This is a genomic window from Tatumella sp. UCD-D_suzukii, assembly GCF_000611875.2.
GTDB classification, from domain to species: Bacteria; Pseudomonadota; Gammaproteobacteria; order Enterobacterales; family Enterobacteriaceae; genus Tatumella; species Tatumella ptyseos.
This window is the reverse complement of record NZ_JFJX01000028.1, coordinates 1-41,996: the sequence shown is the minus strand read 5'-3', so window position 1 is coordinate 41,996 and position 41,996 is coordinate 1. Positions and strand designations below refer to the sequence as shown.

Below are 41,996 nucleotides of genomic sequence, written 5' to 3'. Positions count from 1 at the left end.
GTAGGTCGCAGACGGGACCTTGCCGGTATAGCCGTCCACCGGGGTAAAGGTGTATTTACCGTCACTGCCGATGGTCAGGGTGCCCACACCGCTGATCGTCGCGGTTTCACCGGCTTTCACCGTCTGACCATCCACAGTAAACTGCGTCACCGTCAGGGTGTCGCCGTCCTTATCCGTGTCATTGGTCAGCACGTTGCCGCTCACCGGCGTATTTTCTTTCGCCACCGCCGTGTCATTGTTCGCCACCGGCGGGGTGTTGATCGTGCTGAAGCTCAGCGTCGCGGTGGACGTGGCCTGCCCGTCCGTTACCGTGTAGGTCGCAGACGGGACCTTGCCGGTATAGCCGTCCACCGGGGTAAAGGTGTATTTACCGTCACTGCCGATGGTCAGGGTGCCCACACCGCTGATCGTCGCGGTTTCACCGGCTTTCACCGTCTGACCATCCACAGTAAACTGCGTCACCGTCAGGGTGTCGCCGTCCTTATCCGTGTCATTGGTCAGCACGTTGCCGCTCACCGGCGTATTTTCTTTCGCCACCGCCGTGTCATTGTTCGCCACCGGCGGGGTGTTGATCGTGCTGAAGCTCAGCGTCGCTGAAGAGGAGGTATGTCCGTCAGTGATCGTATAGGTCGCAGAAGGCACCGGGCCGGTATAACCGGTCGCCGGCGTAAAAGTGTACTTACCGTCACTGTCGATGGTCAGCGTGCCCACACCGCTGAGGGTCGCGGTTTCACCGGCTTTCACCGTGTGGCCGTCCACAGTAAACTGCGTCACCTTAACAGGATCACTCTCCTTATCCGTGTCATTGGTCAGTACATTGCCGCTCACCGGGGTATTTTCTTTCGTAACAGCCATATCATCAACCGCACCGACATGTACGGTGACCGGAATCTTCACCGGGACAGTCGCCCCATTAGCATCGCGTACTAACACGGTGAATGCGTCCTGCCCGGAGAAACCCGAAGCCGGAGTGAAGGTATAGCTGCCATCGTTATGCAGTTCAACGGTTCCGTGCGAAGGCTTAATTTCCAGCGTATATTTAATCGCAGCAGAGTCCGGATCCTGAACCGTTATTCTCCCGCCAACAGCGGTACCTTTATTGGTTGATAACGGCTCTGCACTGGCTGTAAGTGGCGTTGAGGAATGTCCGCTGCTACTGCTTTGATCATTGTGTCCATGACCGCCAGCAAGCAAGGCAGCAAGGCCCAGTAAACCCGCTCCGGCAAGGCCCGCAAAAATCGGCAAACCATCATGCCATTCAATCTCGGTGAAGGTAAATGCGGACCAGGGCGAAGTGTATTGCCCCCACCAATAAACACCTGCCCCATCTTCAAGAATTAATTCATTACGGTGTGAGTCATTCTCATGGACAAAAAAGTTCTTAATGACAACACGATGTCCGTCGTTAATTACAATTGTTAAATCATTCCCATGTCGTTCAAATGACCTAACAGTTGCAGGATCAATATGCAATTTAACTACCGATGATCCTGACAGCACCAGATTATCAATATTAACATTTTTTGATAATCCATCAGTTTTGTTGATTACAACTGCTGTTGAAAGAGATAAGTTTTTCATAATTATATAATTACTTCGCTATTCAGAAAGAATATAACGCGCAGGATGATATCACTGAGCAATTGTTAAGATAAATTACATATAGATTAGGCAAGCTTGGCATAATATACAACACTCTTAACATAAAAGACCTGGCCAATTGATAGCTGTTTACTATTGTTATTGATGATTTTATAGGTATAACGTAGGTAATTTATAGCAATGAGGGGTTTAATTATCACAAATATAACAAAATTATAACAATTAAAGCACACACAGAATTCAGGGTAAATAATTGCTCCGGCAACCTCTGCACTAACCGCCGGATAAAATTACGTATTTTTTTTTAAGTAATAAGGATAATATTCTGAACATTACAGAGGTGCAGGCACCCTCTGGTAACGAAAAGATATTGCGTATAATAAGGTACTTATGCCCTGATTTTACTTTAATAAAACGCCCATTTATTCCATCGTGAAAATTTATTAGTTTGTGAATAGAATCAAACAAAGCTGTGCTTAATTAATAATAGGTATAAATCAATGAAATCAAGTAAGCACCTGATTTTAAAAGTTCTGTCTCCTCTTTTCCTGATAACAACGGTGACCTTATTTAAGGTTCAGGCAGATACTGTTGCCACTGCCGGAGATATCAATACTCAGGCCCTTGAAGATCAACAATCGTTACCCGACCTCAGCAATACAATTACCAATACTCTCCCGCCGCCGTCATCCGGTATCCCGGATATGAATGATGCCGTTCAGCAGGCAGAACAATGGCACCCGGCTATCGGTCAGGCTGTCGGAAAACTGTTCCAACAGGCGGCAAAAGTGGATCAGGCAAAGTCGAAGTACTACCCTCAGGTCAGCGCGGGAATGAATAACGGTTATTCCAACAGCTACGTCAATGCAGGCTATTCGCCATCGCTGGTGCTGTCGGTTTCACAGATGCTTTATGATTTCGGGAAAGTGTCGAGTTCAGTGAGAGCCGCTGATGCCGGGTTAGCCCAGCAACAGGCCAATGTTATGGTCAGTGTCGATCAGGTCGCTCATGATACGGCCAGTGCAGTCGTTCAGGTCCAGGGCTATCAGAAACTGGTCACCATTGCACAGCAACAGCTCTCCGCGTTACAGCATATCGGGACGCTCATCCAGCAACGTAATACCGCCGGGGCGAGTTCGTTATCTGATGTAGTGCAAACCAATACCCGTATTGAAGGAGCCAGAGCTACCCTGATGCAATATCAGTCCGCTTTGCAGCGCTGGCTGGCGACACTCGCAACGGATATGGGGACAGGTCCGGTGAGTCAGGTCTCTGATAACCTGCCCTCTGCGCTGACTCATGCCTGTGATGTCCGGAAGATTGATTACCGGGAAATCCCTTCCGTTCTTGCAGCTTATGCACAAAGAAATCAGGCTCAGGCGGATCTGGATAATGCCAATGCCCAGATGAGACCGACGTTATCCCTGGAACCGCAGGTGACACACTATCTGAATAACAACTATTCAGATAGCCGGGACCTGAATAAAACACAGTATTCGGCCTGGGTTAAACTCGAAATGCCGTTGTATCAGGGGGGAGGTCTTACTGCCAGCCGTGATGCTGCGATACAAACACTTGAGTCTGCGCGCGCAGGTATACGCCTGGCACAACTGGAAGCCGACCAGAAACTCACGGAATCTCAGGAGCAGGCCCTGAACCTTTATCAGACATTAAGTGTCCAGGAAAGGCAGGAAACCTTAGGTGAAAAAACCCGTGATCTGTATGAACAGCAATACTTACAGCTAGGGACCCGACCGCTTCTCGACCTGCTGAATGTAGAGCAGGAAATTTACCAGGCGAAATTTACCCGTGAGCAAACACTGGCACAACTGCACTCATTGCAGCTGGACTGCCTCTACAGTACCGGAAAAATGCGCAGTGCTTTCGCGCTAAATAACCGGAAAATACAGGGTATCGTCATCAGGCCATAATGGCCGGTAGCGCTGTATTAAAGGAATTTTCCGGCATGGACGTCCGGGGGACATGTCAGCCTGAACACCATAGGTTGTCAGAACCAATGCGTGCTCACCCCGGCCATACGCCGGAAACGTCCATGAAGACCCTTATCTGCCGGATCTCGTCTCCCTTTACGGGTATTGAAGTTAACGATCACGGCATTTCTCCAGTGACCGGAGCGGCGGACAGCACTACCCGCCGTCTGTGTTCCCTCAGGCATTTGCCTGCGATAAGTCATTGTCTGAAATTCAGGCAGACGCTGAATACATGCTTTCGGGCGAGAGGATAAACTGAGAAGGTATCAGACACGGCTCCCTGCCCCTGTGAAAAACACAGGGCTTCTTTCTACAGGCATGGACAGGAACGTTTTATGAAGAAAACCCTTACGCTCTGCATTGCAGTGATCACGCTTAATCTGACCGGGTGCAGTACTGTGGGGCACTTTTTCGGAGGGCTCTGGCCCCGCGGGCATGAAAGTTTGCAGGACCGTCAGTCTGAAAAGATCCTTCAGTCGCACATTCAGCAGTGTGAACAGGGAAAAGTGGCGGAAGATTGTATCCGGGCGGGCTCAATTTATGAGTTACGCGGTGGTGACAATGATGCCCGCGCAATGGACTTCTACCGGAAAGCCCTGGCCCTGAACTCTCCCGAAGCTCCGCAGGCCATTGGCCATCTGTACGAAAATGGCTATGGCGTAACGCAAAGTTATCGCGAAGCGCACCGCTGGTATGAAAAAGGCGCACAGGCCGGAGATGGTAATGCCATGCTCTATCTGGCAAATATGTACCGTTTCGGTCGTGGCGTGGACAGGAATAGCCGTAAAGCATTGCAGTATGCCCGCCAGGGATGTAAAAAAGGCAATATTCTGGCTTGCGCCACACAAAAAGAACTGCAAAAAACGGTCAGAAAAAACCCGGCCTGAGAGGTGTGGCCACGCCGGAACACACAACTTTTTATGGCCTGACGGTAGCCTGTCGCAGTCAGACAGGCGGGTGATCCCTCTTTCGTATGCGATCTCCTGTTTTAAGCACCGGCAGGCTAAGGTATAGTCCGCTTTTTTTCGGAGAATTCATGCTGTCCAACTCATCCATTCGCCTGAATAAATATATCAGCGAGAGCGGTATTTGCTCACGCCGCGACGCCGACCGCTATATTGAACAGGGAAATGTTTTTATTAACGGTAAACGTGCCGCTGTGGGTGCACAGGTATATGCCGGCGATGTGGTCAAAGTGAATGGTCAGTTGATCGAACCCCGTGATGAAGAAGACCTGGTCCTGATTGCGCTGAATAAGCCGGTAGGGATCATCAGTACAACGGAAGAAAACGAAAAAGATAATATTGTTGATTTCGTCAATCACAGTAAACGTGTCTTCCCGATAGGTCGTCTGGATAAAGACTCCCAGGGGCTGATTTTTCTGACCAACCACGGCGACCTGGTGAATAAGATCTTACGGGCCGGTAACGATCACGAAAAAGAGTATGTGGTGACGGTAAATAAGCCCGTGACCGACGAATTTATTCGCGGCATGGCGGCCGGCGTACCCATGCTGGGTACCGTGACGAAGAAGTGTAAAGTCACCAGAGAAGCCCCGATGGTATTTCGCATCACCCTGGTACAAGGGCTGAATCGTCAGATCCGCAGGATGTGTAAGCATTTTGGCTATGAGGTCACCAAACTCGAACGTACCCGGATTATGAACGTCAGCCTGAAAGGGCTGCCGCAGGGGGAATGGCGTGACCTGACCGATGATGAGCTGGTGGACTTATTCAGGCTGCTTGAAAACTCGTCTTCTCTGGCTCCGGTCGAGCAGAAAAACCGAAGTAAATCTAAAGCCACGCCGGCAAAAAAACCGGCGACCGGCGCAGCAGGTACCGTCAAAAGACCCGCAACTGCCGGGCCCGGTGCCGCAAAAACAGCCGGGAATACCGCGTCCCGTAAACGTTTTACGCAGCCGGGACGAAAAAAGAAAGGTCGCTGACAGACCTGCTATCCCCGACTGAGGTTCCCCTCACTGGTGGTTTACGCTTCCCGACGGGCACAGTTTCTGTGCCCGGAATGGCTGATCCCTGCCCGACCGGGAACGCCATACCGGGTTACCGTCCCCTGTTCATCGGCAGGTCTCCGGAATAACCTGCCGTTTTACGGACAAAAAAAGGGGCACAGAAACTGTGCCCCAAAACGTTCAACACCAGATTATAACTTCTTTACTCAGGCAGATTCGCCACGCAGATTTTTCGCTGCTTCAACCATGTTAGCCAGTGCCTGACGGGTTTCAGGCCAGCCACGGGTTTTCAGACCACAGTCCGGGTTAACCCACAGACGTTCTACCGGAACACGTTGTGCCGCTTTGCGTAACAGGTTCTCCATGTACGCCACATCAGGGACGTTCGGTGAGTGAATATCGTAAACACCCGGACCGATTTCATTCGGATATTCGAACTCTTTGAAGGACTCCAGCAGTTCCATATCTGAACGTGACGTTTCAATCGTGATAACGTCCGCATCCAGGGCTGCAATCGAATCCATGATGTCGTTGAACTCGCAGTAACACATGTGAGTGTGGATCTGAGTATCATCCTGCGCTACCGCAGCATTCAGACGGAAGGCATCAACAGCCCACTCCAGATACGCCGCCCAGTCAGACTGATGCAGAGGCAGACCTTCACGCAGTGCCGGTTCATCAATCTGGATGATACCGATACCGGCTTTTTCCAGATCTTCCACTTCGTCGCGTAAGGCTAATGCAATCTGCTTAGCAATCACTTCACGGCTTACATCTTCACGCGGGAATGACCAGCACAGGATAGTCACAGGGCCTGTCAGCATGCCTTTCACTGGCTTATCGGTCAGCGACTGTGCATATTTAGCCCACTCTACAGTGATAGCTTCCGGACGGCTGATATCACCGATGATGACCGGCGGTTTCACACAACGTGAACCGTAGCTCTGTACCCAGCCGTTCTGAGTAAAGACGAAACCGTCCAGGTGCTCACCAAAATATTCCACCATGTCGTTACGTTCGGCTTCCCCGTGAACCAGAACATCCAGACCCAGACGTTCCTGTTCAACAACCGCCTGTTTGATATGTTCGGCGATACCGGTGCGGTAATTGTTACCGTCCAGGCGACCCTGTTTAAAGTCCAGACGCAGACCACGGATCTCAGTCGTCTGAGGGAATGAACCGATAGTAGTGGTTGGCCATGCCGGCAGATTGAAACGTTCACGCTGTGCTTTCGCACGGGTTTGATAGTCGTGCTGACGCAGGCTATCTTTCGCGGTAATCGACTTCAGACGATTACCCACCGCGCTGTTATGGACACGTGAAGAGTTTTCACGGGCACGGATCGGCGCGCTCCAGCTTTCCAGCGAAGCCGGATCGTTGTTATTCAGCGCAGTGCTCAGCAGCGACAGCTCACCACATTTTTGCAGGGCGAATGAGAACCAGCTTTTCACTTCCTCATCCAGACGGGTTTCGGTGCTCAGGTCAATCGGGCTGTGCAGCAGTGAACAGGATGTACCAATCCACAGATTTTTACGCTGTGCAACCAGAGGCTGCAGACGTTCAAACCAGCGGCTCAGGTCAGCACGCCAGACATTACGTCCGTTAATCACACCGACAGACAGTAACCACGCTTCCGGTAATTGTGCATTCAGTGCCTGGATATCGTCACGACCGTGAACCAGGTCAACATGCAGGCCCTGAACTGCCAGCTCGCGGATAACAGACAGGTTCTGGCCGATGCTGTCAAAATAGGTGGTTAGCAGCAGTTTGGTTTGTCCCTGCAGCGCATCGTAAGCCGGTTTGAAGGCTGCCAGCCATTCTGCAGGCAGTTCCAGTGACAGTGCAGGTTCATCAATCTGTACCCACTCAACGCCACGTTTTGCAAGCTCAGCCAGCACCTGCTTATAGACAGGCAGGATGTCGTTCAGCAGAGATAAACGGTCAAACTGCTCACCTTTGACTTTACCCAGCCACAGGTAGGTCACAGGGCCAAGCAGTACCGGTTTAACGTTATGACCCAGCGCCTGTGCTTCATCAACTTCGTCCAGCAGCTGCGTCCATGCCAGTTTGAATGACTGACCTTTGGTGAATTCCGGCACCATGTAGTGATAGTTGGTGTTAAACCATTTTGTCATTTCCGCAGCAGCAGCAGGTTCGCCGGTCGGTGCACGGCCACGACCAATACGGAATAAGGTATCCAGATCGACAGAACCGTCTGCATTACGGTGACGTGCAGGCACGTTACCCAGCAGCAGGCTGGTGGTCAGCACATGGTCATACCATGCAAAGTCACCGACAGGAACAATATCAACACCGGCGTCTTTCTGCTGCTGCCAGTGGCGGGCACGCAGTTCACGGCCGGTTTCCAGTAAGTCCTGCTGGCTGGATTTACCCGCCCAGTAACTTTCCTGCGCTTTTTTCAGTTCGCGCTGCAGTCCGACGCGTGGAAATCCGAGAGTGTGGTTCTGAATCGTCATGGTATTCAATTCCTGTCAGTTAAAGGCTTTTAGGGACATCTGTCTCAATCCTGGCGTTTCCGGCAAGGCAGAAAAGTGTTGCCTGCCAGTACATTCGGAGCTCTGAGAATGTTTTTCAGATGTTTAGCCGTCCAGATGTTTACACATCTATAATCAGCAGGTACTGTAATATCCACAAGCGCAAATTATTCAACTTCACATGAAGGTATCTCATGATCGAGATTAAGCACCTGAAAACATTGCAGGCTCTCAGGACGACTGGCTCACTGGCAGGTGCCGCAGCACAATTACATCAGACGCAGTCAGCACTGTCTCATCAGTTCAGTGACCTGGAACAACGTCTTGGCTTTCGGTTATTTGTCCGTAAAAGTCAGCCACTACGCTTTACCCCGCAGGGTGAAATCCTGTTACAGCTGGCGGAGCAGGTACTGCCTCAAATTCAGCAGGCACTACAGGCATGCCACGAACCTCACCAGGCCACTTTACGTATCGCTATTGAATGCCACAGCTGTATCCAGTGGCTGACTCCGGCGCTGGATAGCTTTCGCAGCAACTGGCCTCAGGTCGTCGTGGATTTTAAATCCGGCGTGACCTTTGATCCTCAGCCTGCACTGCAGCAGGGAGAGCTGGATATTGTACTGACTTCAGATATCCTGCCCCGCAGCGGATTACACTACTCCCCGTTATTCGACTTTGAAGTCAGACTGGTGATGGCGCCGGATCACCCTCTGGCCGCAAAGGCAGTGATTACCCCGGAAGATCTGGCGGATGAGACGCTGTTAATTTACCCGGTGCAGCGTCAGCGTATGGATATCTGGCGTCATTTTCTGCAACCGGCCGGGGTCAGTCCGTCGCTGAAAAGCGTGGATAACACCCTGCTGCTGATCCAGATGGTTGCCGCCAGGATGGGCATTGCCGCCCTGCCCCACTGGGTGGTTGAGAGTTTTGAACGCCAGCAATTGATCGTCACCCGCACGCCGGGCGAGGGGCTGTGGAGCCGTTTATACGCAGCCGTCCGCGACGGCGAGCAGCGCCAGCCGGTGATTGATGCCTTTATCCGTTCATCCCGTCAGCATGCCTGCGAGCAACTGCCTTTTGTCCGGGATGCCTCCTTTCCGGCCCCTGCGAAAAATAGCGCAGAAAAGTAATCTTCCAGCTCAGATCGCCCGGGATCCCCCGCCGGGCGACCTTATCCCCTTGTCATAGAAACAAAAAAACATACTCAGAAATAAATGTTTAACATTTGTGCGCCATGTCAACGTAATTTTTTCCATAAAAGTTAACGTATGCCCGCTTTATTCCGCCTGTTACACGTACCCGCAACCCTCGGCCGTGACAACCTGGCGGGCCAACTTCACCGCGGGAGAACCCTTAATGCTCAGCTTTTTCAAACCAGCCCCCCATATTCCAGCGGTCACAGCGGAACAAACCGACCCGCTGTACCGCCGTTTACGCTGGCAGATTTTCTTCGGGATATTCTTCGGGTATGCCGCCTATTACCTGGTACGCAAAAATTTTACTCTGGCCATGCCGTATCTGATCGAGCAAGGGTTCTCCCGCGGTGACCTCGGGTTTGCCCTGTCAGGGATCTCCATCGCCTATGGTATTTCTAAATTTATTATGGGGTCAGTCTCTGACCGCTCTAATCCCCGTGTTTTTCTCCCTGCCGGGTTAATTCTGGCTGCCGTCGTCATGCTGATCATGGGGTTTGTTCCCCTGGCGACCTCCGGAATTGCCATCATGTTTATCTTATTGTTCCTCTGTGGCTGGTTTCAGGGAATGGGCTGGCCTCCCTGTGGCCGGACAATGGTGCATTGGTGGTCAAGGAAAGAGAGGGGAAGTATTGTCTCGGTCTGGAATTGCGCGCATAACGTCGGCGGAGGTCTGCCGCCGTTACTTTTCCTGCTGGGTATGGCCTGGTTCAATGACTGGAAAGCCTCGCTTTATATGCCGGCAATTGCTGCGATCCTGGTGGCAATTGTCGCCTTTTTACTGATGCGTGATACCCCGCAATCCTGTGGTCTGCCGCCGGTGGAAGTGTATAAAAATGACTATCCGCCGGATTACAATGAAACACATGAAGCCGAACTGACCACCCGACAGATCTTTATGCAATATATTCTGCCGAATAAATTGCTGTGGTCTATCGCGCTGGCGAACGTGTTTATCTACCTGCTGCGGTACGGCATTCTGGACTGGTCTCCGACCTACCTGAAAGAGGTCAAACACTTCACGCTGGATAAGTCCTCATGGGCCTACTTCTTTTATGAATATGCGGGCATTCCGGGCACTCTGCTCTGTGGCTGGATGTCTGATAAGGTCTTCAGAGGGAATCGCGGATTAACCGGCGTCTTTTTTATGGTTCTGGTGACAGTGGCCACCGTCGTTTACTGGCTTAACCCGCCGGGGAACCCGGCCATCGATATGGCCTGTATGGTGGTTATCGGGTTTTTAATCTATGGTCCGGTCATGCTTATCGGTCTGCATGCCCTTGAACTGACCCCGAAAAAAGCCGCCGGAACCGCTGCCGGTTTTACCGGGTTATTTGGTTACCTGGGCGGGTCTGTTGCCGCCAGTGCCATCGTCGGTTATACCGTCGACTTTTTTGGCTGGGATGGCGGTTTTATTGTCATGATCGCCGGCTGTGTACTCGCCGTGCTGTTACTGATACTGACAACGGTCAGTGAGAAAAAACACAAACAGCAACTCAGCCATTCCTGACCACGGGACCGTCAGTACCTCACCGGAGTTACAGTGGCCGGTGAGGTCTGTAGTGCCAGACTTACACGCTAAAGAGTTTTTGCAGATAATGCGGCACGGCATCGTCCGCATTACTACCGATGATTTCCAGCGCCGGTAAGACATCAATCAGGCGCTGATGGGCATTACTCATAATGCAGCCTTTACCCGCCATGCTCAGCATCTCTTTATCGTTCATCCCGTCGCCGAAAGCGATACAGTCCTGTAAAGTCATCCCCAGACGCCGCGCAACTTCATCCAGCGCATGGCCTTTTGATACCCCTCCGGCCATCACCTCCAGACAGGTCGGTAAGGAGAAACTCACATTGACGCGGTCACCCCAGCGGGCAGCAATGGCCTGTTCAAGCACAGTCAGCGCTTCATGATCATCACTGGTGAAAAAAACTTTACTGATCCCGTCGGTGTCGAGCCCCCCCGGCTGATAGAGCTGATACCTGAAGCCGGATTCCCGCACATAGGCACTCTCTTTTTCGCTGTCACGGCTGAGGTACCATTCATCATTACGGTAAACCTGCGTCAGAATCGTCTCTGAAGAGTATTGCAGCTCATACAGGTCGCGGGCGATATCCTGATCGAGGTTATAGGCAAAGATCAGATTGCCTGCGGTATCATGAACCCTCGCCCCGTTTGACGTGATCATATAAGCATCAATATCCAGTTTATTCCGCATCCGCGCGACATCGATATGATGCCTTCCGGTCGCAAATACAAAATTTATGCCCTGACGGGTCAGTTTTTGAAGAATTTCATGGGTGTAATCAGAGAGCGAATGATCGGGGGAAAGCAGCGTTCCATCCAAGTCGGAGGCGACGATGTGATACATGAAAACCTCTTTTTTTAGCATCAGGCCGGAATATCCGGAGGTAATTGAGTGAAAGCTGAGTGTTCAGATGACCTGAAAAGGTCAAAATAACGGACAACAAAATCAAGAGCCCGGGCGCGCATGTCGTCTTTTTCAAATAATATTTCATGACGGGCTCCCGAAATAATTTGCGGAGCGTCCCCTTCACACGGGGATCCCGCCTGCCGTCGGGCTGCACAGAAGTCATTCTGCGCCTGGTTTTCTACCACCAGGTCCTCTTCTGCCTGCAGTATAAGCATTGGCGTCGTGATCAGGGCCGCATCGCGCAGGATTTCACGACCGGCATTGATACTTTCTCTTACCCAGTGAGCCGTAGGCCCGCCCACCTGCAACGCCGGGAGATCGGCATAAAACCGTAAATTACGCTGGTAGCGAACACGGCTGTGCGTCAGTGTATTCACTGCAAACGGCGCGGCATGCCAGCGGCCGGTTCCCAGGGCAAAGCCTTCCCGTAATCCCGCCCGGGTCTCTGTCCAGTTAAGGATACGTTCTGCCATCCACTCCGGCATCGGCAGGACAATACCAAACATCGGTGCCACTAAGGCGACAGCATCAAACAGCTCAGGCTGCCGGCGCAGTAACAATGTCAGAATAGCGCCCCCCATGGAATGTGCCAGCGCAAACTTTTGCTGATAATGACTACCGGAAAGCTCTGTTTCACAGAGCGTTTCTAAATCGTCCACATAATCTGAAAAATTCTCTACGTGGCCGGGATGCGGATCTTCCAGCATTCTGTCGGAAAGGCCCTGCCCGCGGTGGTCGATAATGAAAACATCATAACCACACTGAAAGAGATCATAGGCAACTTCAGGATATTTGATGTAACTTTCGATTCGTCCCGGGGCAATAAGAACCGCCCGCCGGTGGTTCGGTGACGTAAAACTGACATAACGTATATTCAGTGAATCCTTACCCCGGAAGGATTTTTCCTGACGACGACGCCAGAAATGGAGTAAGGGGCCGTTTACAAACGCCGAAAACTCTTTTTCACGGTGCAACCAGCGTTGCGTATGCTGTTTCATGACTCTTCCTTCGGCGTTTTCACATCACTTTCAAACAACTCAATGACGGTATCGTCGCCTGAGATTATAACGTATTCTAACGATCTTCTGCTGATGAATGGAGCGATATCAATGACCCTTGAATGGTGGATCACTTACCTGTTGACCACTACCCTGCTGAGCCTTTCCCCGGGGTCCGGTGCCATCAACACCATGAGTACCGGGATAAGCCACGGCTACAAAAAAACACAGATTGCGATTGCCGGACTACAGAGCGGGCTGGCTGTTCACATTATCCTGGTCGGGGTCGGGCTGGGGGCACTGTTTTCACACTCCACGCTGGCGTTTGCGATCCTTAAATGGGCCGGTGCCGCTTATCTTATCTGGCTCGGGATCCAGCAGTGGAGAACCAAAGGGGCGATTGATCTGAATGCGGTGGCGAAAGTCACGTCCAAAGGCAAAGTGTACAAACGCGCTCTGCTGGTAAACCTGACAAATCCTAAAAGTATTATTTTCCTGGCGGCCCTGTTTCCACAGTTTATTTTACCGCACCAGCCACTGATCCTTCAGTACCTGGTGCTGGGCGTAACCACCATTACGGTCGATATTCTGGTGATGCAGGGGTATGCCCTGCTGGCGACGCGGATTGCCCGCTGGATCAAAGGTCCCCGCCAGATGCAGTTACTTAACCGTATCTTTGGCAGTATTTTTATTGCTATCGGGGTCGTTCTGGCATCCGCCCGGCGCGGTATCTGAGTGTATGACCGGGCCTGCCGGTGAAGCAGGCCCGGAACAGTTAACGGGTCAGTATCAGGTGCAGGCCGAATGCGGTGAACAGTACGCCACCTACACCATCCAGCCATTTTCCCATCTGTTGATATTTACGGCGCATCCACGGTAAAGCAAACACCGTCGCCACCAGTAAAAACCAGCCCAGCGTTTCCAGCAGGATCAGGGCATAAATTCCCCCCCGTTGTAATGCACTGGCATCCTCACCGACAAACAGTGAAAAGACGCTCCCGAAATAGATAACCACTTTCGGGTTAGACAGATTAGTCAGTAACCCGCGCAGGAAGGTTTTCCCCTGCCGTGCCGCGACCGGTGGCTCAGCCGGAACGTCTGAGGCCGGTTGCTTATGCTGACGTCGTGCGGAGCGTAAGAGCTGCCAGCCCATCCAGATCAGGTATAAACCGCCGCCAGCCATAATCAGTTTGTGCAGCCAGGCCATCTTTTCCAGCAACAGATTTAAGCCCAGTAAGGCAACCGCTGCCCAGATAGCCACCCCCATTGTCACGCCCAGTACCCCCATCAGGGCCTCCCGGTGAGAACGGGTCACCGCGGCCCGGGAAATAAAAAAGAAATCCGGCCCCGGGCTCATCAGCGCAAGTAATTGCACCACCGCCAGGGTAAGAAACGACATCAGCATGCCGGTCACTCCTGAAATAGTAGATAGGTAAAAAAATTAATGTTCGCTGAGATGCTGTTTAATCATCTGCATAAACGGCCGGCCAAAGCGTTCAAGTTTACGTTGCCCGATACCGTTCACACTCAGCATTTCTGAGGACGTCACCGGCAGTAACTCGGTCATTTCAATCAGCGTCGCGTCGTTGAACACCACATACGGAGGAACGCTCTCTTCATCGGCGATGGTTTTGCGCAATTTCCTGAGTTTGGCAAACAACTTGCGATCGTAATTTCCGCCCGGGACCCGGCTCGTGCCTGGTCTCGGTTTAGCCACCATCATGCGCGGTACGGCCAGCATAAGCGCAGCCTCACCCCGTAATACCGGCCGGGCAGCTTCGGTCAGCTGCAGGGCCGAATGCTGGCTGATATTCTGGGTCACCAGACCCAGATGGATCAATTGGCGTAATACACTCACCCAGTGCTCATGGGAGTGTTCACGACCAATGCCATACACCGGCAGTTTGTCATGTCCCTGCTCTTTAATACGCTGGTTTGCCGCTCCGCGGATCACTTCAACGATATAGCCCATCCCGAAACGTTGTCCGGCACGATAAATAGCCGATAGCGCTTTCTGAGCATCCACCAGCCCGTCATACCGGCGCGGAGGATCCAGGCAGATATCGCAGTTATTGCAGGGCTGCTGCCGTCCTTCATCAAAATAGTTAAGCAGCACCAGACGACGGCAGGTTTGTGCTTCGGCAAATGCGCCCATGGCATTAAGTTTATGCCTTTCGATATCCTGCATCGCCCCGGGAGGCTTTTCATCCAGACAACGCCGTAACCAGGCCATATCCGCCGGGTCATAGAGCATCATCGCTTCTGCCGGCAACCCGTCCCTGCCGGCACGCCCGGTTTCCTGATAATAGGATTCGATATTCCGCGGGATATCAAAATGCACCACAAACCGGACATTCGGTTTATTGATCCCCATCCCGAACGCGACCGTCGCGACCACAACCTGCAGGTCATCACGCTGAAAGGCTTCCTGAATATGCGCCCGTTGCCGGGGTTCAAGTCCCGCATGATAAGCACCGGCGCTGATCCCGCGACTTTGCAAACGGGCAGCGGTGTCCTCAACCTTCGCACGACTGTTACAGTAGATGATGCCACTTTTTCCGCGTTGCTCCTGCACATAGCGCAGCAACTGCTCGGTAGGTTTATATTTTTCCAGCAGGGTATAGCGGATATTCGGACGATCAAAACTGCTGATCTGTACCAGCGGATCATCAAGCTGTAATTGCCGGAGAATATCATGGCGGGTGGCGTTGTCTGCCGTGGCCGTTAAGGCCATGATCCGCAGGCCGGGAAAACGCTGACGCAGACCGCCGATCGCACCATACTCCGGACGGAAGTCATGCCCCCACTGGGAGATACAGTGCGCCTCATCGACCGCCAGCATCGCCGGTTGCCACTGTGACATCGCATCAAGAAAGCTTTCCATCATCAGTCGTTCCGGCGCGACATAGAGCAGCTTTATCCGCCCCTGCCGGCAGTCAGCATAAATCTGCTGCTGTTCTTCCCGGGTCTGGGATGAGTTCAGGCTGGCCGCCATTACCCCGTTGGCCAGTAACTGGTCGACCTGATCTTTCATCAGTGATATCAGCGGCGAGACCACCAGAGTCAGACCTTCGCTGACCAGCGCGGGGACCTGATAACAGAGGGATTTCCCACCCCCAGTGGGCATGATCACCAGGCAATCCCGCCCGGCGAGCGCCGCATGGATAATCGCTTCCTGCCCCGGACGGAATTGCTGGTAACCAAAGATATCCCGCAGGACTTGCTGTGCCTGTTCCTGCGCCGGAATGACTGCCGATGTTGTCACAAATGTCCTGCACTCATTAATCAGAATAAATCGTTTAACGTGAAGCCGATACCCACCCGGGTCTGACGGTAATTGTAATCAATCAGGGATTCCCCATAACCACTGAACACCTGGGTATAAAAACGCACATGGCTGGTCAGCGGGTAACTCCAGCCGAACAATGCACCACCGTAGCCGGAATTCCAGTTATAGGTACCCTCAATACTGAAGATACTGTCGCCCAGCATATACCCCAGTTTTGCGCGGTAATAGCCCATATATTTAGTAATATCCGGATTGTCGTCACTGTTCACACTTTCCGGGATACGGTACCAGGGCTTAATCTCGGCAATCATATTACCATTTTTTGCCATCAAACGGGCATATACCCGGTTCCAGCTTCGGGACGTCGGGTCACTGCGGCCGTTAGACTGATGGTTGAAGCCCGTCTCCACATCGCGCAATGTCCACCCCCCTAACTGATAGTCCGTCGCCCATCCCACAAAGAGTTGCGGTTCATAGTTCGTTTCACGGAAGGGGGAAGATTCCCGGGCGTTCGAGATCTGCCACCAGGAGCGTTGCGTATAAGACATCGCCAGTACGGAGTTGTCGCCGGCAATCCCGCGCCAGATAGGGAACGCCAGGCTAAGCTGGAATTTTAATTCATCTTTTTTTGCTTTATCTGCCCAGCTGTAGCTGGATATGGCAGAGGTATTCATATTACTGGTATCGGTATAGATCACATAATTGCTCTCATACGGATACAGTAAAAAGGCATTGTCATGCTTTTCGAGCAGATTCGCGATGATACTGCCGCGTACCGCCGAACTGTCATGAACATCCTGGATTGTCGCTTCATCGGCCTGTGCCAGCACAGGACATAACAGGGCAACCGCGGCCCAGACAGAAAATAAACGCATACACTTCACCCTACGGTCAAAAAACAACAAAAATGGCGCTATCACAGATAAAAAACCGCAAAAATGGCCACAAATCTTCACCTGGAAAGGTGTACGGGAACAGCATAATATGTGAATTAATGCAAAACTGCCCAGATGAATTTTCAGCCACAGGTAAAACATGACTCTTCGTTATCTGACTCAGCACCAGGCACGTCTGCTGGTGAGTGACATTTTCGTCAACAGTATGCCTTTTAATCAGGCGCTGGGACTGAAACTTCAGCACCTGGACGAACAACAGGCTACCCTGGTGTTACCCAATAGATCGTCACTGACCGGCAATACTCTGCAAAAAATAGTGCATGGCGGAGTCATTGCGTCTGTACTGGACGTCGCCGCAGGCCTGGTATGTGTCAACTATGCACTGACCCGACAGGACATGATAAGCGAAGAGGAGCTCAGGCAACGCCTGTCAAGAATGGGGACGATCGATTTACGCGTCGATTACCTGCGTCCGGGCCGGGGCGACATCTTTACCGCGACCGCACAACTGCTGCATGCCGGCAATAAGGTGGCCGTCAGCCGGGCTGAGTTACATAATCAGGATCAGGAATATATTGCGACCGCGACAGTCTCTTATCTGATTGGCTAACGCTGATACTTTGCTTAAGAGCCCCGTCATAAAATCAGGAAAAAATATTTTACAGTCCGCCGGTTAAAATGGTATCAGAGATATCCATCTTATTGATGAATTTAACAATATCAGGATTTCTGTTTATGAATACTGCTAAACGTTTGCTGGCGCTGGGTGTTTTTTCTCTGGCCATCACAGGTCCCTTCGCGCAGGCGACAGAAGCCCCCGCCCCCGCGCTTTATCAGGGCGTAAATGTTGCTCAACTGGCACACCAGCAACCCGTTCATTGGGTGTCTGTCGCACAGATAGAAAACAGTCTGAGCGGACAACCACCGATAGCCGTCGGTTTCGATATTGATGATACCCTGCTCTACTCTACTCCCGGCTTTTATCGCGGACAGCAGATGTTTTCTCCGGGCAGTGATGCTTACCTGAACAATCCGCAGTTCTGGCAGAAAATGAATAATGGCTGGGATGACTTCAGTATTCCGAAGCAGGTCGCCAGGCAACTGATCGCCATGCACCTGAAGCGCGGGGATCATATTTACTTTATTACGGCCCGTACTCCGACCAAAACCGAGACCGTCAGCCGGACCATCCAGCAGGACTTTAGTATTCCTGACAGTGCCATGAATAAGGTTATCTTCAGTGGCTTCCGGGCGGGACAGAACACGAAAGTGAGCTGGATTAAACAAAAAAATATCCGGATTTTCTACGGAGATGCCGACAGTGACATTACCGCAGCCCGCGACGCCGGGGCCCGGGGTATCCGCGTATTACGTGCCGCCAACTCTTCGTATCAGCCCCTGCCTGAAGCCGGGGACCTCGGTGAAGAGGTGATTGTCGACTCCCAGTATTAACCACCCGCCGGTCGGGCCGTCTGCTGACGGCGGCCTTACCGCTGGCGACTTCTGCGTTTTTCCGTCCCCATAAGAAAAAACTCTGCTTTCCTCCGGCGTGGCCTGCGGCTGGCTGAATGGCTCCCGCGATGCACCATGGAGGGTCATCACTAACGGTTCTTCCGGCCTGCAGACTGCCCTTCGAAGGCGCGTCCGCACAAGGCTGGTGCTATGATTTTCCGTCACCCCAGTGGTCAGAATTAATCACTTGTTGCTCTCCGGCATGCAACAGAATATGCCTGAATCAACTGTGTTCACCACTGGGGAAAGACTGATGAAGACCGGAAAAATGCTCAATCAACCGACGTTTGCTTTTATCCTGCTTTACCTCGGATTTATGATTTCCTATGTTGACCGTAGTGCAATATCCCTTTCACTGGTCCATATCGGTAAAGACTTTCATATGGGGCCGGCGGAACTGGGTATCGTACTTAGTGTGTTTTACCTCGGGTACACCCTAATGCAAATTCCGGGCGGATGGTTATCTGACCGGTTTGGCAGTAAGTTCGTCATTATTATTTCCATCGGCCTTTGGTCCCTGTTTACGGTGCTCACCGGTTTTGCCTGGTCACTGACATCGCTGCTGGTGATCCGCTTTCTGTTTGGCCTGGGTGAAGGCGGGTATCCGTCCTCTGCCATGAAAGGGATTGCCGAGTTGTACCCGCGTAAAGCCCGTCCGAAAATGACCGGCCTGCTGATTTCCTCTAACTATGTCGGCAGCTTTGTTGCCCCGCTGATCATTGCACCGTTAATCCTCGGGTTAGGCTGGCGGGATGCCTTTTTCAGTATCGGTATTGCCGGGATTGTTTTTGCGTTGTTCTACGGATTGCTTATCCCCCGTACCGGTGGTGACAGCACAGAGAAGCGGCCAAAAATCACCCGGGAAGGTGTCGCCGAACTAATGCGTATGCCGTTTCTGTGGAAAATCATGCTGATCTGGTTCTGTCTGAGTATGGTCAATAAAGGCCTGGATGCCTGGATGCCCATCTACCTGATGAAAGCCCGTGGTCTGGACTTAAAAACCGTCGGCTTTTTACTCCCTCTGCCTTTTATCGCGGCCAGTATCGCCTCCGCACTCGGCGGCTGGGTCATGACCCGCTGGTTTGAGGGGAAAGAAAAAGTGATGCTGATCCTGAGCTGTCTGCTGACTGGTGTCTTTGTTTACGGTATGTATCAGGCGCATACCACCACAGAAGTCATGGTGTATCAGACCATTGCTTATTTCTTTAAATCGTTTGTCTTCTCCGTGGCTTTTGCTCTGCCGGCAAAAATACTGGCACAGCGGCTGGTCGGCACCGGTATCGGCATTATTAACTTTGGCGGGCAGGCCGCCGGATTTGTTTCACCGCTGGCTATCGGGTTGATTATTTCCGTAACCCACAGCTACCCGTCGGCGTTCCTCTTCCTGCTGGCCTCCATTGCGGTGGCGGTACTGATCAGCCTGACATTCAGTACCACGAAAAGCCGTGACATTCCGCTGACGCAGGCCCGTAAGGCCTGAGTGACTGATAGCGGAACGATTATTTGCCGATACCGATAAGAGTTCCGCTACACTGCAGTGATGTCAGCCAGGAGATGTTTCACTCATGAATACCCGAATTCTCAGCGAAACCGCCGTTCTGTACTTTATACAGGTTGTTAACTGCGGTTCCATCAGCGAAGCTGCCACGCGGATGCATGTGGTTCCCTCTGCCGTCAGCCGGCAGATCAGGCGGCTGGAGAATGCACTGGAAACCGCATTATTTGAACGACAGGCGCGGGGCGTCACCCTCACACCGGCCGGAGAATTACTGGCCGCTTATGCCCGCCGGACGTTACTGGATGCGGTACAGGTCACCAATGAGATCCAGTCACTCCGCCAGGTATCAGAATCAAAAATCAAAATTGCCTGTACCCACGGTTTTGCCTCACATTTTATGCCCGCGGGGATCGCCGGTTTCCGGGAGCGCCGGCCGGACTGTACATTTCAGTTACAGGTCGCCCCGGCACGTGAAGTCACCCGCAGGGTACGTGAAGGAGAAGCTGATATCGGCTTCAGTTTCAGCCTGGGAGCCACCCGGGACATCAAAGTCCTCTACAGTCAGCCGGCACCGCTGCTTGCGCTGGTCTCCCCCGTTCACACATTAGCACAGCGCCCTGAAGTGACGTTACGCGACCTGGCGGAATTCCCTCTGGCGCTCCCGGGGATCAATACTACCTTGCGCCAGCTGCTGGATATTTACTGCAGCCGCCAGGGGCTGAGTTACCACAGCGTGCTGGACTCCGATAACCTGGATACCCTGGCACAGTTTGCTGTGACCGGGTCCGCGGTCACCTTCGGAGGCGAGTTATTTGTCCGGCATCATCTCAGTGCCGGTAAGCTCATCGCCCTGAATGTGCCGGAACTGAAAGAAAATGACCGCTCTATCGAAATTCAGGCCCTGGCGAGCCGGCACGTCTCCCCGGTCACAGAACAGTTTATTGATTACATCCGTGAGGCCATTGTCCCTCCCTTGAGATGACCTGACATTCTACGCCGCTATCCCGCCTTATGCCGGAGCGATAGCTGACTGACATCCCTGACACAGGAGAACCCGGCCATGTCTTATCCTGACGAGTTAGCCGATTTAACTGCAACAGAACTGAAGCAACTGATTGAAACGCGTGAGGTCTCTCCCTGCGAAGTCCTTGAGTCCTGTATTACACGTATCGGAGAACTGAACCCGAAAATTAACGCGTTTTGTGCAACGTCCTTTGAACGGGCAAGAAAAGAAGCGCACCTCGCCGAACAAGCGATTTTACGGGGTGAGCCGGGCGGGATTTTACGCGGGTTACCCATCGGAATTAAAGACCTGGAAGAAACGGAAGGGTTACTGACTACCTACGGATCTCCGCTGTATCGGGCGAATGTTCCTGCCAAAGATAATGAGCTGGTTCACCGTTTACGCCAGGCCGGAGCCATTGTGGTCGGGAAAACGAATGTCCCGGAAATGGGCGCCGGTGCCAATACCCGAAATGCGGTCTGGGGAGCGACCGGTAACCCCTTCAATCCGGAACTGAATGCCGGAGGCTCTTCCGGGGGATCCGCCGCCGCCCTGGCAGCCAGCATGGTGCCTCTGTGCAGTGGTTCAGACACCGGAGGTTCATTACGTATTCCGGCGGCCAAATGCGGTATCGTGGGTCTGCGTCCGTCACCCGGCCTGGTGCCCAGTGAGCGCAAATTGCTGGGATGGACGCCTATTTCCGTGGTCGGTCCGATGGGCAGAAATGTAGCGGATACCTGGCTGCAACTGGCCGCCACTGCCGGGCTGGCTTCCAACGACCCGCTCAGTTATCCCTTCACCATGCCGCAAAATATCACCGATATGTCCCCGACGGCCCTGTCCGGATTACGGGTCGGCTATACCGAAGACTTCGGGATCTGCGACGTTGATAATTCGATCCGCCAGGTCTTTCGTCAGAAAATCAGCCGCCTGAAAGGCCTGTTCGCCAGTTGTGAAGAAGCGGAATTCCGCATGGAAAACGGACATGCCTGTTTCGACGTTCTGCGTGCCGAAGCCTTCGTCGCCAGCCTGCAGTCCGCTTATGAAAAAGATCCTGATTCTCTGGGGCCTAATCCCCGGGCGAACTACGAACTGGGCGCAAAAATGTCTTTAAAAGATTGCGTCCGGGGGAATGCGGAACAGACCCGAATTTTCCGCCATTTTCAGACACAGTTTGAGAAATATGATCTGATCCTCTCTCCGGTCACACCAGTGTCAGCTTTTCCCTGGCAGCAACCGTACCTGGAATCAGTCAACGGTGTCCCTCTGGATAATTACTACCGCTGGCTGGCACTGACCTATGTCGTTACCTTAGCAACGAACCCGGCACTGTCGATGCCGATGGGTGTGGACCATAAAAATATGCCTTTCGGCATGCAGGTGATCGGTAAATTCCGGGGTGACCTGGAGCTGATGCTGGCTGCCAGCGCACTGGAAGCGTATTGTGAAACCACAGAGGATCTGCGCCGGCCTCTCCCTGACATGCAGGCGCTGAAATCAGGCCAGGTCGACCTGTGGACACCGGTCACCCATCCGCCGTTTTCCGCCACTGAGCACAGCACGGCCATGGAAGGGGCGTCAGCCGTCTGATGCCCGGTTTTCAGGAGATAAAAAGACAGATGATTGTTTATGGAAAAAGTATCGACACGTGGCAGCACGACTATCCGCTGATGTCCTCCTTACTGGCTACCGTGCCGGTGTGCTGGCGTAACCCGGATCTTGTACCGTTCAGCGAGGCACTAAGCGATATCAGCCTGACCGCGACCGATGTCAGTGAGGCCAGTGCGCGTCTGCAGCGCTTTGCCCCCCTTCTGGCTGAACTCTTCCCTGAAGTGGCCGCCACCCGGGGGATCATTGAATCGGAATTACAGGAAGTTCCTGCATTTTCTGCAGCACTGGCAGAGCGTTATTCATTGCCCTGGCAGCCGCGTTTATGGCTGAAGAAAGACAGCCATTTACCGATCTCCGGGTCAGTAAAAGCCAGAGGCGGAATTTATGAAGTGTTGTTCCATGCCGAACAACTGGCTCTCCGCCACCGCGTATTATCACTGACCGATGATTATCGTATCCTCGCCAGCGATACCTGCCGTGACCTGTTTCGCCGTCACCGGATCGCCGTTGGCAGTACCGGCAACCTGGGCTTATCTATCGGTATTGCAGCCTCGGGACTGGGCTTCGAAACCACCGTGCATATGTCTGCCGATGCACGGCAATGGAAGAAAGATAAACTGCGTAGTCACGGCGTTAACGTCATTGAGTATGACGGTGACTATGGTCAGGCGGTTGAACAGGGACGTCAGCAGGCAGAACACGATGAACATTGTTACTTCATCGATGATGAAAACTCCCGAAACCTGTTTCTGGGGTACGCCGTTGCCGGTGAGAGGCTCAAAGTACAGCTGGCGGAGAAAAATATTCCTGTCGATGCTGAGCATCCGTTATGCGTCTATCTGCCCTGCGGGGTCGGCGGAGGGCCGGGCGGGATAGCATTCGGTCTGAAACTGGCTTTCGGCGACCATGTGCATTGCTTTTTTGCCGAACCGACAGAGGCCCCCTGTATGCTGATGGGGCTCTATACCGGGCTGCATGAAGCCTTATCCGTAGCAGACTTCGGTATCAGTAACCGCACGGCGGCTGACGGGCTGGCGGTCGGTCGTCCTTCCGGTTTTGTGGGGCGCTCCATGGCAAGGATGATCGACGGCTGCTACACCGTGCCGGATAATGAATTGTTCGGATTATTACAATCGCTGGATGCTACGGAAAATCTGCAACTGGAGCCTTCCGCGCTGGCAGGCGCTCCGGGCGTTGCGCGGATCATCGAAGCATTTGCGGATCTCCCGTTACAGAATGCGACACATCTGATTTGGGGGACCGGCGGCGGAATGGTTCCCGCGGAAGAAATGCAGCATTACCTGACTTATCGCGGTTAACCCACAGAAAGGTAAACAGGCAGCCCGGGGCTGCCTGTTTCGCTGGCCGGCTTACAGCCAGTTACGACGTTTAAAGTAAAGGTAAGGGGCCAGTGCCGCCAGGATCATCAGTAACACAGCGCCCGGATATCCGAATGTCCATTTAAGTTCCGGCATAAACTCAAAGTTCATCCCATAGCTTGACGCAACGAGTGTCGGAGGCAGGAACACCACCGAAACGACCGAGAAGATCTTGATAATACGGTTCTGCTCGATACTGATAAAGCCCATCGCAGCCTGCATCAGAAAGTTGACTTTCTGGAACAGAGATTCGTTATGAGGTAACAGTGAATCGATATCACGCAGAATTTCACGGGCCTGTTCCAGCTGATTGGCCGGCAGGCGGGCTTTACGCACCAGGAAGTTCAGTGCCCGCTGGGTATCCATAAGACATAAGCGGACCTTCCAGCCAATATCTTCCAGTTCAGCCAGTCGTGAAAGTGCAGCGTCGTACTCTTCACCCTGCTGACCTTCCATAATGACCCGGCTTAACTTTTCCAGTGCGGTATAAATATTCTCAATTTCATCCGCCAGTTGCTCGATTTTGGTCTCAAACAGGTCCAGCAGCAGTTCAAACGCATTACCGTCAATCAGGGTCTGATTACGCGCACGCATACGATAGAGGCGGAATGCCGGTAACTCACGCTCACGCAGGGTAAACAGACGGTCATTACGAATAGTAAAGGCCACTGTCGCATTTCCCGCATGATCATCGGCATCTTCAAAAAAGAAGAATGAGTGAATATGCAGGCCATCTTCGTCTTCAAAAAAACGCGCGGAGGCTTCAATATCTTCCAGTTCAGGGCGGGTAGCCAGGCTCTGTCCCAGCTCTTCCTGAACGTAATGACGTTCCTGTTCATCAGGTTCAATCAGGTCGATCCAGACCGACGGTGCAAGAGACGTATTACCGCTCTCCATTTCCATACGGCTCAGACGATTTTCTTCCAGTTTAAATGCACTCAGCATAGCAGTACGTACTCCCCATTTCTGACAGGATGGGACAAGGCTGTAGACCGCAGATAACCGATGATCGGCACAGCTGGTGCCCGAACACAGAAACCACAAATGTGATAAATCAATGCTGGCGCAAATGACGGTGAGTTACAGAGGGTCACCGGTAACCGCTACGGCTACCGGTATGAGGTTGCCTTAGCGGGGTAGCCTGTTATTCAGGTCTGTTTGCCAGCAGCGACTGGGCGTGTCCAAGGCATTGTCCTCTTAATAATAATAGTGCGCGCATGTTACGCCGGGATGAAAAAATCGTCAAGGTTAGTCCCGCAGATCAGACGCTTTCCAGCCTGGCATACGCGGCCACCAGCCATTTCACGCCTTGTCCCTGAAAAGCGACTTGCAGACGGCAATGTTCACCGCTGCCTTCCAGATTAATAATAGTCCCTTCACCAAATTTGGCATGTTTTACCCGCTGCCCCAGTGTATAACCGCTGTCATTACTGGTTACCGGCGCACCCATCCGCTGATGGCTGACCGGACGGCTGACACTGGCCCGTAACCGGACCTCTTCGACACATTCTTCAGGGATCTCCCTGATAAAGCGTGAAGGACGGTGTGAGACCTCTTTACCGTACAACCGGCGGCTTTCCGCATAGGTCAGGGTCAGTTTCTGCATCGCACGGGTTACCCCGACATAGGCCAGACGGCGTTCTTCTTCCAGACGGCCACCTTCTTCCAGTGACATCTGGCTCGGGAACATCCCCTCTTCCATGCCGACGATAAAGACCTGGCTGAACTCCAGTCCTTTGGCGGCATGCATCGTCATCAGCTGAACCGCATCCTGCCATTTGTCGGCCTGCCCTTCCCCCGCTTCCAGCGCGGCATGGGACAGGAAAGCCTGCAACGGCATCAGATCCTGATCCTCATCCTGGTAGCTGAACTGACGGGTCGCCGTCACCAGTTCTTCAAGGTTTTCTATCCGGGTTTGTCCTTTCTCCCCTTTTTCCTGCTCATACATCATCCACAGGCCGGAGTCTTTGATGACCCGATCCGTCTGTACATGTAAGGGCAGTTCACAGGTTTCCTGAGACAGGGAATCGATCAATTCAATAAAGCGTTGCAGCGCCGAGGCCGCCCGGCCCGCCAGGGCTTTCTCTGTCAGCAATTCCCGGGACGACTGCCATAATGTTAATTGGCGGTCGCGGGCTGCCTGACGGACCACGTCAAGAGTACGGTCACCGATGCCGCGGGTCGGGGTATTTACAACCCGCTCGAACGCTGCATCGTCATTACGGTTAGAGATAAGACGCAGATACGCCAGTGAATCTTTGATCTCTTGTCGCTCGAAGAAGCGCATGCCGCCATAGATCCGGTAAGGCAGACTGCTTTGTAACAGGGCTTCTTCCAGCACACGGGATTGGGCGTTACTGCGGTAAAGGATGGCGCAATCGGCCAGGGCTCCGCCCTGCTCATGCCAGTGCCGGATCCGCCCGACCACAAAACGGGATTCATCCAGCTCATTGAAGGCGCAATACAGAGAAATCGGTTCTCCGTCGCTGTCTTCTGTCCAGAGTTCTTTGCCCAGACGCCCCTCATTATTGGCGATGAGGGTATTGGCAGCTTTAAGGATGTTACGCGTAGAGCGATAGTTCTGTTCCAGACGAATGGTTTGCGCGCCGGGGAAATCGTTCAGGAAACGCTGAATATTTTCGACCTGCGCACCACGCCAGCCATAAATCGACTGATCATCATCACCGACTATCATGACACGCCCCGTCTCACCGGCCAGCATTCGTATCCAGGCATACTGGATATTATTGGTATCCTGGAATTCGTCCACCAGCAGATTGGTAAAACGCTCACGGTAGTGATTAAGGATATGCGGTTTATTGAGCCACAACTCATGGGCGCGGAGCAGCAGTTCTGCAAAGTCGACCAGTCCGGCGCGATCACAGGCTTCCTGATAGGCCTGGTAAATCTTCAGCCAGGTCTGCTCGACCGGATTCCCGTAACTTTCGATATGCTTCGGCCGCAGGCCTTCGTCTTTTTTGCCATTGATGTACCACATGGCCTGCCGTGCAGGCCACTGCTTATCATCAAGATTCAGCGCTTTGATCAGGCGTTTCAGTAACCGTAGCTGATCTTCGCTATCCAGGATTTGAAAATCGGCAGGTAACCCTGCATCCAGCGGGTGTGCACGTAATAACCGATGGGCCAGGCCATGAAACGTCCCGATCCACATACCTCCCTGACTGGTTCCCAATACCTGTTCAATACGGTGGCGCATCTCTGCGGCCGCTTTGTTGGTGAAGGTCACCGCCATAATAGAGTAGGGAGAACAGTTCTCAACGGTCAGTAGCCAGGCGATACGGTGTACCAGCACACGGGTTTTACCACTACCGGCACCCGCCAGTACCAGCAAATTGCTGCGCGGTGCCGCCACGGCTTCACGCTGGTTATCATTTAAACTGTTGAGCAGATCAGAAACGTCCATAAGCACCGCAATTGAGGAGAAATTTAACTGTATATTTTTACAGCCATTATACCAGCGTCATCAGCGAATCCAACCGCGAAATTTCCAGGTGGGGTAACAGACGGGCATCCCGGGCTGTCATCAGGTCACGGTCACCGGGGTTGATCCAGCAGGACTGAAAGCCATTGACAATAGCACCGGCAACATCGGTCGTCAGGTCATCCCCGATATGCAGTATCTCAGCCGCCGGTAATTGCAGGCGTTCTGCCGCCAGCCGATACATATCCTGCGCCGGTTTTGCCCGGCCATCCGGTCCGGCACGCAGAATAAAGCGAAAATACCCGGCAATACCCATTTTTTCCGGTTCCGCATTCCCGTTGGTGATCGCGACCAGGGGCAAGCGATCCGCCAGGTAGCGCAGAGTACGGTGAGTGGAATCCGGCATGTTTACGTCGCTGCGCCAGCGGGCAAATACGGACATCACATGCGCGACCCCCTGGCGGCATGCCTCTTCCGGCAGCCCGGCGGCCTGCATCACAAGGAATACAGCCTTTTCCCGCCACAGCGTGACATCGTGGACGGCTTGCGGAGTCTCACTTTTCACCTGATCACGGGCGGCTTCATAGTCACTGAGCGTTATCTTTTCTAACGCCGGGTGCCACTGCTGTAACGCCTGATGCGTTTTTCTGACCGTCATCAGGATCACATCGCCGTTATCATACAACGTGTCATCCAGATCAAAGGTCATTGCGCGGATCTTGCCCGGTGGTCGGTAAAAGTGCATTATTTTTTTCCTCGTTTCGCCCGCGGATGGGCAGCATCATACACCGAAGCCAGATGCTGAAAATCCAGATGGGTATAGATCTGGGTGGTCGACAGGTTCGCATGGCCCAATAGTTCCTGCACCGCACGTAAATCACCGCTGGATTCCAGCATATGGGTGGCGAACGAATGACGCAATTTATGCGGATGAATATGGCTGCTGAGTCCCTGTTTCACCCCCCAGCCAGCAAAACGCTTCTGAACATTACGCGCAGAGATACGGTTGCCCTGCTGCGAAAGAAAGACAGCATCATCCTGCGCGCCAAATAATTCACGCATTTTCAGCCAGCGTTGCATCCATTCACAGGCCGTGCGTCCTATCGGTAATCGCCGTTCTTTACTGCCTTTCCCCGTGACCAGAATTTCTCCGGACTCCGCATCAAAATGCCGGCAATCCAGATTGACCAGCTCCGCTAAACGTAATCCGGCACCGTACATCACCTCAAGCATGGTACGGTCACGTACCGATAACGGATCATTGAGGTCGATGTCCAGCAACTGCCCCATCTCATCGACATCAATATTTTTCGGCAGATGACGGGACGTTTTGGGTGTGGCAATCCCCTTCGCCGGGTTAGCCGGTAACGCTCCCCGGTCAACCTGCCAGTCGAGAAAGCTGCGTAAGGCGGACAACCGTAATGCCAGGCTGGTCGCCTGAAGCCCGTTACGGCGACTTTTCGCCGCCAGTGCGCGGACATGCGTGGGCTCCAGTTGCTCCCAGTGCTGCAGACCGGCATCCTTCATCAGCAGGATCAGCGCCGCTAACTGGTGCTGATAACTGGTCAGCGTCAGCGGACTTAACTGGCGTTCGACCTTCAGGTAACGCAGAAAACGATCGACAGGCACCTGCAGGCTATCGGTAAGTTCGGGGGCATTCATTTACGTGAAATCCATCGTGCCAGCAGGTCCGGCAGCATTCCGGCCAGATATTGCAGTAACTCCGTCCCCATCCCCGGCTGGTAGTGCTGTTTATCACGGCTGGTGAAGATAAGTACCCCGAGGTCCTCATGGTCGCCCATCAGTGACATAGCTACCGACCCTATCGCCTTTGCGTCCGGCAATAGCAGGAGTAATTCGGGGCCATTCAACGGACCAAGATAATGCTGGCGGCGGCCAAAGCGCTGGATCCGTAATGTATCAAACGCCTGCCGGGAAAGTCCGAGGCCGGTAAACCCCGACGGTGCGCCCAGCAACCATTTTTCACTGAACAGGCGTACGGTCGCCCCTGCCAGGCCGAGACCTCTGGCCCAGCGGTGTAACCGCTCAAGCATATCCTGCAGACTGTCCGCAGCCGTCAGGTGTGACTGCAACGATAATAGCTGCCCGAAAAGCTGTTGATTCGCCGAGGCCTGCTCCATCAGCAATGTAATTTCTTCTTCCAGTTGCTGAATATGATTCCGCTGGCGCGCCATATGCCATTCCACCAGCGAAACACTGCCTCTCACCGGATGAGGCACCTGCATCTGTTCGACCTGACGGGCATTACGGATAAAGAAATCAGGATTACGACACAAATAGTCACTGACGGACTGCTCATCAGGTGCCATATCTTTCAGTAATTCCGGTTCTTCATCGGGTTTCATAAATGAATAAATCCGTCGTAGACATGTGTTGCCGGTCCCGTCATATATAGCGGGGTGCCCGGACCGTCCCAGGTGATGGTTAAACTGCCGCCCGGTAAATCGACACGGACGCTTTCAGCCAGCAGCCCCTGAAGTATACCGCTGGCGACGGCCGCACAGGCTCCGCTGCCACAGGCCTGAGTTTCCCCGGCGCCTCGCTCATAGACCCTTAAACGGATATGAGAACGGGAAACCACTTCCATAAACCCGACATTAACCCGTTCAGGAAAACGTTCATGACTTTCCATCTGCGGGCCGAGCAACTCAACGGCTGCGGTGGTAATATTATCCACCTGAATCACACAATGCGGATTACCCATAGAAACGGCACCAAACATCAGGGTCTGTTCCGCTAACCGTAACAGATACAGGTTTTCGGCTTTATTGGCACGAAACGGGATATTGGCTGGCTCAAAATCCGGCTCCCCCATATTGACCCGCACCGTGTCATCACTGTTGACGGTCAGAACCATCCTGCCGGTATGGGTACTCACCCGGATATCTTTTTTATTGGTCAACCCCTTAAGACGGACAAAACGGGCAAAACAGCGGGCGCCGTTACCGCATTGGGCCACTTCGCTGCCATCGGCGTTAAAGATACGGTAATGAAAATCCAGTTCCGGGTCATAAGGGGGTTCAACGATCAGTAACTGATCAAATCCTACGCCCAGATGACGGTCGGACAGCCGGCGAATAAGTTCCGGCGAGAAAAACACATTCTGAGTGACTGCGTCAACGACCATAAAATCATTGCCGAGACCGTGCATTTTTGAAAACTGCATTGTTTGCTCCGCCGGTTACACTGTGATTTATGGTGCTACGGTTCCTGCAGGTACTGAAGTATCAGTATCCTGTGGCACGACTATGGAGGTTTTATGGTGACGGGCCTGATCTTTCGGAAAATAGAGAGGTCCCTTCAGTCCGCATCCCGTTAATGCTGCGGGGATCACTATGAATACCAGCCAACCGAACATTTTTTTCATTTTTGTTACACTCAATCTGTGCTTAATCTCATTCACTTATCATCGCAGTTGAACAAGGAAAAGCAACAGAAAATCCCCGAATTCCGCTCTCAATTGCAGAAGCTTTTCCTCGCGGATCAGACAAGGATTGGCAAACCCTGTCAGCGCGCTATACTTTGCAAAAAACAGGGGAGCAATAATGAACGACAGTGAATTTCATCAACTGGCAGACCAGTTACTTCTGAGTGTTGAAGAGCGCCTGGATGAGCATGACGGCGATGCCGATATCGATTACGAAACCCACGGCAGTGTGATGACACTCAGCTTTGAAAATGGCAGTAAAATTGTCATTAACCGTCAGGAGCCTCTGCATCAGGTCTGGCTCGCGACCAAAGCCGGGGGATATCACTTCAGCTATCAGTCCCCGCACTGGATTTGTGACCGTAGCGGCACCGAATTCTGGACATTGCTGGAGCAGGCATGCACCGCCCAGGCCGGCGAGAAATTCAGTTTCTGAGCCTGAAAGCCGGCAGGGTAACGGTGCCGGCTTGCCAGTTTCAGAACCGATCCTTTGAACGCGGTAATATATTCCGGCTCAGTTGCGGGGAAACGTTTTCAGCCACTTCATCGTGGGAGGCAGAACGAAAAGGTAATACCCGGGTTTTTCCGCCTTCCGTCACCAGTTGATAAAACTGTGGCAGGTTAAAATTGATAAAACCGGAGCCGTAGGTAAAGCGATCATGCGAGGAAGAGTAGAACCGGCTGACATCACGCACCAGTTCTTCTTTACTACCCTCACAATGGCGGTAGACCTCTACCCCGTTTTGCTCATCCAGGATATAAATATTAAAATCCGCGCAAGACGGGCTGTCTTCAAAAAAGAACTGAATAATCCCTTCACTGGCATAGCCGTTAACGACAGCGGGTAATTCCGCTTGCTGCGATCCCACCTTAATCGATAAGCCATGCAATTTGTTGTTGGAAATGGCACCATAAAACTCTACCGCGTTTTCCAGTTTCTGTACCGAGACACTCATGCGCTCGAAGAAAATCCCCCAGGTATCTCCCGCCAGCCGCAGCGCCTTAAAGCGCCCGGGTTCCTGACGGGGACTGGATAAACGGATATCAACACATTCCGAGACCAGTTGCTGAACCCGTGTACGGATAAGTCCGCGCAAATGCTGGCTGTAACAGAAAACCTCCACGCTGTCCGGAGGCTGAGCATCCTGGTGCATCTTGCCGAGAATCGTTTTGAGCGCATCAATCATCGACTGCTCACCGTGAAAATGCAGGGTGCGCACTTCATTCCAGGAATTGCGGTACAGCAGGTCAATACTCCCGATCAGGCAACGCTGCTGCTGTCCGAAGCTGAAGACATCCAGTTTACGAAAATCAAAATGAATGACCTGATCCCGGAACGCCGCCGTCGGGTCATATTCCAGGTTCACCATAATGGCCAGATGACGGATTTCACACGGGCTGTACAACGCTTTCGGGGTCGGCGCCGGTACGCGGAGCGGAAAGTGATGGGCAACATCCGTCACCAGCCCCTGTAATTTTTCATTCTCACATCCGCCACTGCCTTTAATATGCAGCCGTGTTTTGTCGGTCAGCAGACCATTGAACCAGCTCCAGGCCACCAGCTTGATCAGGTAGCGGTTATACTCCAACGGCTGATGACTGATAATAGAATTCATCTGCGGAGCATAATTATACAGATACCAGCCCGGGCGATTTGCGCGCCCTTCAGGGACATGGATAAACGTCAGATTCTCTTCACTCAGATCCGGTGAAATCTGCGGATTGACCAGGATAACTTTACCAGGCAGAACTTCAAACGCCGCATATAATTTACGCGTCAGTACCCCGATATCCTGTGGACTGGCACTCACACTTAAATTATTACGGCGAGCAAAACGGATAAGATTACGATAACTCTGCATCATCGCATCCAGTAGCTCGTTATGCGCTTCGCGTACCTGGTCAATCTTCCAGCTGTCACGACTGTCGAGTATTTGTAGCCGCTGCTGATCCCAACCCCACTCTTTCACCAGCTGACTGAGTATTTCCCGTCGCCATTGAGAACGCCCCTGCGGCTGCTCTACCGACAGCTTTTCACAGGCTTTCAGGTAAAAACACCGACGAACCAGGTCAAGCCGGGCAGGATCCTCTATCGCCTGTAAATAGTCGGTGACTTTTTCCAGCATCATGCAATAGGGGTCAAGGCCGAAACTGACAATTTCACCGTCATGAAGCCGTTGTTTAATATCCATCGCCAGCAGACGCGTATCCGGATATTCGCGGGTGTAGGCTTCCAGCAACAATGTTTTCAGTACCGCTTTATACGGAGAATCGATACTTTTATATAACTGCCAGAGGCTGGCACCGAAATACTCCTCGGCCGAAAGCGTGCTCAGGCCGCCCAAATCCAGCCATTCATTGGGTGTCAGCGCGCCACCGGCATATAAAGACATCACATAATCATCGTAGCGGCCTTCCCCTGATGCCGGCACCATATTCCAGAGGATACGTTTACCCGCCATCCGGACAGCGGAACGGTAAAATTCATCCAGCAGCAGAATATGCTGTGTGCTGCCGCAGTCTTCAGTCCCCAGATTACCGCTTTCGTTATGCCGGAAACGGTTTTCATCGATCAGGAAAAAGCTGACTTCAATACCCAGCGACTGGCACCATTGCGCCAGCAGCCGGCATTTATTCTGTAGTGCCTGTCTTTCGTGGCTGTCCAGCCAGGACTGATGGCAGACCCAGATATCCAGGTCGGAATGGTTATTCTGCCCCACCGAGGACGTACTGCCCATGGAATAAACCCCGGTGATCGGCGCTTCTCCCTGCGGGTGGATATGCTGTATGAAGGGTTCGTCAGAAAAACGTTTCAGAAGGTTCAGCTGATGTGCTGCGGGCGTAAAAAAACTGATACCGTGCGGTACATTGCCCTGCTGATAGCCAGGCAGCGCAGTATGATGATAGTGCAGCAGAGCAGGAAGCAAGCTATACACCTGCCGGAAAGCAGGCCCCATCGCTGCCATTGCCCGATCTACCCTGAGCTGATTAATGGCGTCAAGTCGCTGTTTCAGAGTTTCAATATAAAGGTACAAGACGTTTTGCCTGCAAGTTCCGGTGATTACGCACTTTTATACTCCGATAAAACAAGATACTCGTGACGCCGGGACAGAGCGGACTGAAAAAATATTCCCCTCCGGGACCAGGCCACGGTTACTGCAATGATGATTATTTTATCACCTTTCACCACGGAATCTTAATATTAGATGCCACAGAACCCTCATTGCGGCGGGTCATATACCATTACAGACCGTCCGGATTTCATCGCCGAAGCCTGCCACATTTATCGTTTAAATGATAGGATGATTAGCAAACGACAAAAACGGTTAACGACATGTCTGACAAAACTATTCGTATCGCTACACGGCAAAGCCCGCTGGCTCTCTGGCAGGCGCATTATGTTCAGGAACAGTTAATGGCCGCCCACCCTGGCTTACAGGTGGAACTGGTCCCGATGGTCACCAAAGGTGATGTCCTGCTGGATACCCCGTTATCGAAAGTGGGTGGTAAAGGACTGTTTGTCAAAGAGCTGGAACTGGCCATGATGGAAAATCGTGCCGATTTGGCGGTTCATTCCATGAAAGATGTGCCTGTCGCATTTCCCGAAGGCCTGGGCCTGGTCACGATTTGTCCGCGCGAAGACCCGCATGATGCCTTTGTTTCTGACAAATATCAGACAATTGATGAACTTCCCGCCGGAGCCATCGTCGGCACGTCCAGTTTACGCCGTCAGTGTCAGCTCAGCGCACGCCGCCCTGATTTAGTGATCCGTTCCTTACGCGGTAATGTCGGTACCCGCCTTTCAAAACTGGATGCCGGGGAATACGATGCGATAATCCTGGCTGCGGCCGGTCTGAAGCGACTGGGGATGGAAGCCAGGATCCGTAGTACCCTGCCAGCTGAAGTCTCTCTGCCCGCGGTCGGTCAGGGAGCGGTCGGTATTGAGTGCCGGCTGGATGATGCTGAAGTGATTTCGCTACTGCAGGCACTTAACCACGACGATACTGCAACCTGTGTCCGTGCAGAACGGGCGATGAATACCCGTCTGGAAGGCGGCTGCCAGGTACCGATTGGCAGCTATGCTATTCTGCAGGAAAACGACGGACTCTGGTTACGTGGCCTGGTAGGAACACCGGACGGCAGCCGGATTATCCACGGCGAACGCCGGGGACACCGTTCTGAAGCTGAACAACTGGGGATTTCGCTGGCGGAAGAACTGCTGGAACGGGGAGCCGGTGATATTTTGCGGGATGTCTATCAGGGGCATCCGCCGGTATGACCATACTGGTCACCCGGCCAGAGCCTTCAGCCTCCGCGCTGGTGGCACGATTGCGGCAGGCAGGCAAACATGCCTGGAGCCTGCCGTTAATTGAATATGCCCCTGGCCGGGGCCTGCCTGAGCTGCCACAAAAGCTGGCAACACTGGCCCCGGATGACCTGCTGTTTGCTGTATCACATCAGGCGATCCGTTTCGCAGCACCGGTAATTATGCAAAGCAATACTGCATGGCCCGCCAGTGTCGACTATTATGCTATAGGTCGGCGTACCGCATTGGAATTACATCAGGCCTGTTTACAGAACGTGAACTACCCGCAGGACACAGGAACCAGTGAAACGCTGCTGAATCTGCCTTCGCTGCAGGATCTCACCGGTAAGCGTGCGCTGATCCTTCGGGGAAATGGCGGCCGGGAACTGCTGGCAGAAACGCTCACACAGCGGGGGGCTACCGTTGAACTTAGCGAATGCTATCAGCGGATCCCTTGCCAGTATCAGGGTGCAGAAGAAGCTGTGCGCTGGCGAAGACAAGGTATCACGACGCTGGTTGTCACCAGTGGCGAAATGCTGCAATTTTTATATCAGCTGTTTCCTGCCATAGATCGCAGAGAATGGCTATTACACTGTCGGCTGATTGTCGTCAGTGAACGTTTAGCTACCCTCGCCGGAGAAGCAGGCTGGCACTCTGTAACGGTAGCTGATGGCGCGGATAACGACGCGCTATTTCGCGCGTTATACTGAACTAAAAACAATGGGATGAGCCAAAATGACGGAACAAAAAGACCCCTCCGCCATGCCTGAAGTCACACCACCGGAAGAGAATCTTTCTCCGGCAGCAGAAAAGACTTCACCGGCAAAAAACAGCGGAACAACTTTAGCCATTGTGGCCATTATCATTGCTCTGGCTGCCGGTGGAGGAAGTTACTGGTACAGCAAACAGCAGCAAGATGCCGCAACCCGTTCACTGCAGTCGCTGGACAAGCAACTGAGTGATCTGGTTCAGCAAAGTCAGGCCGGCCAGCAACAGCTGTCACAGCAGCTTAACTCAGCGACGCAGGCACTTCAGGATGCACGACTGCACCAGGAAGCGACCGATAAAGAGCTGAGCGCGCTACGTGATAAAGTCACCTCACTGACCGGCAATGACAGTAGCAGCTGGCTGATTGCTCAGGCCGACTATCTGGTAAAACTGGCAGGGAGAAAACTCTGGAGTGACCAGGATGTGACTACCGCAGCTGCATTATTAAAAAGTGCGGATGGCAGCCTGGCCCAAATGGATGACCCGAGTGTACTGAATGTACGCAGGGCGCTGACTAACGATATCAGTACCCTTTCTTCCATTAACCAGGTGGATTATGACGGTATCATTCTGCAACTGAATCAGTTGTCTAATGGGGTCGATAATTTACGACTGGCCGATGATGAAGGCAGCAATAATCCGATGGATGCCGACAGTAAAGAACTTTCCGGTTCTCTGGCCCACTGGCGTGAAAACCTGGAGAAGAGCTGGCACGACTTTATGGATAATTTCATTACTATCCGCCGTCGCGATAATACCGCCCAGCCACTACTGGCACCAAACCAGGACATTTATCTGCGTGAAAATATTCGGTCGAAATTACTGATCGCTGCGCAGGCGGTTCCGCGCCACCAGAACGAAATTTATAAACAGTCTCTGGAATCTGTTTCTTCCTGGGTACGCGCCTGGTATGACACCAGTGATCCGGCAACCAAAGCATTTCTGTCACAGATTGATGCTCTGGAACAACAGAACATTGCGATGGATGTGCCGGATGCACTTTCCAGCCAGCCACTGCTGGATAAACTGATGCAAACCCGGGTTCGTGGATTGCTGAATCAGCCTTCAGCCCCCTCTGTACAACAGGGGAATTAAGCATGCTAAAAATCCTGATTCTGTTTTTATTGCTACTGGCAGGGATTGTCTTGGGTCCTCTGCTGGCGGGTCACCAGGGATATGTGCTGATCCAGACCGATCACTGGAATATTGAAACCAGTGTCACCGGACTGGTGATCATTCTGATCGTTACGCTGATGGTGATCCTGCTGATTGAATGGGTGTTGCGTCGACTGTTTCGTACCGGAAAACGTACCCGTGGGTGGTTCACCGGCCGCAAACGTCGCCGTGCACAGCGACAGACGCGTGATGCGCTGATCAAACTGGCAGAAGGCGACCATAAACAGGTTGAGAAGCTACTTTCCCGCGATGCCGATCATGCGGCAGATCCGTTAGCCAACTATCTGCTGGCTGCTGAAGCCGCACAACAGCGCGGGGATGAAATCCGGGCGAACCAGCACCTGGAGCGTGCCGCTGAAGTCAGCAGCGACAACCAGATCCCGGTGGAAATTACCCGTGCACGTATTCTTCTGGCCCGTAAAGAAGATCATGCGGCCCGTCACTGTATTGATCGTTTGCTGGAAGTGACACCGCGTCATCCTGAAGTGCTCCGCCTGGCAGAGCAGGCTTATCTGAATACCGGTGCCTGGCGTGCTCTGCTCGATATTCTGCCTTCAATGGAGAAGTCACAGGTGATCAACGATGAGCAGCTACAGGATCTGCAGCAACGCTCATGGCTGGGCCTGATGAACCAGGCCATGGCTGAGCAAGGCAGCGAAGGGCTTAAACAGTGGTGGGGAAATCAGAGCCGTAAAACCCGTCAGGACACCGCCCTGCAGGTCGCGATGGCAAATCATCTGATTGAGTGCAATGACCCGGCAACAGCGCAGGAAATTGTACTGAGCGGACTGAAGCGTCAGTATGACGAGCGTCTGATCCTGCTACTGCCACGCATCAACAGTGCCTCGCCTGAACAGCTGGAAAAAGCGTTGCGCCAGCAGATGAAGCAGCACGGTGCTACCCCGTTACTGAACAGTACACTGGGGCAGATGCTGATGCGTCAGGGCGAATGGCAACCGGCATCTGAGGCCTTCCGTCAGGCGCTGGAACAGCGTACAGATGCGTTTGATTATGCCTGGCTGGCAGATTGCTATGACAAGATGCGCCGTCCGGAAGAAGCCGCCCGGATGCGACGTGAAGGGCTGTTACTGACTCTGAAACAAAATCCGGAGCAGTAACAGAACGAGCAGTCATACCAAAAGGTGCCTTTAACAGGCACCTTTTTTTATTTCAGGCCATGTATATTCGGTTCACTTTATTGTCGGGCAGCCTTTGCCCCGCTGCGGGCGACCGGGATATGAGACCAGAGAAAACCGGAGGAGTTTTTTATTATCAGCGCGGTGAGTGTTCCGTTCGCTTTGTAATAAGGCTTGCTGCCTGTAATCCGCCGCAGGCGACCGGGCAAAGGGCGCATGGCCGCGCCCTCTGCACTACCGGCCTTGCGACAAGCCTGCCCGCCGCTCCGCGGTACCTTCACTCATTCATGTGTCCTTTACGGACCGGTCATGATTCGCTCCTGCTCAGCATGACCTCTCGCCGCGTCCATGCGGCTCGTCCTGGCCACATTCACTCGCTCAGCGGTGCGATGTCGCCCGACCAACGGTGCTAAATCTGTTATTAAGCGGATTGTGTTTTTGTTTTAAAACCGGAAAACAGTGGTGATGCTCCGATGGAAGGTTTTGGGGCGCTATCCGCAGCGCCGAACGCAGAGTGACGGCCAGGCTGAGCCGGCATGGACGCCGGCGAAAGCACGGCTGAGCCAGGACGGCGAATCCGGGCGGGCCGTCAGGCCGGAGTGATAAGTGAGGGTACAGCGAGGACCTGCGCCAGGCGCGGATTGTTAAGGCCCGCGCCTTCGGGCCTTAACCCGGCCGCCGCCATGCGGCAACTGAAACTACTGTACGTATGGCGGCCGGAACCTGCTCAGAGCTGATCCCCGGGAACCGAATAATTTGTTTGTGTAAGTACGGTGAATATTCCGTTCGCTTTGTGGTAAGGCTTGCTGCCTGTAATCCGCCGTGGGCGACCGGGCAAAGGGCGCATGGCCGCGCCCTCTGCACTCCCTGCCTTGCGACAAGCCTGCCCGCCGCTCCGCGGTACCTTCACTCACTCATGTGTCCTTTACGGACCGGTCATGATTCGCTCCTGCTCAGCATGACCTCTCGCCGCATCCATGCGGCTCGTCCTGGCCACATTCACTCGCTCAGCGGTGCGATGTCGCCCGACCAACAGTGCTAAATCTGTTATTAAGCGGATTGTGTTTTTGTTTTAAAACCGGAAAACAGTGGTGATGCCCGGAGAGCAGGTTTTGGGGCGCTATCCGCAGCGCCGAACGCAGAGTGACGGCCAGGCAGAGCCGGCAGGGACGCCGGCGAAAGCACGGCTGAGCCAGGACGGCGAATCCGGGCGGGCCGTCAGGCCGGAGGCTACTGACGCAGGCTCCACTACAATACGACACCGGGTGAAGCAGCTTCGCGCAGACCCTGTCAGGGTACTATTTGACCTCACACAACAGCACTGGCACAGGGGATCCTGGCATCCACTCAGACACGACCTGACTATGAATTCTGTTGATGGCGTCGTCTGGCGAATAAACGACCTCAAGAGGATCTTTTTACGATCCTGTGAAATACAGGCCACAGCCCTCACTTTTCCCCGGCGCTGACTGCTTTTTGTTTATACAGCCAAACCATCTTATAATCCCTTCAGTTCACATGGTTACTTCACGAATGCAAGGATGATAAATGACTAACCAGACTACACCCGCCGGCAACAATACAACAACCACCCGCCTGAAATTACAGTCCACCGGCGTCACAGCATACTGCACCTTTGGACCCGCACTCTATTTTCATCCCGACAGCGAAAGCCTGATTGCCGTTGATGCCTGTGATAACGATGCCATTGAGCGGGAGCATGGCCGGCTGGAAAAGCTGCTGGCTACCCGTATCGATGCTCAACTGCGCATTGACGACCTCACGCAGCAAATTACCCGCCTCGACTGGCATCAGGTCGCTGAGCGCAACCGCCTCGAATCACGGCTGAAACAGGAATATCAGCAGCTCGACGGGGCCATCGGAGCGCTGAGAAGCGAGCTTCAGGATCTCACCCCGGCCAGCCAGCTTCCGCAGGCCACACTGCTGGATGATAACGCCAAAAAGAGTGCCATCGGCATTATGGAGATGATCGAAATCCGGGGCAAAGGCTACCGCGGCGGGCGTTACACCTATGTCCGCTCCGATAAAATCCGCAGTCACTGGCGGCGCTATCGACTGAACGACGGCGAAAAACAGCCGGCGACAAAGAGTTTTATGAAAACCGTCAGTCATACCGGTGAAGATGGCGTCACCCGTACGCGGCAGGAAATCGATACGGAGAAGCTGAAGTCACAGCTGGCAAAAGTAAAACCCTCCATGACCGTCCGGGAACAGAAGCTGATTGATGACCATGTGGATGTACTCACGGACTGGGCAAGAGAACTGAATGACAGCCTGAAAGAACATGCTGAATCGGAAAGCGGCAACATCGTTTTTGACGGACAGGCCCAGCTGATGCGCTGGACTTACGGCGCCGGCCTCAAAGGCTCCCTGAACCCGTTTGAATACGACATCCGCACCGGTAAGGTAAAACCCTCCGCCACGGCCAGCGGAAAACTGAGCGCCTACGCCAGCCTTGCGCTGGCCGAAGCGAAAAGTACCGCAAAAGTTTACTGGCCTGACTATGCCGGAACCCGTATCTGCTACCCGCTGGACCCGGCACGCATCCCCGGTGGCGGCATGGGGCTGCTCGGCATTCTGCGCTTTGATTTCGAACTGGCCCTGTCCGGCAGTATCGGGGCCAGTCTGGGTATCGAGGCCGGTGTCAGCTTCTCCGGGAATGTGGTAAAGGGACTCCCCGTCAAGGCCACGCCGACCGGCACGCCTGGGCAATGGCGCAATGTTGATATTTCAAAAGCAGCAGAAGAAGTAAAGCCTGGTACAGAACTGAGCCTGTTTGCCGGTGCGGAAGTCGGGACCAATCTCACCGGAAAAATGGTCTGGCTCAACCCCGACCAGGCCGGTAAGGGAAGTGATAAATTCACCTCCCTGGCAAAAGTGGCTGTAGGTGTAACAGGACAGGCCGGCCTGGGTACGAGCGGCAGCATGAAATTCAGCTGGACGGACGGCAAGGTTCGCATTCTGATTAAAGGCGGCATCTGCTACGGCCTCGGCGCAAAAGGCTCAGTGGCTTTAGATGTCGACGGGCAGGCCATCATGGACGAATTTATGCCCTGCTTCACCTACATGCTGCGCAATGCCGACTACACCCGCCTGATGAGTATCATGCTGGAAGATGATTATCGTTACTTCTGTGCTATCCCGTTACTCGCAGGCATGTACAGTCTGAACAGAGTCATTGATGCCGGTGATGAAATCATTGATTCATTAAAAATGGGCTGGGACAATAAGGAGGCCCGCGTAAGGCTGATGGAAAAAATACTCGATAATGATGACTACCTGAAATACGCCCCGCCGGAAAGCAAAGGTGCCGCCATCGCCGCCCTGATTGAGACCAGTTTCTGGGATGAAGTTGCCAGTCCGGCCAGCCATCGGGGGGAAGCCTGCGAGGGCGGCACCACCTTTGCCAGCCGGAAGCGCGCTATTCTTGCCGTCCTGCGCTGGGTGCAGTCAAAGCGTGAGTACGAGAATATCATGCAGCACCTTTCCACCACGATTGGCGAAAAAGGCGACTGGAAAGCCAACGAGGCCCGCGTTATCATGTTTCTGGCTAAAGGTGAGCAACCGCGTGAATACGGATACGATGCCAGGTTCATTCCGGGCGGACCGAAGGTCATCATCACCCCCAGCCACTACGCGGAAAATCTGCACGCCATTTACACCCATTTGCCGGATGCCCCCGCCGTTTCTCCGGGTCACTCGAACGAATTCATGCTCCCCCTCACGCCTGTGTCACCGTCACTCCTGCACAGCTGTACCACCTACATCATTACCCAACACGGACGATAAACCATGACCGGACAGACTCTTTCACGCCTTAGCCTGACA

34 protein-coding genes are annotated in these 41,996 nt (G+C 53.2%); 19 read left to right on the top strand and 15 right to left on the bottom strand.

Going from position 1 to position 41,996, the window contains the following annotated elements; genetic code table 11:
* Positions 1–1,581, bottom strand: a 1,581-nt coding sequence (locus tag CG67_RS06345; protein WP_025902130.1) for an Ig-like domain-containing protein, incomplete at its 3' end; no start/stop codon positions are given.
* 521 nt (positions 1,582–2,102) lie between these two features.
* On the opposite strand from CG67_RS06345, the gene CG67_RS06340 reads away from it, so the two are divergent.
* From CG67_RS06340 to rluF, 3 genes are all read left to right on the top strand, one after another.
* On the top strand, positions 2,103–3,533 hold the full coding sequence (locus CG67_RS06340) for a TolC family outer membrane protein (protein WP_025902129.1): 1,431 nt from the start codon (positions 2,103–2,105) through the stop codon (positions 3,531–3,533).
* 395 nt (positions 3,534–3,928) lie between these two features.
* The gene (locus CG67_RS06335; RefSeq protein ID WP_025902128.1) at positions 3,929–4,480 is read left to right on the top strand and encodes a tetratricopeptide repeat protein; all 552 of its coding nucleotides are present in this window, start codon (positions 3,929–3,931) and stop codon (positions 4,478–4,480) included.
* A 149-nt stretch (positions 4,481–4,629) separates the two neighbouring features.
* Positions 4,630–5,538: a 23S rRNA pseudouridine(2604) synthase RluF gene (gene rluF / locus CG67_RS06330; protein WP_025902127.1), complete on the top strand. Its 909-nt coding sequence runs from the start codon at positions 4,630–4,632 to the stop codon at positions 5,536–5,538.
* Between the two features lie 230 nt (positions 5,539–5,768).
* Here rluF and metE read toward each other — a convergent pair whose 3' ends face one another.
* Positions 5,769–8,039, bottom strand: coding sequence for a 5-methyltetrahydropteroyltriglutamate--homocysteine S-methyltransferase (gene metE / locus CG67_RS06325; RefSeq protein WP_025902126.1), 2,271 nt, complete (start codon positions 8,037–8,039; stop codon positions 5,769–5,771).
* 212 nt (positions 8,040–8,251) lie between these two features.
* Between metE and metR the strand changes: the two genes are divergently transcribed.
* Positions 8,252–9,187: an HTH-type transcriptional regulator MetR gene (metR, locus tag CG67_RS06320; protein ID WP_025902125.1), complete on the top strand. Its 936-nt coding sequence runs from the start codon at positions 8,252–8,254 to the stop codon at positions 9,185–9,187.
* Positions 9,188–9,413: 226 nt separating this feature from the next.
* A complete protein-coding gene (gene glpT / locus CG67_RS06315; RefSeq protein ID WP_025902124.1) occupies positions 9,414–10,760 on the top strand; it encodes a glycerol-3-phosphate transporter in 1,347 nt (448 codons plus the stop codon).
* Positions 10,761–10,821: 61 nt separating this feature from the next.
* On the opposite strand, the gene yigL is transcribed toward glpT, so the two are convergent.
* Together yigL and pldB are read right to left on the bottom strand one after the other, a co-directional pair.
* On the bottom strand, positions 10,822–11,622 hold the full coding sequence (gene yigL / locus CG67_RS06310) for a sugar/pyridoxal phosphate phosphatase YigL (RefSeq protein WP_025902123.1): 801 nt from the start codon (positions 11,620–11,622) through the stop codon (positions 10,822–10,824).
* 20 nt (positions 11,623–11,642) lie between these two features.
* Positions 11,643–12,683, bottom strand: coding sequence for a lysophospholipase L2 (gene pldB, locus CG67_RS06305; RefSeq protein ID WP_025902122.1), 1,041 nt, complete (start codon positions 12,681–12,683; stop codon positions 11,643–11,645).
* Between the two features lie 111 nt (positions 12,684–12,794).
* Here pldB and rhtB point away from each other — a divergent pair, with 111 nt between their 5' ends.
* Positions 12,795–13,418: a homoserine/homoserine lactone efflux protein gene (rhtB, locus tag CG67_RS06300; RefSeq protein WP_025902121.1), complete on the top strand. Its 624-nt coding sequence runs from the start codon at positions 12,795–12,797 to the stop codon at positions 13,416–13,418.
* 40 nt (positions 13,419–13,458) lie between these two features.
* Here rhtB and rhtC read toward each other — a convergent pair whose 3' ends face one another.
* The 3 genes from rhtC to pldA are packed head-to-tail and all read right to left on the bottom strand — an operon-like array spanning position 13,459 to position 16,847.
* Positions 13,459–14,088, bottom strand: a complete 630-nt coding sequence (gene rhtC, locus CG67_RS06295; protein WP_025902120.1) for a threonine export protein RhtC — start codon at positions 14,086–14,088, stop codon at positions 13,459–13,461.
* A 36-nt stretch (positions 14,089–14,124) separates the two neighbouring features.
* Positions 14,125–15,948, bottom strand: coding sequence for an ATP-dependent DNA helicase RecQ (recQ, locus tag CG67_RS06290; RefSeq protein ID WP_025902119.1), 1,824 nt, complete (start codon positions 15,946–15,948; stop codon positions 14,125–14,127).
* 20 nt (positions 15,949–15,968) lie between these two features.
* Positions 15,969–16,847, bottom strand: coding sequence for a phospholipase A (pldA, locus tag CG67_RS06285; RefSeq protein WP_025902118.1), 879 nt, complete (start codon positions 16,845–16,847; stop codon positions 15,969–15,971).
* A 160-nt stretch (positions 16,848–17,007) separates the two neighbouring features.
* On the opposite strand from pldA, the gene CG67_RS06280 reads away from it, so the two are divergent.
* The 6 genes from CG67_RS06280 (at position 17,008) to CG67_RS06255 (ending at position 23,811) form a co-directional block, all read left to right on the top strand.
* The gene (locus tag CG67_RS06280) at positions 17,008–17,478 is read left to right on the top strand and encodes a thioesterase family protein (protein ID WP_025902117.1); all 471 of its coding nucleotides are present in this window, start codon (positions 17,008–17,010) and stop codon (positions 17,476–17,478) included.
* A gap of 125 nt (positions 17,479–17,603) precedes the next feature.
* Positions 17,604–18,320: an acid phosphatase AphA gene (gene aphA / locus CG67_RS06275; RefSeq protein WP_025902116.1), complete on the top strand. Its 717-nt coding sequence runs from the start codon at positions 17,604–17,606 to the stop codon at positions 18,318–18,320.
* A gap of 313 nt (positions 18,321–18,633) precedes the next feature.
* Positions 18,634–19,860 carry an MFS transporter gene (locus CG67_RS06270; RefSeq protein ID WP_025902115.1) on the top strand — a complete coding sequence of 409 codons (1,227 nt, stop codon included), beginning with the start codon at positions 18,634–18,636 and terminating at the stop codon, positions 19,858–19,860.
* Positions 19,861–19,945: 85 nt separating this feature from the next.
* Positions 19,946–20,860: a LysR family transcriptional regulator gene (locus CG67_RS06265; RefSeq protein ID WP_025902114.1), complete on the top strand. Its 915-nt coding sequence runs from the start codon at positions 19,946–19,948 to the stop codon at positions 20,858–20,860.
* Positions 20,861–20,938: 78 nt separating this feature from the next.
* The gene (locus CG67_RS06260) at positions 20,939–22,471 is read left to right on the top strand and encodes an amidase (protein ID WP_025902113.1); all 1,533 of its coding nucleotides are present in this window, start codon (positions 20,939–20,941) and stop codon (positions 22,469–22,471) included.
* Between the two features lie 29 nt (positions 22,472–22,500).
* Entirely contained in the window at positions 22,501–23,811 is a 1,311-nt protein-coding gene (locus CG67_RS06255) for a D-serine ammonia-lyase (protein ID WP_025902112.1), read from the top strand.
* 51 nt (positions 23,812–23,862) lie between these two features.
* Here the strand turns inward: CG67_RS06255 and corA are convergent, their stop codons facing one another.
* From corA to CG67_RS17820, 7 genes are all read right to left on the bottom strand, one after another.
* Entirely contained in the window at positions 23,863–24,816 is a 954-nt protein-coding gene (corA, locus tag CG67_RS06250; protein WP_025902111.1) for a magnesium/cobalt transporter CorA, read from the bottom strand.
* A 316-nt stretch (positions 24,817–25,132) separates the two neighbouring features.
* A complete protein-coding gene (gene uvrD / locus CG67_RS06245) occupies positions 25,133–27,295 on the bottom strand; it encodes a DNA helicase II (protein WP_025902110.1) in 2,163 nt (720 codons plus the stop codon).
* Between the two features lie 46 nt (positions 27,296–27,341).
* Positions 27,342–28,058, bottom strand: a complete 717-nt coding sequence (gene yigB / locus CG67_RS06240; protein ID WP_025902109.1) for a 5-amino-6-(5-phospho-D-ribitylamino)uracil phosphatase YigB — start codon at positions 28,056–28,058, stop codon at positions 27,342–27,344.
* A complete protein-coding gene (gene xerC / locus CG67_RS06235; protein ID WP_025902108.1) occupies positions 28,058–28,975 on the bottom strand; it encodes a tyrosine recombinase XerC in 918 nt (305 codons plus the stop codon). Before xerC ends, yigB begins: the two co-directional genes overlap by 1 nt.
* Positions 28,972–29,679 carry a DUF484 domain-containing protein gene (locus CG67_RS06230; RefSeq protein WP_025902107.1) on the bottom strand — a complete coding sequence of 236 codons (708 nt, stop codon included), beginning with the start codon at positions 29,677–29,679 and terminating at the stop codon, positions 28,972–28,974. Before CG67_RS06230 ends, xerC begins: the two co-directional genes overlap by 4 nt.
* On the bottom strand, positions 29,676–30,500 hold the full coding sequence (gene dapF / locus CG67_RS06225) for a diaminopimelate epimerase (RefSeq protein ID WP_025902106.1): 825 nt from the start codon (positions 30,498–30,500) through the stop codon (positions 29,676–29,678). The genes CG67_RS06230 and dapF overlap by 4 nt, the downstream gene beginning before the upstream one ends.
* A 27-nt stretch (positions 30,501–30,527) precedes the next feature.
* Entirely contained in the window at positions 30,528–30,692 is a 165-nt protein-coding gene (locus CG67_RS17820; RefSeq protein ID WP_235501109.1) for a lipoprotein, read from the bottom strand.
* A gap of 187 nt (positions 30,693–30,879) precedes the next feature.
* Between CG67_RS17820 and cyaY the strand changes: the two genes are divergently transcribed.
* On the top strand, positions 30,880–31,197 hold the full coding sequence (gene cyaY, locus CG67_RS06220) for an iron donor protein CyaY (RefSeq protein WP_025902105.1): 318 nt from the start codon (positions 30,880–30,882) through the stop codon (positions 31,195–31,197).
* Positions 31,198–31,237: 40 nt separating this feature from the next.
* Here cyaY and CG67_RS06215 read toward each other — a convergent pair whose 3' ends face one another.
* The gene (locus CG67_RS06215) at positions 31,238–33,796 is read right to left on the bottom strand and encodes a class I adenylate cyclase (RefSeq protein WP_025902104.1); all 2,559 of its coding nucleotides are present in this window, start codon (positions 33,794–33,796) and stop codon (positions 31,238–31,240) included.
* Positions 33,797–34,095: 299 nt separating this feature from the next.
* Here CG67_RS06215 and hemC point away from each other — a divergent pair, with 299 nt between their 5' ends.
* The 6 genes from hemC (at position 34,096) to CG67_RS06185 (ending at position 41,957) form a co-directional block, all read left to right on the top strand.
* Positions 34,096–35,040 carry a hydroxymethylbilane synthase gene (hemC, locus tag CG67_RS06210; RefSeq protein ID WP_025902103.1) on the top strand — a complete coding sequence of 315 codons (945 nt, stop codon included), beginning with the start codon at positions 34,096–34,098 and terminating at the stop codon, positions 35,038–35,040.
* Positions 35,037–35,777 carry a uroporphyrinogen-III synthase gene (gene hemD / locus CG67_RS06205; RefSeq protein WP_025902102.1) on the top strand — a complete coding sequence of 247 codons (741 nt, stop codon included), beginning with the start codon at positions 35,037–35,039 and terminating at the stop codon, positions 35,775–35,777. The genes hemC and hemD overlap by 4 nt, the downstream gene beginning before the upstream one ends.
* 25 nt (positions 35,778–35,802) lie before the next feature.
* Entirely contained in the window at positions 35,803–36,930 is a 1,128-nt protein-coding gene (gene hemX, locus CG67_RS06200) for a uroporphyrinogen-III C-methyltransferase (protein ID WP_025902101.1), read from the top strand.
* Between the two features lie 2 nt (positions 36,931–36,932).
* Complete coding sequence (gene hemY, locus CG67_RS06195; RefSeq protein ID WP_025902100.1) at positions 36,933–38,129, top strand: protoheme IX biogenesis protein HemY; 1,197 nt, start codon at positions 36,933–36,935, stop codon at positions 38,127–38,129.
* A 483-nt stretch (positions 38,130–38,612) separates the two neighbouring features.
* The gene (locus CG67_RS18290; protein WP_160318964.1) at positions 38,613–38,750 is read left to right on the top strand and encodes a hypothetical protein; all 138 of its coding nucleotides are present in this window, start codon (positions 38,613–38,615) and stop codon (positions 38,748–38,750) included.
* 945 nt (positions 38,751–39,695) lie between these two features.
* Complete coding sequence (locus CG67_RS06185; protein WP_025902098.1) at positions 39,696–41,957, top strand: hypothetical protein; 2,262 nt, start codon at positions 39,696–39,698, stop codon at positions 41,955–41,957.
* The last annotated feature ends 39 nt before the right edge of the window (positions 41,958–41,996 follow it).

Coding starts and splice junctions, on each gene's coding strand:
- CG67_RS06340 (WP_025902129.1), top strand. CDS start 2,103: ATGAAATCAAGTAAGCACCTGATTTTAAAAGTTCTGTCTCCTCTTTTC.
- CG67_RS06335 (WP_025902128.1), top strand. CDS start 3,929: ATGAAGAAAACCCTTACGCTCTGCATTGCAGTGATCACGCTTAATCTG.
- rluF (WP_025902127.1), top strand. CDS start 4,630: ATGCTGTCCAACTCATCCATTCGCCTGAATAAATATATCAGCGAGAGC.
- metE (WP_025902126.1), bottom strand. CDS start 8,039: ATGACGATTCAGAACCACACTCTCGGATTTCCACGCGTCGGACTGCAG.
- metR (WP_025902125.1), top strand. CDS start 8,252: ATGATCGAGATTAAGCACCTGAAAACATTGCAGGCTCTCAGGACGACT.
- glpT (WP_025902124.1), top strand. CDS start 9,414: ATGCTCAGCTTTTTCAAACCAGCCCCCCATATTCCAGCGGTCACAGCG.
- yigL (WP_025902123.1), bottom strand. CDS start 11,622: ATGTATCACATCGTCGCCTCCGACTTGGATGGAACGCTGCTTTCCCCC.
- pldB (WP_025902122.1), bottom strand. CDS start 12,683: ATGAAACAGCATACGCAACGCTGGTTGCACCGTGAAAAAGAGTTTTCG.
- rhtB (WP_025902121.1), top strand. CDS start 12,795: ATGACCCTTGAATGGTGGATCACTTACCTGTTGACCACTACCCTGCTG.
- rhtC (WP_025902120.1), bottom strand. CDS start 14,088: ATGCTGATGTCGTTTCTTACCCTGGCGGTGGTGCAATTACTTGCGCTG.
- pldA (WP_025902118.1), bottom strand. CDS start 16,847: ATGCGTTTATTTTCTGTCTGGGCCGCGGTTGCCCTGTTATGTCCTGTG.
- CG67_RS06280 (WP_025902117.1), top strand. CDS start 17,008: ATGACTCTTCGTTATCTGACTCAGCACCAGGCACGTCTGCTGGTGAGT.
- aphA (WP_025902116.1), top strand. CDS start 17,604: ATGAATACTGCTAAACGTTTGCTGGCGCTGGGTGTTTTTTCTCTGGCC.
- CG67_RS06270 (WP_025902115.1), top strand. CDS start 18,634: ATGAAGACCGGAAAAATGCTCAATCAACCGACGTTTGCTTTTATCCTG.
- CG67_RS06265 (WP_025902114.1), top strand. CDS start 19,946: ATGAATACCCGAATTCTCAGCGAAACCGCCGTTCTGTACTTTATACAG.
- CG67_RS06260 (WP_025902113.1), top strand. CDS start 20,939: ATGTCTTATCCTGACGAGTTAGCCGATTTAACTGCAACAGAACTGAAG.
- CG67_RS06255 (WP_025902112.1), top strand. CDS start 22,501: ATGATTGTTTATGGAAAAAGTATCGACACGTGGCAGCACGACTATCCG.
- corA (WP_025902111.1), bottom strand. CDS start 24,816: ATGCTGAGTGCATTTAAACTGGAAGAAAATCGTCTGAGCCGTATGGAA.
- uvrD (WP_025902110.1), bottom strand. CDS start 27,295: ATGGACGTTTCTGATCTGCTCAACAGTTTAAATGATAACCAGCGTGAA.
- yigB (WP_025902109.1), bottom strand. CDS start 28,058: ATGCACTTTTACCGACCACCGGGCAAGATCCGCGCAATGACCTTTGAT.
- xerC (WP_025902108.1), bottom strand. CDS start 28,975: ATGAATGCCCCCGAACTTACCGATAGCCTGCAGGTGCCTGTCGATCGT.
- CG67_RS06230 (WP_025902107.1), bottom strand. CDS start 29,679: ATGAAACCCGATGAAGAACCGGAATTACTGAAAGATATGGCACCTGAT.
- dapF (WP_025902106.1), bottom strand. CDS start 30,500: ATGCAGTTTTCAAAAATGCACGGTCTCGGCAATGATTTTATGGTCGTT.
- CG67_RS17820 (WP_235501109.1), bottom strand. CDS start 30,692: ATGTTCGGTTGGCTGGTATTCATAGTGATCCCCGCAGCATTAACGGGA.
- cyaY (WP_025902105.1), top strand. CDS start 30,880: ATGAACGACAGTGAATTTCATCAACTGGCAGACCAGTTACTTCTGAGT.
- hemC (WP_025902103.1), top strand. CDS start 34,096: ATGTCTGACAAAACTATTCGTATCGCTACACGGCAAAGCCCGCTGGCT.
- hemD (WP_025902102.1), top strand. CDS start 35,037: ATGACCATACTGGTCACCCGGCCAGAGCCTTCAGCCTCCGCGCTGGTG.
- hemX (WP_025902101.1), top strand. CDS start 35,803: ATGACGGAACAAAAAGACCCCTCCGCCATGCCTGAAGTCACACCACCG.
- hemY (WP_025902100.1), top strand. CDS start 36,933: ATGCTAAAAATCCTGATTCTGTTTTTATTGCTACTGGCAGGGATTGTC.
- CG67_RS18290 (WP_160318964.1), top strand. CDS start 38,613: ATGCTCCGATGGAAGGTTTTGGGGCGCTATCCGCAGCGCCGAACGCAG.
- CG67_RS06185 (WP_025902098.1), top strand. CDS start 39,696: ATGACTAACCAGACTACACCCGCCGGCAACAATACAACAACCACCCGC.